Origin of the sequence: Klebsiella indica (genome assembly GCF_005860775.1) — a bacterium.
Taxonomy (GTDB): Bacteria; Pseudomonadota; Gammaproteobacteria; order Enterobacterales; family Enterobacteriaceae; genus Klebsiella; species Klebsiella indica.
The window spans coordinates 115,344-173,014 of record NZ_VCHQ01000017.1 but is presented as its reverse complement, the minus strand read 5'-3'; the positions used below and the strand labels follow the sequence as shown (position 1 = coordinate 173,014).

Annotated in this window: 50 protein-coding genes and 3 tRNA genes (1 of these 53 only partly in view); 31 read left to right on the top strand and 22 right to left on the bottom strand. The window is 52.3% G+C overall.

Annotated features, from left to right (window positions below; genetic code table 11):
* The first annotated feature begins 164 nt into the window (after nt 1-164).
* The gene (gene gltX, locus FE839_RS14215) at nt 165-1,583 is read left to right on the top strand and encodes a glutamate--tRNA ligase (RefSeq protein WP_138361457.1); all 1,419 of its coding nucleotides are present in this window, start codon (nt 165-167) and stop codon (nt 1,581-1,583) included.
* 55 nt (nt 1,584-1,638) lie between these two features.
* Here gltX and FE839_RS14210 read toward each other — a convergent pair whose 3' ends face one another.
* Both FE839_RS14210 and FE839_RS14205 read right to left on the bottom strand, forming a co-directional pair.
* Nucleotides 1,639-2,031 carry a YfeC-like transcriptional regulator gene (locus tag FE839_RS14210; protein ID WP_138361456.1) on the bottom strand — a complete coding sequence of 131 codons (393 nt, stop codon included), beginning with the start codon at nt 2,029-2,031 and terminating at the stop codon, nt 1,639-1,641.
* 8 nt (nt 2,032-2,039) lie between these two features.
* A complete protein-coding gene (locus tag FE839_RS14205) occupies nt 2,040-2,393 on the bottom strand; it encodes a YfeC-like transcriptional regulator (protein ID WP_138361455.1) in 354 nt (117 codons plus the stop codon).
* 219 nt (nt 2,394-2,612) lie between these two features.
* Here FE839_RS14205 and FE839_RS14200 point away from each other — a divergent pair.
* From FE839_RS14200 to FE839_RS14190, 3 genes are all read left to right on the top strand, one after another.
* A tRNA-Ala gene (locus FE839_RS14200) sits at nt 2,613-2,688 on the top strand.
* A gap of 41 nt (nt 2,689-2,729) precedes the next feature.
* Nucleotides 2,730-2,805 (top strand) — tRNA-Ala (locus FE839_RS14195).
* Between the two features lie 423 nt (nt 2,806-3,228).
* Nucleotides 3,229-4,992, top strand: a complete 1,764-nt coding sequence (locus FE839_RS14190) for a sensor domain-containing phosphodiesterase (protein WP_138361454.1) — start codon at nt 3,229-3,231, stop codon at nt 4,990-4,992.
* A gap of 41 nt (nt 4,993-5,033) precedes the next feature.
* Here the strand turns inward: FE839_RS14190 and FE839_RS14185 are convergent, their stop codons facing one another.
* Complete coding sequence (locus FE839_RS14185; RefSeq protein ID WP_138361453.1) at nt 5,034-6,236, bottom strand: NupC/NupG family nucleoside CNT transporter; 1,203 nt, start codon at nt 6,234-6,236, stop codon at nt 5,034-5,036.
* A gap of 349 nt (nt 6,237-6,585) precedes the next feature.
* Here FE839_RS14185 and FE839_RS14180 point away from each other — a divergent pair, with 349 nt between their 5' ends.
* Nucleotides 6,586-7,821, top strand: coding sequence for an Nramp family divalent metal transporter (locus FE839_RS14180; RefSeq protein ID WP_138361452.1), 1,236 nt, complete (start codon nt 6,586-6,588; stop codon nt 7,819-7,821).
* Nucleotides 7,822-7,866: 45 nt separating this feature from the next.
* On the opposite strand, the gene FE839_RS14175 is transcribed toward FE839_RS14180, so the two are convergent.
* A complete protein-coding gene (locus FE839_RS14175; RefSeq protein WP_138361451.1) occupies nt 7,867-9,075 on the bottom strand; it encodes an RNA-guided endonuclease InsQ/TnpB family protein in 1,209 nt (402 codons plus the stop codon).
* 22 nt (nt 9,076-9,097) lie between these two features.
* Here FE839_RS14175 and tnpA point away from each other — a divergent pair, with 22 nt between their 5' ends.
* On the top strand, nt 9,098-9,514 hold the full coding sequence (gene tnpA / locus FE839_RS14170) for an IS200/IS605 family transposase (protein ID WP_138361450.1): 417 nt from the start codon (nt 9,098-9,100) through the stop codon (nt 9,512-9,514).
* A gap of 122 nt (nt 9,515-9,636) precedes the next feature.
* Nucleotides 9,637-10,965 (top strand): IS4 family transposase, encoded by a 1,329-nt coding sequence (locus FE839_RS14165; protein ID WP_138361449.1) that lies wholly within the window; start codon nt 9,637-9,639, stop codon nt 10,963-10,965.
* A 135-nt stretch (nt 10,966-11,100) separates the two neighbouring features.
* Here the strand turns inward: FE839_RS14165 and FE839_RS14160 are convergent, their stop codons facing one another.
* Nucleotides 11,101-11,436 carry a DUF2502 domain-containing protein gene (locus FE839_RS14160; protein ID WP_138361448.1) on the bottom strand — a complete coding sequence of 112 codons (336 nt, stop codon included), beginning with the start codon at nt 11,434-11,436 and terminating at the stop codon, nt 11,101-11,103.
* A gap of 229 nt (nt 11,437-11,665) precedes the next feature.
* Nucleotides 11,666-12,901: an ion channel protein gene (locus tag FE839_RS14155; protein ID WP_138361447.1), complete on the bottom strand. Its 1,236-nt coding sequence runs from the start codon at nt 12,899-12,901 to the stop codon at nt 11,666-11,668.
* Nucleotides 12,902-13,151: 250 nt separating this feature from the next.
* Between FE839_RS14155 and glk the strand changes: the two genes are divergently transcribed.
* Nucleotides 13,152-14,117, top strand: coding sequence for a glucokinase (glk, locus tag FE839_RS14150; protein ID WP_138361446.1), 966 nt, complete (start codon nt 13,152-13,154; stop codon nt 14,115-14,117).
* A gap of 27 nt (nt 14,118-14,144) precedes the next feature.
* On the opposite strand, the gene FE839_RS14145 is transcribed toward glk, so the two are convergent.
* Together FE839_RS14145 and FE839_RS14140 are read right to left on the bottom strand one after the other, a co-directional pair.
* A complete protein-coding gene (locus FE839_RS14145; RefSeq protein WP_138361445.1) occupies nt 14,145-14,888 on the bottom strand; it encodes a LytR/AlgR family response regulator transcription factor in 744 nt (247 codons plus the stop codon).
* Between the two features lie 17 nt (nt 14,889-14,905).
* Nucleotides 14,906-16,579: a sensor histidine kinase gene (locus FE839_RS14140; protein WP_171034887.1), complete on the bottom strand. Its 1,674-nt coding sequence runs from the start codon at nt 16,577-16,579 to the stop codon at nt 14,906-14,908.
* A 397-nt stretch (nt 16,580-16,976) separates the two neighbouring features.
* Here FE839_RS14140 and alaC point away from each other — a divergent pair, with 397 nt between their 5' ends.
* The gene (gene alaC / locus FE839_RS14135) at nt 16,977-18,212 is read left to right on the top strand and encodes an alanine transaminase (RefSeq protein ID WP_138361443.1); all 1,236 of its coding nucleotides are present in this window, start codon (nt 16,977-16,979) and stop codon (nt 18,210-18,212) included.
* A gap of 44 nt (nt 18,213-18,256) precedes the next feature.
* On the opposite strand, the gene ypdK is transcribed toward alaC, so the two are convergent.
* Nucleotides 18,257-18,328, bottom strand: a complete 72-nt coding sequence (ypdK, locus tag FE839_RS14130) for a membrane protein YpdK (RefSeq protein WP_077777854.1) — start codon at nt 18,326-18,328, stop codon at nt 18,257-18,259.
* 575 nt (nt 18,329-18,903) lie between these two features.
* Here ypdK and FE839_RS14125 point away from each other — a divergent pair.
* From FE839_RS14125 to FE839_RS14115, 3 genes are all read left to right on the top strand, one after another.
* Nucleotides 18,904-19,638: a GntR family transcriptional regulator gene (locus FE839_RS14125; RefSeq protein ID WP_138361442.1), complete on the top strand. Its 735-nt coding sequence runs from the start codon at nt 18,904-18,906 to the stop codon at nt 19,636-19,638.
* Nucleotides 19,639-19,762: 124 nt separating this feature from the next.
* Nucleotides 19,763-21,370, top strand: a complete 1,608-nt coding sequence (locus FE839_RS14120; RefSeq protein ID WP_138361441.1) for a PTS transporter subunit EIIC — start codon at nt 19,763-19,765, stop codon at nt 21,368-21,370.
* Nucleotides 21,371-21,383: 13 nt separating this feature from the next.
* Complete coding sequence (locus FE839_RS14115; protein ID WP_138361440.1) at nt 21,384-22,709, top strand: 6-phospho-alpha-glucosidase; 1,326 nt, start codon at nt 21,384-21,386, stop codon at nt 22,707-22,709.
* Nucleotides 22,710-23,113: 404 nt separating this feature from the next.
* Here FE839_RS14115 and FE839_RS14110 read toward each other — a convergent pair whose 3' ends face one another.
* On the bottom strand, nt 23,114-24,079 hold the full coding sequence (locus tag FE839_RS14110; RefSeq protein WP_138361439.1) for a LysR family transcriptional regulator: 966 nt from the start codon (nt 24,077-24,079) through the stop codon (nt 23,114-23,116).
* Between the two features lie 271 nt (nt 24,080-24,350).
* Here FE839_RS14110 and FE839_RS14105 point away from each other — a divergent pair, with 271 nt between their 5' ends.
* From FE839_RS14105 to FE839_RS14075, 7 genes are all read left to right on the top strand, one after another.
* Nucleotides 24,351-25,631 carry an amino acid permease gene (locus tag FE839_RS14105; protein WP_138361438.1) on the top strand — a complete coding sequence of 427 codons (1,281 nt, stop codon included), beginning with the start codon at nt 24,351-24,353 and terminating at the stop codon, nt 25,629-25,631.
* 11 nt (nt 25,632-25,642) lie between these two features.
* On the top strand, nt 25,643-26,824 hold the full coding sequence (metC, locus tag FE839_RS14100; RefSeq protein WP_138361437.1) for a cystathionine beta-lyase: 1,182 nt from the start codon (nt 25,643-25,645) through the stop codon (nt 26,822-26,824).
* 558 nt (nt 26,825-27,382) lie between these two features.
* Nucleotides 27,383-28,219 (top strand): ABC transporter ATP-binding protein, encoded by an 837-nt coding sequence (locus FE839_RS14095; protein WP_138361436.1) that lies wholly within the window; start codon nt 27,383-27,385, stop codon nt 28,217-28,219.
* On the top strand, nt 28,216-29,061 hold the full coding sequence (locus FE839_RS14090; protein WP_138361435.1) for an ABC transporter permease: 846 nt from the start codon (nt 28,216-28,218) through the stop codon (nt 29,059-29,061). Before FE839_RS14095 ends, FE839_RS14090 begins: the two co-directional genes overlap by 4 nt.
* 45 nt (nt 29,062-29,106) lie before the next feature.
* Nucleotides 29,107-30,078, top strand: a complete 972-nt coding sequence (locus FE839_RS14085) for an ABC transporter substrate-binding protein (protein WP_138361434.1) — start codon at nt 29,107-29,109, stop codon at nt 30,076-30,078.
* Between the two features lie 15 nt (nt 30,079-30,093).
* The gene (locus FE839_RS14080; protein ID WP_138361433.1) at nt 30,094-31,464 is read left to right on the top strand and encodes an amidase; all 1,371 of its coding nucleotides are present in this window, start codon (nt 30,094-30,096) and stop codon (nt 31,462-31,464) included.
* A 109-nt stretch (nt 31,465-31,573) separates the two neighbouring features.
* The gene (locus tag FE839_RS14075) at nt 31,574-32,401 is read left to right on the top strand and encodes an isochorismatase family protein (protein ID WP_138361432.1); all 828 of its coding nucleotides are present in this window, start codon (nt 31,574-31,576) and stop codon (nt 32,399-32,401) included.
* A gap of 299 nt (nt 32,402-32,700) precedes the next feature.
* Here FE839_RS14075 and FE839_RS14070 read toward each other — a convergent pair whose 3' ends face one another.
* The 9 genes from FE839_RS14070 to FE839_RS14030 form a co-directional block, all read right to left on the bottom strand.
* Nucleotides 32,701-33,345, bottom strand: coding sequence for an MOSC domain-containing protein (locus tag FE839_RS14070; RefSeq protein ID WP_138361431.1), 645 nt, complete (start codon nt 33,343-33,345; stop codon nt 32,701-32,703).
* Between the two features lie 37 nt (nt 33,346-33,382).
* Nucleotides 33,383-35,353: a TonB-dependent receptor plug domain-containing protein gene (locus tag FE839_RS14065; protein ID WP_138361430.1), complete on the bottom strand. Its 1,971-nt coding sequence runs from the start codon at nt 35,351-35,353 to the stop codon at nt 33,383-33,385.
* A 30-nt stretch (nt 35,354-35,383) separates the two neighbouring features.
* Complete coding sequence (gene modD, locus FE839_RS14060) at nt 35,384-36,238, bottom strand: ModD protein (RefSeq protein WP_138361429.1); 855 nt, start codon at nt 36,236-36,238, stop codon at nt 35,384-35,386.
* A complete protein-coding gene (locus FE839_RS14055; RefSeq protein WP_138361428.1) occupies nt 36,235-37,038 on the bottom strand; it encodes a class I SAM-dependent methyltransferase in 804 nt (267 codons plus the stop codon). Before FE839_RS14055 ends, modD begins: the two co-directional genes overlap by 4 nt.
* Before the next feature lie 2 nt (nt 37,039-37,040).
* Entirely contained in the window at nt 37,041-37,805 is a 765-nt protein-coding gene (locus FE839_RS14050; RefSeq protein ID WP_138361427.1) for an ABC transporter ATP-binding protein, read from the bottom strand.
* Entirely contained in the window at nt 37,802-38,788 is a 987-nt protein-coding gene (locus FE839_RS14045; protein ID WP_138361426.1) for a FecCD family ABC transporter permease, read from the bottom strand. The genes FE839_RS14050 and FE839_RS14045 overlap by 4 nt, the downstream gene beginning before the upstream one ends.
* Entirely contained in the window at nt 38,785-39,810 is a 1,026-nt protein-coding gene (locus FE839_RS14040) for an ABC transporter substrate-binding protein (protein WP_138361425.1), read from the bottom strand. Before FE839_RS14040 ends, FE839_RS14045 begins: the two co-directional genes overlap by 4 nt.
* 672 nt (nt 39,811-40,482) lie before the next feature.
* Nucleotides 40,483-40,554 (bottom strand) — tRNA-Arg (locus tag FE839_RS14035).
* Between the two features lie 68 nt (nt 40,555-40,622).
* Nucleotides 40,623-41,513 carry a formate/nitrite transporter family protein gene (locus tag FE839_RS14030; RefSeq protein ID WP_138361460.1) on the bottom strand — a complete coding sequence of 297 codons (891 nt, stop codon included), beginning with the start codon at nt 41,511-41,513 and terminating at the stop codon, nt 40,623-40,625.
* A gap of 256 nt (nt 41,514-41,769) precedes the next feature.
* On the opposite strand from FE839_RS14030, the gene mlaA reads away from it, so the two are divergent.
* Nucleotides 41,770-42,531, top strand: a complete 762-nt coding sequence (gene mlaA / locus FE839_RS14025) for a phospholipid-binding lipoprotein MlaA (protein ID WP_138361424.1) — start codon at nt 41,770-41,772, stop codon at nt 42,529-42,531.
* A 64-nt stretch (nt 42,532-42,595) separates the two neighbouring features.
* Here the strand turns inward: mlaA and fadL are convergent, their stop codons facing one another.
* Nucleotides 42,596-43,960, bottom strand: coding sequence for a long-chain fatty acid transporter FadL (gene fadL, locus FE839_RS14020; RefSeq protein WP_171034883.1), 1,365 nt, complete (start codon nt 43,958-43,960; stop codon nt 42,596-42,598).
* Nucleotides 43,961-44,331: 371 nt separating this feature from the next.
* Here fadL and FE839_RS14015 point away from each other — a divergent pair, with 371 nt between their 5' ends.
* The 4 genes from FE839_RS14015 (at nt 44,332) to sixA (ending at nt 48,938) form a co-directional block, all read left to right on the top strand.
* A complete protein-coding gene (locus tag FE839_RS14015) occupies nt 44,332-44,616 on the top strand; it encodes a YfcZ/YiiS family protein (RefSeq protein WP_138361422.1) in 285 nt (94 codons plus the stop codon).
* Nucleotides 44,617-44,775: 159 nt separating this feature from the next.
* The gene (fadI, locus tag FE839_RS14010; RefSeq protein ID WP_138361421.1) at nt 44,776-46,086 is read left to right on the top strand and encodes an acetyl-CoA C-acyltransferase FadI; all 1,311 of its coding nucleotides are present in this window, start codon (nt 44,776-44,778) and stop codon (nt 46,084-46,086) included.
* Entirely contained in the window at nt 46,086-48,230 is a 2,145-nt protein-coding gene (gene fadJ / locus FE839_RS14005) for a fatty acid oxidation complex subunit alpha FadJ (protein WP_138361420.1), read from the top strand. The genes fadI and fadJ overlap by 1 nt, the downstream gene beginning before the upstream one ends.
* A 222-nt stretch (nt 48,231-48,452) precedes the next feature.
* Nucleotides 48,453-48,938 (top strand): phosphohistidine phosphatase SixA, encoded by a 486-nt coding sequence (gene sixA / locus FE839_RS14000; RefSeq protein WP_138361419.1) that lies wholly within the window; start codon nt 48,453-48,455, stop codon nt 48,936-48,938.
* 20 nt (nt 48,939-48,958) lie between these two features.
* Here sixA and smrB read toward each other — a convergent pair whose 3' ends face one another.
* The gene (smrB, locus tag FE839_RS13995) at nt 48,959-49,510 is read right to left on the bottom strand and encodes an endonuclease SmrB (protein WP_138361418.1); all 552 of its coding nucleotides are present in this window, start codon (nt 49,508-49,510) and stop codon (nt 48,959-48,961) included.
* Between the two features lie 167 nt (nt 49,511-49,677).
* Between smrB and prmB the strand changes: the two genes are divergently transcribed.
* Genes prmB through FE839_RS13965 form a run of 6 tightly spaced genes read left to right on the top strand, consistent with a single transcriptional unit; the run spans nt 49,678 to nt 54,228 of the window.
* A complete protein-coding gene (gene prmB / locus FE839_RS13990; RefSeq protein ID WP_138361417.1) occupies nt 49,678-50,610 on the top strand; it encodes a 50S ribosomal protein L3 N(5)-glutamine methyltransferase in 933 nt (310 codons plus the stop codon).
* Nucleotides 50,611-50,647: 37 nt separating this feature from the next.
* Nucleotides 50,648-51,733, top strand: coding sequence for a chorismate synthase (gene aroC, locus FE839_RS13985; RefSeq protein ID WP_138361416.1), 1,086 nt, complete (start codon nt 50,648-50,650; stop codon nt 51,731-51,733).
* A gap of 3 nt (nt 51,734-51,736) precedes the next feature.
* On the top strand, nt 51,737-52,561 hold the full coding sequence (gene mepA / locus FE839_RS13980; protein ID WP_138361415.1) for a penicillin-insensitive murein endopeptidase: 825 nt from the start codon (nt 51,737-51,739) through the stop codon (nt 52,559-52,561).
* On the top strand, nt 52,561-53,370 hold the full coding sequence (locus tag FE839_RS13975; protein WP_138361414.1) for a sulfite exporter TauE/SafE family protein: 810 nt from the start codon (nt 52,561-52,563) through the stop codon (nt 53,368-53,370). The genes mepA and FE839_RS13975 overlap by 1 nt, the downstream gene beginning before the upstream one ends.
* On the top strand, nt 53,370-53,918 hold the full coding sequence (locus FE839_RS13970; protein ID WP_138361413.1) for an elongation factor P hydroxylase: 549 nt from the start codon (nt 53,370-53,372) through the stop codon (nt 53,916-53,918). Before FE839_RS13975 ends, FE839_RS13970 begins: the two co-directional genes overlap by 1 nt.
* 31 nt (nt 53,919-53,949) lie before the next feature.
* Entirely contained in the window at nt 53,950-54,228 is a 279-nt protein-coding gene (locus FE839_RS13965; RefSeq protein ID WP_138361412.1) for a YfcL family protein, read from the top strand.
* A gap of 270 nt (nt 54,229-54,498) precedes the next feature.
* Here FE839_RS13965 and mnmC read toward each other — a convergent pair whose 3' ends face one another.
* A complete protein-coding gene (gene mnmC, locus FE839_RS13960; protein ID WP_138361411.1) occupies nt 54,499-56,487 on the bottom strand; it encodes a bifunctional tRNA (5-methylaminomethyl-2-thiouridine)(34)-methyltransferase MnmC2/FAD-dependent 5-carboxymethylaminomethyl-2-thiouridine(34) oxidoreductase MnmC1 in 1,989 nt (662 codons plus the stop codon).
* 158 nt (nt 56,488-56,645) lie between these two features.
* On the opposite strand from mnmC, the gene fabB reads away from it, so the two are divergent.
* Nucleotides 56,646-57,671, top strand: partial view of a beta-ketoacyl-ACP synthase I gene (gene fabB, locus FE839_RS13955; RefSeq protein WP_138361410.1) — the 5' portion only. The gene runs 192 nt beyond the window's last position; only the first 1,026 of its 1,218 coding nucleotides appear in the window; its start codon is at nt 56,646-56,648; the stop codon falls past the right edge of the window.

The following is a 57,671-nucleotide window of genomic DNA, read 5'->3' as shown; positions in this document are numbered from 1 at the left end:
TTGCCATGCCATCTATGGCGCATGATTTATAAACAAAAAGATAAAGCGTGACGTTGAAATGGTAACAACATTGAGGAATCAGCCCACGGTGTTAGAATATTCGTCCATAAAATCTAACGAACACTGCCGCGTGTCGGCATCTTTATCAAACGTAAGGCCAATTCATGAAAATCAAAACTCGTTTCGCGCCTAGTCCGACAGGCTATCTACATGTTGGCGGTGCGCGTACTGCTCTCTATTCCTGGCTTTTTGCACGTCACCACGGCGGTGAGTTTGTGCTGCGTATTGAAGACACCGATCTTGAGCGCTCAACGCCAGAAGCCATTGAAGCCATTATGGATGGTATGAACTGGCTGAACCTGGAATGGGATGAAGGTCCGTATTTTCAGACCAAACGTTTTGATCGCTACAATGCCGTGATTGATGAAATGCTGGAGGCGGGCACTGCCTATAAATGCTATTGCTCCAAAGCGCGTCTGGACGCGCTGCGTGAAGAGCAAATGGCAAAAGGCGAAAAACCGCGTTATGACGGTCGTTGTCGCCATGGTCACGAACATCATGCTGATGACGAGCCTTATGTTGTGCGTTTTGCCAATCCAGAAGAAGGCTCCGTTATTTTTGACGATCAGATCCGTGGCCCTATCGAATTCAGTAATCAGGAACTGGACGATTTGATCATCCGTCGTACCGATGGTTCCCCGACCTACAACTTCTGTGTGGTGGTTGATGACTGGGATATGGCGATTACCCACGTGATTCGCGGCGAAGATCATATCAATAATACTCCGCGTCAGATCAATATCCTGAAAGCATTGAACGCGCCGGTGCCGGTTTATGCTCACGTCTCTATGATCAACGGCGATGACGGTAAAAAACTCTCCAAGCGCCACGGCGCGGTGAGCGTAATGCAGTATCGTGATGATGGCTATTTGCCGGAAGCGCTGTTGAATTATCTGGTGCGTCTGGGATGGTCCAGCGGCGACCAGGAGATTTTTTCGCGTGAAGAGATGATCAAACTGTTTAGTCTGAGCGCAGTGAGTAAATCGGCGAGCGCGTTCAATACTGAAAAACTGCAGTGGCTGAACCATCACTATATTAATTCGCTGGCGCCGGAATATGTAGCGACGCATCTGCAATGGCACATTGAGCAGGAAAATATCGATACCCGTAACGGTCCGCAGTTGGCTGAGCTGGTGACATTGCTGGGCGAGCGCTGCAAGACGCTGAAAGAGATGGCGGCAAGCTGCCGTTATTTCTACGAAGACTTTGCTGAATTTGATGCCGATGCGGCGAAAAAACATCTGCGACCGGTTGCTCGTCAGCCGCTGGAAGTGGTGCGCGATAAGCTCGTCGCCATCAGTGACTGGACGGCAGAGAATGTTCACCATGCGATCCAGGCGACGGCGGATGAACTGGACGTCGGTATGGGGAAAGTCGGTATGCCGTTGCGCGTAGCCGTCACGGGAGCGGGCCAGTCTCCGGCACTTGATGTAACCGTCCACGCGATCGGTAAATCGCGTAGCATAGAGCGTATTAATAAAGCGCTGGCCTTTATTGCCGGGCGTGAAAGCCAGCAGTCCTGATTCAGATAAGAGATACAGTAAAGCGGCGGAGTTATTCCCGCCGCTTTTTTAGCTATTATTCCGCCCCAGTAATACCAAGCCGGGATAAAAATCCGCTGATCCCCTCGCGCACCAGAAGATCGCGCAACTGTAACTGTTCTGACCGGGACATAAGGTGCAGCGTTTCGACGATTTGACGTCTGACCGCGTCTGCATCATTAACGAAGTAGTTAACGGGCGCTTCTGCAAGCTGGTTGTCAATGGTCAATCCCCGGAATTCCTTACTATTTGCCAGATAATCAATTACCGCCTGATCGATAACAATCAGACGAGCGCGCCCGCCTTTAATGCCTGGTATGGTTTCTGTTCGCCATTTTTGCTCTCTGGCCCAGCGGTTGATTGTTTGTCGGGTAAGTTTAAGGCCTTTAGCGAGCTCCGCTGCCGTCATTTTGTCTTTGAGTTTCATCATGATGTGACTTACTGGTCGCGAATACCCAGCCGATTGAGCAACCCGCTGATCCCTTCACGAAGCAGCAGCGACATCAACTGTTTTTGCTCTCCCGGCGTCATCTCTTTACTCAGGGTAAGCAGCAGCGATTCCAGATTGTTATCGGCGGGAGAATAGGGGACTGGATTCTCAGCCACGCGTTGTGCGCTGCGAATAAACTCGCGAACTTGTTCATTGACATGTACGAGACGCGCCTTTCCGCCCTGCACGCCAGGGCGCGGAGATGTTTGCCACCCCTCTTTGCGGACCCATTTGTTAATTGTTTGCCGACTGAAACCAGTCAGATGCGCTATTTCTTCAGGTGTCATTCGTTCCTTGAGCATACTATTTCCTGAGTAAATATATGGGAATTAGTTGTACATGTTATAGCATCCTTTTAGAGGAAAGGGTGACATGTTTGGCTTTTGGCTGCGATAATGCTCGCAATGTCAGCCGTTTGTCTGCTTTTTCAGCGATCAAAGGGTCGAGGTTGATTTTGCCGTTGACACCTGGCGAAGGAATTCATATTATGCCGCCCGTCAACACGACACGCTTTACGTTACGGGGCTATAGCTCAGCTGGGAGAGCGCTTGCATGGCATGCAAGAGGTCAGCGGTTCGATCCCGCTTAGCTCCACCAAAACCTGCACCCATCAGGTTTGGTTCGTAAAGAGTTTCTTCGGGGCTATAGCTCAGCTGGGAGAGCGCTTGCATGGCATGCAAGAGGTCAGCGGTTCGATCCCGCTTAGCTCCACCAAATTTCAATTCTCCCGTTGTTTCCGCAAAATATTCCATAATAAATGAATACGCTAAGCTGAGCGCTTCATCGTTAACGCGCTTGCAACTTGACCTGGATGCGTCCCCCTACGATGACTCCTTTGCTAGTCGCTGCGTGATGCATCACCTCCATGAAATGCGCTCTTAAGAGGCGTCGTCCGTGCATTCAGATCTGCTCCGACAGTTTTGTCGCTCACCACGGTTACTGACTCATACCCGCTCCAGGGAAGGCATTCAGTGGACCCCCAATGCATCTCGAATGATTTTTTGTCCATAACAGGCATATCCCTTAGCGAAAGGTAATTTCAGATTTTTTCTCGATTTAATATCTTGCCTGCCATTATTAAGCAGCATAATATTTGTTCATATAGATGTTATGCTGAGCGAGTTAATAACAACAATAATGATTAACTATTCTGCTGTTAAAATTAAAAGAACTTTGCTGGCGTTATTGATCTGTTTTATTACTATCCCTCTTTCCAGATTTATTTCCCCACAAATTTTCCTTGGTGAGAATCAACTCTATCTGGTGTGGTTACCGTTGAGCGCCATGTATTCACTCCTTTTTATATTTGGTCGGTATGCTGTTGTACCATTGATTATCACGTTTGCAATCGATAATACCCTGATTGTCGGTCTGGCGTTACCGCAGGCGATGATTTTGTTGTTTTGCCAGCTCATCCCGGTTCTTGTTTCCTGCGCGATTATTCGCTTTCAGTCTGGAAGACGCTGGCGCAGCGGCCTGAGGGGGAAGCATTGGGGCATGCGGATTTTTTGGGCCGGTTTCTTCGCCCCGCTGTTGTTGAAAGGTAGCATGTATGTGGTGGGGCAATTTTTCTCGTTTCCAGTGGCAATGTCTGGTTATTTCGGCCATATATCGATAATCTACACAATTATCGATATACAAAGTCTGATTAGTGCGGGATTAATTTTTACGGCGCTGTTCTATTATCCATTACGGATGATTATCAGTCCGCGATATGCACGTGTATTTTGGCGCAATCATTGCCAGCCGTGTCTGGCGTATGGGCATAGAATATTTACGTTGTACTGGTTTATTGCCCTGGCCACCATATTATTTGTGCTTTGTACGCCTTATATTTCTGATTTGATTGCAGGTTATTTAGTTCCTCTTATTTTTATTTTGTACTTCGTAGGTATTGGGCGTCTGGGACAGACGCTGATTCGCATTTTATGGTCCATATCAGCATTTTTACTCGTTGTTTATCATCCGAATTTTTTACATGGGGTAAGCATTGAGTATTCACTAGCATTTGTTCTTTCCGTGTTAATTTCGTTTACTGTCTGTTTGTTTTATATGGCAGATATCTATGCACGTAGCGAGAGGATGAGGATTAGATGGCGTGAGCAGGCTGGGGAAACCTCTCGCGTAGGGGCATTGAATATGGGGCAGGGACAAATTCCCGAGCGCTCAAGCGAACAGCTTCATCTGCTCAGACAGGTTGAACACGCCATTAATAAAGGCTCGTTGCTGCTATATGCTCAGCCTATTCAGAATGCAAGTGGAGAAGGTTATTACGAGATACTCTGTCGGATGCGCTGCGGTAACGCCATCATCATGCCGCAGCAGTTTATTCCACTGGTTAGCCGGTTCAACCTGAGCCAGCGTTTTGATATGCAGGTGCTGGAAGCGTTATGCCGCGTCCTGCATCACTATCCGGGTAAGCATTTTTCGGTCAACCTGCTGCCTCACACATTGATGCAACAAGATAGCGCGGCGCAAATTATCATGCTGTTTAAACGTTACAACCTGGCGCCGGGGACGATAACCATTGAGGTGACCGAAGAGCAGGTATTTTCTGATATTGAAATCAGTATGTATAACATCCAACAGTTACGAAATTTCGGCTGCAGTATCGCTATTGATGACTTTGGCACCGGCTACGCCAACTATGAGCGCCTGAAAAATTTACAGGCTGATATTGTAAAAATAGACGGTTGCTTTGTGCGTGATATCGCAACCGATCCGCTAGATGTCATTATGGTTAAATCCATTATTGAAATGGCGAAGGCTAAAAATATGAAGGTGGTTGCGGAGTATGTCGAAACCCAGGAGCAGAGAACCCGGCTTTTGCAATTAGGCGTCGATTATTTACAGGGATATCTGATTGGTAAACCGCAACCCTTGAGTGAATTGCGGGTATGAAAAAGCCGGGGCTTGCCCGGCTTCGCAATACAGGTTGCTAATTACAGCACCAGGGCGGCGATAGACGCAGAGAGCACGCTCACCAGCGTCGAACCATAGACCAGTTTCAGGCCGAAACGGGAAACCACGTTACCTTGTTCCTCGTTCAATCCTTTAATCGCCCCCGCGATAATGCCGATAGAGGAGAAGTTGGCGAAGGAGACCAGGAAGATAGAAAGGATGCCTTCCGCACGTGGAGAGAGCGTAGCGGCAATTTTCTGCAGATCCATCATCGCGACGAATTCGTTAGAAACCAGTTTGGTTGCCATAATACTCCCTACCTGCAGCGCTTCGCCCGCAGGTACGCCCATTACCCATGCGATCGGATAGAAGATGTAGCCAAGGATCCCCTGGAAGGAGATACTGTAGCCGAACCAGCCGGTCACGGTGGCGAACAGGGCGTTCAGCGCAGCAATCAGCGCGATGAAACCGATCAACATTGCAGCGACGATAATCGCCACTTTAAAACCCGCCAGGATGTACTCGCCCAGCATTTCGAAGAAACTTTGTCCTTCATGGAGATTGGACATCTGCAGGTTTTCTTCACTTTCGTCCACGCGATACGGGTTAATGAGCGACAGAACGATGAAAGTACTGAACATGTTGAGCACCAGCGCCGCCACAACGTATTTCGGCTGCAGCATGGTCATGTACGCGCCCACGATAGACATAGAGACGGTCGACATCGCTGTCGCTGCCATTGTGTACATGCGGTTGCGGGACATTTTCCCAAGAATATCTTTATAGGCGATGAAGTTTTCCGACTGGCCCAGAATCAGCGAGCTGACCGCATTGAAGGATTCCAGTTTACCCATGCCGTTGATTTTGGACAGTACGGTGCCAATTGCGCGAATGATAATCGGCAGGACACGAATATGTTGCAAAATACCGATCAGCGCGGAGATGAAAACGATGGGGCACAACACTTTCAGGAAGAAGAAAGCCAGGCCTTTATCGTTCATGCTGCCGAAGACGAAGTTTGTCCCTTCGTTGGCAAAACCGAGGAGTTTTTCAAACATCCCGGCGAAGCCTTGTACAAAACCCAGACCAATATCAGAGTTCAGGAAGAACCAGGCCAGTAACACTTCAATGACAAGCAGTTGAATGACGTAACGTACACGAATCTGATTACGGTTGTGGCTGACCAACAGGGCCAGAATGGCAACCACTACGATCGCGAGAATAAAATGCAGGACGCGGTCCATATTTGCTCCAAACATGAGGCAGGTTAAATTTCTGTGCACATTTTATGTAACAGTTTAAAAGAAAACGAGATGCAGAGCACATTATTGCAAGGATATGTGAAGAAGGGAAAGAATAGTGATCGATCATTGATTTTTGTTATGTTGCGTAAAGGTTTTAAAAGTTGCACCGATGTACTATTCTGATGACGGTGAGATAAAGCAACGTTTATCAACCTCAGTTTTCCGTTATTGGCCCGCTATTGCTCCCCCCTATCACAGTAATCATTATCACCTTTACAAATGAACTTGATAATCATTCGCACTTTGATAGCATGAAACATAGCAAAGGCTATATTTTCAGAGGCAGAAAATGACAAGCAGTCGCGTTGAGAATAGCAGTGGTCGCGCAGCGCGCAAGATTAAGCTCGCCCTGATGGGGCCTGCGTTCATTGCTGCCATTGGCTATATCGATCCGGGTAATTTCGCCACCAATATCCAGGCCGGGGCCAGCTTTGGTTATCAACTTCTGTGGGTTGTGGTCTGGGCAAATCTGATGGCGATGCTGATTCAGGTCATGTCGGCAAAGCTGGGTATTGCCACCGGTAAAAATCTGGCGGAGCAAATTCGTGATCACTATCCGCGTCCGGTGGTGTGGTTTTACTGGGTGCAGGCGGAAATCATCGCCATGGCCACCGACCTTGCTGAGTTTGTCGGTGCGGCCATTGGATTTAAGATGGTGTTCGGCGTGTCATTACTTCAGGGTGCCGTATTGACAGGGATTGCGACCTTCCTGATTCTGATGTTACAGCGTCGTGGTCAAAAACCGCTGGAAAAAGCGATCGGTGGACTGCTGCTGTTTGTCGCCGCGGCATATGTGGTCGAACTCATCTTCTCTCAACCGGCGATGGCGCCGCTGGCGAAGGGGATGCTTATTCCGTCGCTGCCGACCCAGGAAGCGGTTTTTCTTGCCGCCGGGGTGTTGGGGGCGACGATCATGCCGCATGTTATCTACCTGCATTCTTCGCTAACTCAGGATTTGCGCGGCGGGACGCGTAAAGAACGCTACAACGCCACGCGCTGGGATGTGGCGGTTGCCATGACTATCGCTGGTTTTGTTAACCTGGCGATGATGGCGACCGCTGCCGCGGCCTTTCATTTCAGCGGCCACAGCGGTATTGCCGACCTCGATCAGGCTTACCTGACTCTGGAACCTTTGTTGAGTCAGGCGGCGGCGACCATCTTTGGCCTTAGTCTGATGGCCGCCGGTTTGTCGTCCACTGTGGTGGGGACGCTGGCGGGGCAGGTGGTCATGCAAGGTTTTATCCGCTTCCATATACCACTCTGGTTTCGCCGGACGGTGACGATGCTGCCGTCATTTATTGTCATCCTGATGGGACTGGATCCGACACGCATTCTGGTTATGAGCCAGGTATTACTGAGTTTCGGTATCGCTCTGGCGCTGGTGCCGCTGCTTATCTTCACCAGCAATTCGCAGCTGATGGGCGACTTAGTTAATGCCCGTTGGCTGAAACTGCTGGGATGGACGATCGTCGCGATCGTGGTGGTGCTCAACGGTTGGCTGATTGTCGGCACGATATCTGGTTAGTCTTGACATCCTCCCCGCCCTAAAGGGCGAGGATTCCTACAGCGTTCAGACCGTAGCCTGACTCGCCTCGGTGGGTTCCTGCTTCAACGGGCGGTCTGACTGCACCCTCCCTCCACAGGCAAGCACGGCATGTCCAGCCGCTAAGATGTTACGTGCCCCATTGATATCGGCATTTTCGATATATCCGCATTCAAGGCACTCAAATTTACTTTGTAACTGGCGATTTTCTTTCGCTGTATGACCACAGCAGGCACACCGCTGACTGGTATATGCCGGAGGGACTGCCAACACCTGACCGCCGCGCCAAAGCTGCTTGTATTCAAGTTGACGGCGCATTTCGTACCAGCCCTGATCCAGTATCGAACGGTTCAAACCTGATTTGGCTTTGACGTTTCGCCCGTGCTGTTCTGACGTACCTTTTGCCGATTTCGACATGTTACTGACCTTCAAGTCCTCAATGACGATCATTGCGTGATTTTTGCTGATTTCAGTGGTGACTTTGTGAAGGTAGTTCCGCCGGATATTGGCAATGTGCGAATGAAGACGCTGGATTTTTCGCTTCTGTTTCTGCCAGTTTGCGCTGAACTTTTCTTTGCGGCTTAATTGTCGCTGGAGCATTGCCAGCTTACGCTGGCTTGCTTTAAAGCTGTTGACGGGCTGATATACCGTGCCATCTGAAAGTGTGGCGAGTTTTGTGACTCCGGCATCCAGTCCGACCATTGACTCTGCGTTGTGAACCGGATCAGCCACTTCGTATTCTGTCTGGATACTGACGTACCATTTGCCGCATGACTGGCTGACCGTGACGTTTTTCACTTCACCAATGACTTCACGGCTGTTGCGATAGCGTATCCACCCTAACTTTGGCAACGATATTCGATTGTTGGGCTGATCGAGCTTCACGCCCTGCGGGTAGCGGAATGCGTCATTTTGACCCCGTTTTTTGAAGCGGGGGAAAGCAGCCCGTTTCTGAAAGAAATTTTTGTAGGCTCGCTCAAGGTCTTTCAGTGATTGCTGTAACGGCTGTGATGGGGCTTTTTTCAGCCATTGTGTCTCTGTGTCAGATTTCCACTCAATGAGCCATGAAGCCATCTTTGTATAGAGAATGTATTTGTTCCCTGCTTCGCGATTCTCATTCTGAAGTGCTAACGCCCGATTGAAAACAAAACGACAAGCCCCAGCGAAGCGCAACATATCACGCTCCTGCTGACCATTTGGTCTTAACTGGAATTTAAAAGCTTGTAGGCGTTTCATTTCACCTATTATACTTTGGTCTATGAAAAATGAAACCGATATTCGCCGTGGCAGACATTGTGTATTCCTGATGCATGTTCATTTGGTCTTTGTCACAAAATACAGGCGAAAAATATTTGATCAGGATGCGATTGAAAAACTGCGTAGCTACTTTGCCAGCGTCTGTGCTGATTTTGATGTTGAGTTGGTTGAGATGGACGGAGAATGCGATCACGTGCATTTACTGATCAACTACCCGCCAAAGATCGCAGTATCAAATCTGGTTAACAGCCTCAAAGGAGTTTCGAGTCGATTGCTTCGACGGGATCGTCCTGACATTGCGCAGCGTTATTACTACAAAGGGGTTCTTTGGACACCAAGTTATTTCGCAGGGAGTTGTGGTGGTGCACCAATATCCATTATTCGCCAGTACATTGAGCAACAGGAAACACCTGGCTAGTTTAAAAACCACGCCTTATATCCCCGCCCTGAAGGATGTAATGCCGATCAGTTAAGGATCGGTTGACCGATCCAGTGGCTGTGTAAAAATCCGGAAATGCTCACCCGTTTCCGGATTTTTTTATGCACATTGGACAGGCCCTTGATCTGGTATCCCGTTACGATTCCCTGCGTAACCCACTGACTTCTCTGGGAGATTATCTCGACCCGGAACTCATCTCTCGCTGTCTTGAAGAGTCCGGCACGGTCACCCTGCGCAAACGCCGTCTGCCGCTGGAAATGATGGTCTGGTGCATCGTCGGCATGGCGCTTGAACGTAAGGAACCCCTTCACCAGATCGTGAACCGGCTGGATATCATGCTGCCGGGCAGTCGCCCCTTTGTCGCACCCAGCGCAGTGATCCAGGCCCGTCAGCGGCTGGGCAGCGAGGCCGTCCGCCGTGTGTTCACGCAAACAGCGCAGCTCTGGCATAACACCACACCGCATCCGCACTGGTGTGGCCTGACCCTGCTGGCCATCGATGGTGTGTTCTGGCGAACACCGGATACGCCTGAAAACGATGCCGCCTTCCCCCGCCAGACTCATGGCGGGAACCCGGCACTCTACCCGCAGGTCAAAATGGTCTGTCAGATGGAGCTGACCAGCCATCTGCTGACGGCAGCAGCCTTCGGTACGATGAAAAACAGCGAAAATGAGCTTGCTGAGCAGCTTATAGAGCAGACCGGCGATAACACCCTGACGTTAATGGATAAAGGTTATTACTCACTGGGACTGTTAAATGCCTGGAGCCAGGCGGGAGAACACCGCCACTGGATGATCCCGCTCAGAAAAGGTGCGCAGTATGAAGAGATCAGAAAACTGGGCAAGGGTGACCACCTGGTCACGCTGAAAACCAGTCCACAGGCCCGAAAAAAGTGGCCGGGTCTGGGGAATGAGATGACCGCGCGACTGCTGACCGTGACGCGCAAAGGAAAAGTCTACCATCTTCTGACGTCGATGACGGACGCCATGCGTTATCCCGGAGGAGAAATGGCAGACCTGTACAGCCATCGCTGGGAAATAGAGCTGGGATACAGGGAGATAAAACAGACGATGCAGCTGAGCAGGCTGACGCTGAGAAGTAAAAAGCCGGCGCTTGTGGAGCAGGAACTGTGGGGTGTCTTACTGGCTTATAATCTGGTGAGATATCAGATGATTAAGATGGCGGGACATCTGAAAGGATACTGGCCGAATCAGCTGAGCTTCTCAGAATCATGTGGAATGGTGATGAGAATGCTGATGACGTTGCAGGGCGCTTCACCGGGCCGTATCCCGGAGCTGATGCGTGATCTGGAGAGTATGGGGCAGTTGGTAAAATTACCGACAAGAAGGGAAAGGGCCTTCCCGAGAGTGGTAAAGGAAAGGCCATGGAGATACCCCACAGCCTCTAAAAAGGGCCAGTCAGTTGCTTAACTGACAGGCATTACGCCCTGAAGGATGGGGTTTTACGGCGCTACAGATAAAATATAGAGTGGGGAACCATCTGGTTCCCCTCTGAGTGCTGACACACCTCAGACGTAAGAAAAATGGCAGAGGATGCCTTTGCGATTAAGGATGCCAGCGATCCCCTGGCCCATCTTCCCAGCCGCCGCGTCGGTTATGGCGATCGTTCCAGCCTTCACGATATCCACGCTCGTAAGCCGCGCGTTTATCCCAGCCACGATGCCAGCCATTGTCGTGGCGATACCAGCGGTTATTGCGCCATTCATAGTGTCTGCGCCAGTAATCTCGGTCACGCCAGCCGTGGCCGTCCCAGTAATGGCCATAATTGTCGCGATCGCCGATTTGCAATTTTATTGATGGCAACAGGGTGATTTCCCCGGCATTTACAGCCCATGGGGCCGAAGCCAGTAGCACCGTAGCCAGAATCAGTGACCTGAACATACTCTTCTCCTTCACGATCGGGGCCATTATTGGCCTTTGCCCGGATATTACGGAGCGGTAAAGCTCCGTCGCATCGGGGGACTCTTAAATCGTTAGTGGGAGCACGTTTTGTTAAGTTAACGTATAGATGGCGACAACGTTCGCCCGCTTTTTGCCCGTTTCGTTCTGGAGATCCGCAGCCCTGGTATCGCGCTGAAATCTGCTATCGTAAACAGCGAAATCATCGTGTTTAGTTATTGCGCCGTCTGGCGAGCATCAGCGGTTTTCCGGCCAGTAGCAGCCAGGCCGGAAGCATAACGATACACAGCAACGGGAGTAGGGTGGCATCCGGCACCACGACGGCGGCCATAAACAAGCTCAACCAGCCATCACGCGTCACCACCAGCATCAGTCCGAGAATCGCGCAGGAGACGGTGATTGCGGCCGGGACCGCATTCACATGCGTATGCAGCATCAGGCCGAGTGCGACGCCGACGAACACCGCCGGGAATATTCGACCGCCCCGAAAGCCGCTGGCGGCAGCCACCACCAGCGCCGCCAGCTTGACCAGAGCAATAAGCAGTAAATCGTTGGCGGTTAATGTCTGGTTAAAAACCAACTGGTGCATTTCATCCAGCCCTGTAAACAGTGTGACAGGTCCGCCAATGACGCCAAGTACCCCCAATAAAAAGCCGCCGATACCCAGGGCCAGTATCGGATTTTTCAGGGTTTGCATTAGCGCGTGTAAACGCGGCAAGCACCAGACGCCGACCATACCGACGGCAATCGCAATAAGCGTAACGACGGCGCCGCTAAAAATGTCTACGAGGTGCAGCCGAGAGTAAGCGGGAATGGGCAGTGAAAAGCGGGGGTGAAAAAATAACATTGTGGTTAAAGAACCCGCTGATGCGGCGAGCAGCGGGGCAAATAACCTGTCCCATAATGGCACATCGTTGTCGCTATTCAGCGTTTGCGCAAAGATGAGCGCTGCGGCCACCGGGACGCCAAACAGCGCGCCGATCGTGCCGGATGCCGCGAGGATCGTCCAGTCCAGCGTGCTGACGCGCGGGAATAAGCGGCTACCCGTCGCGACCACCAGCGCGATATTGAGCACCATAATCGGATGTTCGGGTCCGAGGCTAACGCCACCGGCAAGGCCTAATACCAGCGCAGCGAGTACGCCCGGCAGCGCGCTGGTGCTGACGGGGGCGCCAATTAATGACTCTGTTGCCGGGTCTGGCCCCGCGTGACCGGGGCTAAAACGGACCAACAGGCCGACGGCGATGCCGGTAGCGGTGAGGAGGGCTATCGTCCAGAATGGGCTACTGGCAGGGATACCTAAGCTTCCGGGCAGGCTGAACCACAGAATATTCTGTAATACCGACGCCATTTTCATCACCGCAATCAATACCAGACCGCAAGCGATACCAATAATGATTGCAGGTATCGATAGCAATAGCATCGTTCGGGCACGTGGATGCAACATGAAACGTATCCTTTTGAGTTGGCTTTGACGCTGCGAGGGCATCGACACCAATAAGGCTGAAACGATAAAGTAAAGACAGAGCCTGGTGATTGTGCAGAGAGCACCCTGCACAATATTTCACAAATTACAGTTCAACTGTGACTCATGTCGCTAAACCAGGGGCACTTATGCGTTGGTCATTGTTGTTAAGACGTCATAAATTTACAGTGTGCCAAAATAATTATTTTGACTTTAGCGGAGCCGTAACGGAATGACAAAATTTGCTTTAGTAGGCGATGTTGGCGGAACCAATGCCCGTCTGGCATTGTGTGATATCGCGAGCGGGGAGATCTCCGGCGCCAGGACTTATTCCGGGCTCGATTATCCAGATCTTGAAGCCGTTATTCGGGTCTATCTGGCAGAGCATGATGTCAAGGTGGAGGACGGCTGCATCGCTATCGCCTGCCCGATCACCGGGGATTGGGTGGCGATGACTAACCACAGCTGGGCCTTTTCCATCGCGGAGATGAAAAAGCGCCTGGGGTTCTCGCATCTGGAAATCATTAACGATTTCACCGCGGTGTCGATGGCGATTCCGATGCTGAAAGCGGAACATCTGATTCAGTTTGGCGGTACGGCGCCGGTAGAAGGTAAACCTATTGCTGTCTATGGTGCGGGCACCGGGCTGGGCGTAGCCCATCTGGTGCATGTGGATAAGCGCTGGGTGAGCCTGCCGGGTGAGGGCGGCCATGTTGATTTCGCGCCGAATAGCGAAGAAGAGGACATTATTCTGCAGCAGTTGCGTAAAGAGCTGGGGCACGTTTCTGCTGAACGTGTGCTATCCGGCCCGGGGCTGGTGAATCTCTATCATGCGATTGTTAAATCCGATGGGCGTCTGCCGGAAAATCTGCAGCCTAAGGATGTGACCGAGCGCGCACTGGCTGATAGCTGTATTGATTGTCGTCGCGCACTGTCATTGTTTTGCGTCATTATGGGCCGCTTCGGCGGTAATCTGGCGCTGAATCTTGGCACGTTTGGCGGCGTGTATATCGCTGGCGGTATCGTGCCACGCTTCCTCGACTTCTTTAAAGCATCCGGTTTCCGTGGCGGGTTTGAGGATAAGGGCCGTTTTAAAGATTTCGTGCAGGATATCCCGGTGTATTTGATTGTGCACGATAACCCCGGGCTGCTGGGCTCCGGCGCCCACTTGCGTCAGACGTTGGGCCTGGTGCTCTGACGCCGGCTTTGATGCGGGGTTATTTCGCTACAAATGCATGAGCTGGCGAAACTCTTTCACTTTGCTGCGGCTGACCGGAACCTGAAACTCGAGATCCCGAAGCCGCAGAATATAGGTGTTATTAAACCAGGGTTCAATTTCACGAATTTTATCCAGGTTGACGCAATACGAGCGATGGCAGCGGAAGAAGTGCGCAGGCGGGAGTTTGCTGCAAAACTCTGTAATATTCATCGGCATGACGAACGATTCCCGCCGGGTATAGACGAAGGTCATCTTTTCATGCGCTTCCGCGTAGTAAATATCGTGGATGCTGGTGACGATAATTCGTTCATCTTTAATTAAATTGATGGTGTCGTTTTCCCGCGTCGGGTTGGCGACCATCCCGCTACCGACGCTGGTCTGCTGTTGCTGCTGCCAGGCGTTAGTCAGCTTTTTCAGCATATTGATGATGCGCGACTCTTCGTAAGGCTTAAGGATGTAATCGAATGCCTCCAGTTCAAAGGCCTCCACCGCATGCTCTTTCCATGCGGTGATAAAGACGATAAAGGGTTTATGCGCGAACTGGCTGATATTTTGCGCCAGCAGAACGCCATCCAGGGAGGGGATATTGATGTCGAGAAAAATAGCATCGACCTTGTTGTGCTGTAAAAACTTTAGCACATCCAGCCCATCATCAAAGGTGCCGACAATTTCCATTTGACTATGGGTGTTAATCAACCAGGTCAACTCTTGTTGCGCGAGAATCTCATCTTCAACAATAATGACTTTCATTTTATCTCCGCTCATGACTACCGGGATTCCGTCGCCGCCAAAGGCGCATGTTGGTTTGGCACATAGAAAGCAATCTCGGTACCTGGCGTCAGACGTCGGATATGCAGGCCTTCGCCGTACAGTAGTTTGACCCGGTGATGAACATTCAGTAAACCAATTTTGTTACCTGGCATTTCATCGGCCCCCACTCTTGCCACTACTGCCGGATCAATACCATTTCCTGTATCACGAACGCTAATTCGCACCCGATTTCCGCACTCATTAATACCGATGGTGACCACGCCTTTACCTTTGCAGGGTTGGATCCCATGGACAATCGCATTCTCCACCAGTGGCTGGATAAGCAGGCTGGGGATCATACAGTTGACGTCATCATCAATATCATAAATCACCGTCAGCTTATCGCCGAAACGAGCCTGCTCGATGGCGATGTAGTCCTTGATCTGATACAGCTCTCTCTTGATATCTATCTGCTCATCATCTTTTAACTCAATGTTATAGCGTAAATAGCGCGACAAATTAAAAATCAACTGACGCGCGGTGTCGGGATTCAGACGAATCGACGACGAAATCGCGTTCAGGGCGTTAAATAAAAAGTGGGGATTGATTTTGCTTTGCAGCGCGCGCAATTCAGCTTTGTTAGCCATTTCACGAAGTTGTTCGGCACGGGAAACTTCCAGTTGAGTAGAGATAATTTGCGACAGGCCAACCGCCATTTCCTGCAGCGAAGAGGTAATGCGGTGCGCGTGGCAGTAATAGATTTTTAGCGTACCGGTGACGACGCCTTTCTCCCATAGAGGGATGACCAGCATGGAGTGTATTTCCGGCGTTCTGTGGGCTTCATCATTGTTTTTAATAATGATTTTTCCATAGCGAATCGCCTGTTGCGTCGTCGGGCTAATAAAGTCATCGTTATCGCGGTAGTTAATTTCCCCTACGCCAACATAGGCCATAACATGCTGGGTATTGGTCATTGCCACGGCATCGGCATTGATATCACGGCGGATGATGTCGCATACCTGACGCAAGGATTCGCTATTCACGTGGCGAAACAGCGGCAGCGTTTTGTTGGCGATATCAAGCGCCAGTTTTGCCTGACGCGCCGCGCTGGCCTCTTTTTCACCCTCAACGCTCTGTACCAGCAGAATGATAAAGCCGATACAAACGCTGCCGAGGATCATCGGGATACCAATTTTCGACACAATGTCGATCCCCAGCGAGAGCGAAGGCGCCCACAGCACCACCAGGATCATGGTCAACGTCTCGCACAGCATCCCGGCGAGGATCCCGGCTTTCCAGTGTTGCGCTTTAGGGACTTTACGACTGATAAACCCGGAGAGCAGGCCCGCGACAATACTGGTAATAAAGCAGGGTACGGCGGTGACGCCATCGATATCAATGAGATAGCGATGCACGCCGGCAATCATACCCACAATTGCCCCGACCCAGGGGCCGAAAAGGATCCCGCTGGACATCACGGCAATCACTCGCACATTGACCAGCGATCCTTCCACCGGTACGCCAGACCATGTACTGAACAGGGCGAACAGGGAGAAGATAGCGGTTACTGCCAACAGCTCTTTCGGCGTATGCGCGGATTTATGCAGCAATTCACGAAAAAGGCGCAGTCGAATAAGAAAAAAGAGGCAAATCAGCATGAGTGCTGCGCGGTCATAAACCGCCAGCAGCATGTTAAATATTTCGTGCATGGATACGCCGCGTTAATCGCAAGAAAGGGCTATGATAGAAAACCTCGCGGCAGAAGGCCAGCCGCAGGTATGAATAGGGAAATACCCTATAAATAAAAGGGGATTGACGGCAACAAACTGAGATTCAACAGCGTTTGCTGATGACAGGGCGTTTAAGTAAAGCAAAAGATATCAATGTGTTAATTTTTTTCATTGCACACAGGTATCCTGAGATACGTTCTGCCGTATTTAGCCGATTTAATTCCTGTTTTGCCACCGGCAATTATTTTTTATCTCTCCTCTCGACAGCATGAATTTTTTCGGGTTATTTTCTAAACATGCCGCAAGCGCGGCAGCGTCGCTCGGACGGTCCGGGCGCTAACGTTAATCCGAGGAATCTATGGCTGAATTCAGTCCTGAACGCCGTTTCACGCGTATCGATCGTCTCCCCCCGTATGTTTTTAATATCACTGCTGAACTGAAAATGGCTGCGCGTCGCCGTGGCGAAGACATTATCGATTTCAGCATGGGTAACCCTGATGGCGCGACGCCGCCGCATATCGTTGAGAAACTTTGTACTGTTGCCCAGCGGCCCGACACCCACGGTTACTCCACTTCCCGTGGTATCCCGCGCCTGCGCCGTGCGATTTCACGCTGGTATCAGGAGCGTTATAACGTTGATATCGATCCGGAATCGGAAGCGATTGTGACTATTGGTTCGAAAGAGGGGCTGGCGCATCTGATGCTGGCTACCCTGGATCATGGCGATACCGTCCTGGTGCCCAATCCGAGCTATCCGATTCATATTTACGGTGCGGTCATTGCCGGAGCCCAGGTGCGTTCGGTACCGCTGGTTGAGGGCGTGGATTTCTTCAACGAGCTTGAGCGGGCCATTCGTGAAAGTTACCCGAAACCGAAAATGATGATCCTCGGTTTTCCGTCCAACCCCACGTCCCAGTGCGTTGAGCTGGCGTTTTTCGAGAAGGTTGTCGCCCTGGCGAAGCGTTATGACGTGCTGGTGGTGCACGATCTGGCCTATGCCGACATTGTTTACGATGGCTGGAAAGCGCCGTCGATTATGCAGGTCCCTGGCGCGCGCGATGTTGCCGTCGAATTCTTTACGCTTTCGAAAAGCTACAATATGGCAGGCTGGCGCATTGGCTTTATGGTCGGCAACAAAACCCTGGTTAACGCGCTGGCGCGTATAAAAAGCTATCACGATTACGGCACTTTCACGCCTCTGCAGGTGGCGGCAATTGCTGCGCTGGAAGGCGATCAGCAGTGCGTTCGCGATATTGCGGAGCAGTATAAACGCCGCCGCGATGTACTGGTTAAAGGACTACATGAAGCGGGCTGGATGGTGGAGTGTCCGAAGGCTTCGATGTACGTCTGGGCTAAGATCCCGGAGCCATATGCGGCGATGGGGTCACTGGAGTTTGCGAAAAAGCTGCTGCAGGACGCCAAAGTCTGCGTTTCACCGGGTATTGGCTTTGGCGATTATGGCGATACCCATGTGCGCTTTGCTTTAATTGAAAACCGCGATCGTATCCGCCAGGCCGTACGCGGCATTAAATCAATGTTCCGCGCCGATGGGCTTCTTCCCGCGTCGAAATTGACGACTGAAAGCCATGAATAGAAAAACGGGAGCCTGCTGGCTCCCGTTTTTTTACACCGTTATGCTTAGATCATCAGGGCGAACGTACCGGCCCAAACGATGACCATAAAAGAAATGCCCATTAAAAAGTATTTCACGACTCATCACTCCGCGCGCTCAACGAGACGCCTTAAATGAATTTAATTTTCATTACTTACCCAACCAACGCTAACAGCAATGCAACATTTTACTGTCGGCGGTCGTTGCAAATTTTGTGTTCTGACTGGTCCAGATGGCGCTAATGTACGCCTAAAAAATGAGGGAGACAAGGGCCATTTTTTTATTAATTTTTAGTTACTTATAAGTGTCGTGATTCGGCGACACATTAATTTCATTTGGTATTAAATTCACTTTTGGCGACGCTGTTCGACACGAATTCCATGTCATATATAGTCATTTGATTTTGGACTTTTTTCTGCCAAAAAGAGAGTAGTGAAAAACGGACCCTGCGACAGGGAAGGTGCCTGAAGCGAGTTGGTAAATTTGGATATGGCCGCTCTTGCGGACAGCACGCCTGTATTCGGCGGATGTACCTGATGTTTACCGGCATCACTCCGCGTGAGTGATGAGCGGCAATGTCGTTTGCCGGGGAATTTCGCCGTAACTAAGCACAAACATTGTCACTTTGCTCCGCTGTCGCTACCATACCTGGGTGAAACAAGGAATTGCGCCAATGATCGATAAATATTCAACCGTACCCGTCTATTTGCAGCTTGAACAATATCTTATCGGCCAGATTACTTCCGGTTCGCTGAAACCCGGCGACGCAATTCCCTCAGAAAGTGAACTTTGCCAGCAGTTTGCGATATCCCGAATGACCGCGCGAAAAGCAGTGGATTACCTGGTACGTCAGGGCAAAGTGGAGCGTCGTCGGGGTCAGGGAACCTTTGTCGTGCAGACGGGTAAAAATGTGCGCATTTCTCTGCCACTCGACAGGCATCTCTCTTCCAGCGAAGCAACGTTGGGTCTGGATGAACCGGTAGTAAACCGCCTGATTTACCTCGATCGCCAGCCCGCCTCGCGGGATATTGCGGATAAACTGCGTCTTGCTCCTGACAGCGACGTGTGGTTTATGCAACGTCTGCGCCTGCTGGGAGAGATTCCATTTGTCTTCGAGCAATCGTGGATGATTACCGAACCCTTCGACGATTTAAGCGCGGAAGATCTGAATAGCTCTAAATATGCCTATATCAGCCGGAAGGGGTTTACCGTTGCGCGCTCGGAAAAAGAGATCCATGCGGAACTCCCTTCTCAGCAGGTGCGCGACATGCTGGGGATTAAACGCGATGAACCGGTTCTCCATTCCACCTCGCTGGCGTTCCTTCATGACGACATTCCGTTCGAGATCTCTGAAATTTACTATAACCAGCAACACTACCGTTTTACCCTGACCGCCGTACGTCCGTAATCGGATAAAAAGGTTTAACTTTGTGATCCTTGCCGCGTTTTGACTTTGGTGGGCTAGACAACTATACATTGTATCTCGCTATACTCAGTCTCATGTTCAGCCAGTGCCCTAAAGGAAAATAACAATGAGTCGACCGGGTGAGTTTCTACAGGATCTGGGAAAGGCATTAATGATGCCGATTTCCGTGATTGCTGCCGCTGGGATATTTCTCGGCCTGGCAGCGGCATTACAAAATCCGAGCATCGTGGGGGAAGGTATTATTCATGCTGACGTGATGCAGCAGATTATCGGTTTCATCCGTAAAGTTGCCGGGGCATTATTTGGTAATCTGCCGTTACTTTTTGCGATTGCTGCCGCTATTGGCCTGGCGCGGGATGAAAAACCGACGGCCGCATTTGCTGCCGTCATTGGATTTATTACTTTTCACATCGGTGTGAATTACAGCCTGTTGGCGCAAGGTCTTACCCCACAAACAACGTCTGTCGCTGCCTTCATGGAAAAGGGATATAGCCAGACGCAGGCGGTAATGTATTCTGCTGAATTCGCCAATACGTTAGGTATTTTTTCTTATCAGATGAGTGTGCTGGGGGGCGTTATTGCCGGCCTGGTCACCGTTATTCTGCACAATCGCTTTTATACGATTAAACTCCCGGCGGCCATCGCCTATTTTGGTGGCCGCCGTTTTGTTCCTATTATTACTATTATCGTGCTGCCAGTTATTGGTGTGTTAATGTCGTTGGTCTGGCCGATCATTGCTAACGCAATTATCCATCTGGGACAGTTTATTGGTGAATCTGGCCCTTTTGGCACATTTGTTTATGCCTTTACCGAGCGTATTCTGATCCCAACAGGTTTGCACCATATCCTCAACGAGACGGTTCGTTTCACTCCGATAGGTGGCGTGGTGCATGTCAATAATGAAAGCGTGATTGGCGCACTCTCTATCTTCAATTATGCACTGGCCCATCCTGGTGCGCTATCCGATGATATTGTGCGTGAGGCGACTCGCTTTCTGGCGCAAGGGAAAATTCCGGTGATGATGTTTGGTCTCCCTGGGGCGGCACTGGCGATTTATCGCTGTGCGCGACCAGAGCACAAACAACGGGTTAAAGCGTTAATGATGGCGGGGGCGCTGGCCTCTTTCACTACCGGGATCACCGAACCCCTGGAATTCAGCTTTATTTTTGTCTCGCCGCTGCTGTTCTTATTTCATGCCGTGATGACGGGGCTCTCTTTTGCCTGCGCTCAGCTTTTTCAGGTGATGATTGGCAATATACAGGGCGGTTTTATTGATTTTATGGTTTTTGGCGTGTTGGGCGGCGCGAAAACACTCTGGTGGTTTGATTTGTTACTGGGATGTATTTGGGCTCCGGTCTATTACTTCGTCTTCAAATGGATCATTGTGCGCACCAATACCAGAACGCCGGGGCGCGAAGAGGATGAGGCGGTCAACCATTATCGCGTGGAGTCTACGCAGGATAATCTGGTTACGGCAAAAATTATCGCCGGTCTGGGAGGGCGAGAAAATATCCAGAATGTCGACTGCTGCTTCACGCGTTTGCGCGTAAAAATTAAAGATATGCAGAAAATTGACGAAGACATTTTAAAACAAAGCGGCGCCAATGGTTTTATTCGTGCAACCGACACTGATATTCAGGTTATTTACGGTCCGCAGGTGGAAGGGATCGCCAGTGCGGTGAAGCAAAATTTACTTGTTCAACAGACGCAATAAGAGAACGAATGATATGAAAACTGCATTTAATATTGTATTGGTTGGCGGAGGGTCTACATGGACGCCGGGTTTATTAAAGGCGTTATGTAAACTGAAAATGCGTCTGCCGTTAAAGAAACTGGTGATGTTCGATGTGAATGAAGAACGCCAGAAGGTGATTGGCGAATATGCCAGGGTGTTGTTTCGTGAAGAGTACCCGGAGCTGGAGTTTATGTATACCGGGGATGAAAATGTGGCGTTCAGCGATATGGATTTTATCTTTTGCCAGATGCGCACTGGCGGGTATGCCATGCGTGAGAAAGACGAAAAAATTCCGCTGAGCCTGGGTGTGATTGGCCAGGAGACCTGTGGTGCGGGTGGGTTTGCTTATGGTATGCGCTCTATTCGCGACATGATTGCGCTGGTGGAAAAGGTTCGCTCCCGTTCACCGAATGCCTGGATCCTGAACTACACCAACCCGGCGGCAATTGTAGCTGATGCGCTCAACAAACGTTTCCCGGATGATGACCGTATTCTGAATATTTGCGACCAGCCCGTTAACCTGCTTCGTTCATACGGTCGCCTGTTAGGGCGTGATCCGGGGACTTTTGACCCGGTCTATTTCGGTCTTAATCATTTCGGCTGGTTTACCCACCTGTACGACGAAAATGGCTACGATCTGGTTCCTGAGTTGAAGGCCTATATCGCGAAGAATGGTTTTATACCGGCTGATGCTGAGCAACGTGACCAGTCGTGGCTGGATACTTACGCGCTGGTGGCGGATATGCTGCGCGATTTCCCGGATTATCTGCCCAACACCTATCTGCAATACTATCTCTATCCGGAGTATAAATTCTCCAGACTCGATCCGAACTTCACCCGTGCCAATGAAGTGATCAATGGTCGGGAAAAAAGAGTCTTTGAAGAGTGTCGCACGGCGGTCGCGGAAGGGACAACACGAAATGTGCATGTTGTGCATAATGACGCGCATGGCGACATGATCGTTGAGCTGGCGGAAGCTATCGCGTTTAACCTGAAAAAGAAATTCATCGTTATGGTGCCGAACAACGGCCTGGTCGAGAACCTGGATGACGATGTCATGGTTGAGCTAACGGCTGAAGTCGGCTGCAACGGTCCTCGTCCGTATGGCGTGGGGAAAATCCCGACGTTCTACAAAGGGATGATCGAACAGCAATTTGCTTATGAACGCCTGACGGTGGAAGCCTGGTTTGAAGGATCCTATGCCAAAGCTCTCCAGGCGCTGACGTTAAACCGGACGATTATTGATGCTAAAAAAGCGCGTAAAGTACTCGATGCATTAATTGAGGCTAACAGAGAGTATTGGCCGGAATTAAAATAAGCGAACTGGGCCTGCGGACTTCTGTGCTTATTGCTAAGAGCCTATCCCATTAGGGCTATTTTGCTTGTCATTTTGAACCTGGGCAGTGCTCAAGCTGCCTGCGCCAATAACGCCTGGTGGGATAGGCTCTAAAGAGGAGGAAACACGTTTTCCCCATCCTGATGAGTATCAGCCGAAATCAATCAGCTGGATTTCCTTGTAACTGAGTTTTGTCAGTTATCTGGGGCGTTCAGCTTCAGGATAACGGAAAAATGAGTGAAGGCACATGGCCCGGAGAATAAAATGTAACGTTTCGTGCATCATCAATTAAAGAAAAACATTGAAACTACAGCTTATAGTATATTTCATACTGATGAACTATGGCAGTCAGCGCCAGGGAAGACGCTACTTCGGGAATCAGGTTTTTAATCCATTTTACGTCTGAGAAAACGTGTTTCTGTCGGTAAATCATTAACGTCATTATTGGGGCGTTTATCTGGTGTGGTTAATTCTTTTTTGAGATGCTCAATGAATGTCATTGTTAATGGATTAATATATCTTGTTCTCTTTCTGATTGCATATAAATAATGAGAAAGTCCTGCGTGATACTCTGGCAGTATATGAACCAGTGCGCCTTTTTTAATATATAAAGAAGCCAGGTAATCTGGAATGCATGAAACACCATTATGATTTAGCAATATACTTAATAACGTCAGGCTGGAATTAGAGGTTATAACTGAATCAACGGGAACCATGATCTCTCCGTTGCCACCTGAAAATACCCAGTTATCATGGTAGGACATAACCAGATTGGTGATGCAGCGATGTTGGGTCAAATCATTAGGCGTTTTTATTGCGGGTTTTCCGGAGAGATATTGAGGGGAGCAACAATATATCCAGTTAATTTCTCCGATATAAGTGTGGCATTCCGTTTCAGTGAGTTTCCGGGTTATCCTCAATACCATATCAAAATTGGTTTCTGATAAATTGATTATGTTGTCATTCAAATCAATATGGAATTTCACACGGGGATATTTCATCTGATAAGCTGTAATCAGATCCGGAAGAACTTTTGAACCATAGGCTACCGAGCAGGATAGCTTCAGATGTCCCTCCGGCTCAGAATAACTACGAACTTTTGAAAACATATCTTCGCATTCTTCCAGCAGAGTAATCGCGCGATTAAAAACGGCCTCACCGTGCTCGGTAATAAAGATATTTCTGGTTGTTCTTTGTATTAACTGGGTACCCAGTTGTTCTTCGAGTTTTGACAGACTTTTGCTGACCGCTGAACGAGATAGCCCCAGTTCTCTGGCGGCTTTGGTGAAACTCCTTGTTTCGGCGATCCTCACAAAGACGCTTAACTGACTTAATGTACCTGAGTTTAACACATTGTGATCCTCCTCTTTCCTGTGATTGAGTGTATCAAAAATCATTAATTACGCAATGTTGTTAAATGATTGAGAAATCACAAAACAGAAAGTTATTTTATCCTGGCGATATTATTCTCTTTAATTCACTAATGAGTTGTATGTTATTCAACAATAATATAATTATTCCATTCCGATCACAAAATCCTGTTTTGTTATTAGCACTAAATAATTCGCTGTGGTTATGTAGAAATGTAGATGTTTCTTGTTTAACTAACATAATGGTAACATCATGAATAATAACGCTGATATTTCAGAAGGAATGATTTCACAGAAAATACCTTTTACAACGTATGATGTCGGATGGATTATTCTTTGTATTGGTATGGCCATTGGTGGTGGGATTATTTTTCTGCCTGTACAGATTGGTTTAAAAGGAATTTGGGTCTTTTCCTTATCGGTTCTGATTGCCTATCCTGCACTCTATATGATGCAGTCGCTTTACCTTAAAACTTTATCACAAAGCCCGGAATGTAAGGATTACTCTGGTGTTATTACCTATTATTTAGGTAAGAATTGGGGGTTTTTCCTCGGTGTGACGTATTTTATTATGTTGCTTAAAGGGATGTTAACCTATTCACTTGCAGCAACATTTGACAGTGCATCGTATCTCCAGACATTTGGCGTGACCTCGGAGATGCTGTCGGATAAGTGGTGGTATGGGCTGGTGGTCCTGGCCTTACTGGTAAGCATTGCGGCGCAAGGTGAGAAATTACTTTTCAAAGTTTCAGGCCCGATGGTGGTGGTAAAACTGGCGGTGGTTGTGCTGTTAGGTATGGTAATGATTCCGCACTGGGATATGCGCAACATTAGCAATTTGCCGCCTGTTGGAGAACTCCTGACAGGTACTGTTCTGACGCTGCCTTTTACATTGTTCTCTATCCTTTTTGTTCAGATTCTTAGTCCGATGAATGTCGCGTTCAGGAAAGTAGAAGCAGATCCTAAAATTGCCACTCTGCGAGCGTTAAGAGCGAGTCGGATAGCTTATGGAATACTCGTTTGCTCTGTGCTTTTCTTCGCGTTTTCGTTTACCTTTTCCCTGAGCCATGAGCAGGCGGTTGAGGCAGCTCAAAATAATATTTCCGCAATGGCCATTGTTGCAAAAGTTATTCCTGGGGAAATGGTGAGAGTGATGTCTATCCTGCTGAATATTTTCGCTATCGTGACGGCCTTTTTTGGCATTTTCCTCGGTTTTCAGGAGGCGATGAAAGGAATAGTGGTCAATGTACTGTCCCGGTTTATCGATGAAAAGGCAATTAATGAAACTGCTGTGAGTATCGGCGTTTCAGTCTTTATTGTTCTTCTGCTATGGGCATGGGTACTCACACACTTTCCTGTTCTGCTGTTACAACAGATAGGGGCGCCGGTTTATGGAATTGTTTCGTGTATTATTCCATGCTATCTGGTGTTTAAAGTCCCACAGCTTAAAAAATATTATTCCTGGCGGGTCCTGTTTATCTCAGGAACGGGACTGTTGCTCTGCCTGTCACCTTTTTTCAAATTATTTGAGTAGAAGGCTATCTGATGAAACACAATGCAGAACTGAAAAAATTCAAGATGAGTACACAACTAGCAATGTTGGGACGAAACCCTGATGAACAGAACGGATTTGTCAATGCGCCTGTATATCGCGGGTCGACAGTGGTCTACAAAAGCTGTGATGATATCCGACATAAAAGAGCCCGCTTTTCTTACGGCACATCCGGTACGCCCACGATTGAAAATTTAGAAATGGCCTGGTCCTCGCTTTGTGATTCAGCCGGGACGGTTCTTTCTCCATCCGGTCTTGGCGCACTGGCGCTGGCGCTATTCTCTGTCACCAGTGCGGGCGATCATATTCTGGTGACGGATTCCGTGTACCGACCAACCCGCAATTTCTGTAACACGCTGCTGTCGAAATATGGCGTTTCCGTAACGTACTACGATCCCCTGATCGGAACGGATATCGAAGCGCTCATCCAGGAAAATACCCGCGTAATCCTGCTTGAATGTCCGGGGTCGCAAAGTTTTGAGGTGCAGGACATCGGGGCGATTGTCGCGGTGGCTAAACGACACAATATCAGCACGATAATTGATAATACCTGGGCCACGCCTCTGTTTTTCAACGCGCATGCGCATGGCATTGATTTGTCCGTCGAGGCCGGCACGAAATATCTCAGCGGTCATTCCGATTTGCTGATGGGGTTAGTGTCTGCGAATGATTCTCACTGGCCGGCATTACGTAAAACGTATGATGCGATGGCGATGCTGCCAGGTGCTGAAGACTGTTTTCTGGCGTTACGTGGGTTGCGAACTATGCATCTGAGGGTAAAAGAGGCGGAAGCTCGTGGTCTGGAAATGGCTGACTGGTTAAAGCGTCAACCAGAAGTCAGCAGGGTGCTGCATCCGGCGTTTGAAGACTGCCCAGGCCATGAAAACTGGAAAAAGTATTTTACCGGTTCAACAGGCCTTTTCTCCATTGTACTTAATGCCCGCTTCAACCAGGATAATGTTGATGACATGCTTGATAACATGCGCATTTTTTGTATGGGGTTTTCCTGGGGCGGATTTGAAAGTCTCATCATTCCTTTTAATTGTGCGGAATACCGAACGGCAACGGCATGGAAACCGGAGGGGATGACGCTACGACTGCAGATTGGTCTGGAAGATATGGACGACCTGAAATATGACTTAAAAGAAGGTCTGAAGCGTTTGTCTAACCGGTAATTTATTCCCCTCACTGTCTCTGCGCGAGAGCGTCTCGCCGATACAGTGGGGGGAATTGTCGCAAGCATTCTCCTCCGCAGGCAATCAGAGCGCGTTTCTGGCGCCTGGCCCCCATTTTTTCTCTTCCTCCCTGATGATTACCTAACGACCTTCAGCGCCTGGGCATTGAGCGGTACAGGTCATCTGTCGCAGCCGAATCTGCCAATAGCCCGTTCATCTCCACTCCCCGCAGGCCTGATGGTATGCGCGTAGCGCTTATTCTCCGGTATATCCCTCTTCTTAAGGAGGTTATTGCGTCGCGTATCGCTTTTGCGCCCTCCCGGGGGCATCGGGCATGGCGGTGAAGAAAAGTTGATGCAGTGCACCGGGCTGGCCGGGTTACGCTCAGCATGTCGGTCGAACGGAAGGATAATTATGGGAAGAATGACAAGTTTGATAAGTTTGTCGTATTAGACAAGTTTGACAAGTTATTGCACGGTGAAGTGCGCGCAATCGACATCCCTGTTATCCGGCCTGGCGTTTTTGAGGGTCGGAAATACTGTTAGTCCGGAGTGTAAGATGAACCTTTCACCAGCAAGAGAAAAAATGCCTTCTGGCGATCCTGCCGCCCCTGCGGTAGCGATTGCCATGAAAGGCGTAAAAAAGCAGTTTTTAGATCATGACGATAACGCAGTAGACGTTATCAAAGATATTTCCCTCAATATTTATCACCAGGAATTTATCAGCATTGTCGGGCCCAGTGGCTGCGGCAAAACCACGATGTTTAACATTATCGCGGGGCTGTTGCCTCCGACGGCGGGCGACATTCAAGTGTTCGATCCGTACTATGCCATGCCCGGTAAAGGGCGTGTGGGCTACATGCTGCAAAAGGATCTGCTGTTTCCGTGGCGTACTATTCTGGATAACGTTTGTCTCGGTCTGGAAATTAACGAGATGCCGAAGAAGGAGCGGCATGAACGGGCAATGACATACCTGGATAAATACGGGCTGGGTGATTTTGCCCACGCTTATCCCGCCACGCTTTCAGGGGGAATGCGGCAACGCGCAGCACTGATCCGTACCCTGGTCATTGATCCTGACATCATTCTGCTTGATGAGCCGTTCTCTGCGCTGGACTACCAAACCCGGCTGGTACTGGAAGAGGAAATCCTGACGATCCTCAACGAATACAGAAAAACCGTGGTGTTGATCACCCATGATATTGGTGAAGCGATTGCCATGTCCGATCGTATTGCGGTGATGTCTCAGCGACCAACCTGGAACAAAAAAACCTACGATATTGGCCTTGCCAGGCGGCACGGCTCTGCCATGGGCGCCCGTAAAGATCCTCAATTCCAGACCTTCTTCGATGCCATCTGGGCTGATATGGATATCCAACTGGGGGAACATGCATGAGTAAATCCGCCGTTGTTGTTGGTAAAACTGCCTCGGATCGCGCACGCCAGGGACGTCAGCGCACAAAGCGCTGGCTGTCACTATTGCGGGATAATGGTTGCCGGGTATTGCTCCTCGTCGTCATTGTCGCTCTGTGGCAGCTAGGGGTGAATACCGGTGTGGTAAATGCCTTTCTGATGGGATCGCCAGCGGGGATTTGGCAGGAATTTGTACGTCTGGTGGCGAATGGTGAACTGTTACAAAATACCTATGTCACGGTATATGCCACCGTAACGGGATTTGTGCTGGGCAGCTTGCTCGGTTCATTTTCGGGGCTTTTGTTGTGGCATACACCAGTGCTGGCACGTATTCTCGATCCTTTTTTCATTGCACTCAACAGCCTGCCGAAGATCGCTTTGGCGCCGATCATCATCATTTGGTTTGGTTCCGGGCTGTTTTCCAAAATTGCGCTGGCCTTTATCGCGACCTATGTCGTGGCATTACTCTCCGCATGGCAAGGCACACACCAAATTGATGATAGCCAGGTAAACCTGATGCGTTCCCTGGGGGCTAACCGTAACCAGATTTTTCGTAAGGTGGTGGTGCCTTCGACCCTGCCGTGGATTATCGCGGCTTTTCGACTAAACATCGGTTTTGCCCTGATTGCCGATATCGGCGGTGAGTTCATCTCCTCCGATTATGGCCTGGGGAAAATGATTTTCGTTGCCGGCAACCTTTTCAATCTCAACGTTGTGTGGGTTGGCGTCTTTGCGTTGCTGATTGTTGCCATTGTGCTCTATCTGGTCGTGGTTCAACTACAACGCTGGTTACTGCCCTGGGAACGTCAGCAAACGCATCGCTAGGGGTACCGTTCCGTAGTTCCTTAACGCCTTAAGAAGGAAAGTAAAATGAATAAAATCGTTGCATGGGTGTGCGCGGCGCTATTTACCGCTTGTTCTGTCAATGCATCAGCGGCTGATGCGAAGCCCGATCGCGTACTGGTGACCGAAGCATTCCACTCTTTACTGTATCTGCCGGTTTATGTTGCCAGACACCAGGGATTTTTCGAAAAAAACCAGATAGACGTCACGTCGATTCGCTCCGCGGGGTCAGGACCAACGGCGCTGGCGGCGGTACTGTCTGGTGAAGCGCAATTTTCCGTACATGGCCCGGAGCATGTCGGATTCGCTCAACAAAAAGGGGGCAAGGCCAAAGCCGTCAGCGCGGTGGCTAACAGTGCGCCAGTATGGATTGTGGCTAAACCAGATTTTAAATTCTCTTCACCGGCGGATTTAAAAGGCAAACGGGTGGTCGTTGGCCTGGCGCCAGGGACGTCGAATACGCTGCTGTTACGCTTGCTAGGTCAGAACGGATTGAATCCGAAGACGGATGTGGAAATTAACGAAGTACAAAATGGTTCGGAACTGGGACCGTTGTTAGCGGGCCGCGCGGATGCTGCCGTGGTGTATGAACCTCAGGCGGATCAGGGGGTAGGGCAAGGGTTGAAAGTGATTTACGATTTTACGCGTGACTACCCGGAGTATGCGTTCTCCACCATTAATACCTCGGAGAAAATGATTGCCGATAATCCGCAACTGGTTGCGCGCTTTGTTAAAGCTATCAATGAATCGTTGGCGTTTATCCATCAGCATCCCGATGTTGCCAAACAGGTGGCACGCGAGGAATTTGCCGGACTGAACGGCAGCGTGGTGGATGCGGCGGTACAGCGGATGATCGACAGCAACGTCTATCCCGCCAACGCGGTCATTTCTCCTGAAGCATTTACAACCGCGATTAATATTCAGAAGTTTGTCGGCAATATCACACAGGATATGCCTTATACGCAAATCGTTGACGGTCAGTTTGCTGCCAGACCATAACAGGGACATGAGTGGATGAAGAAAGTGTTGGATACCTCGCCCTTTGCCACGATTGCCGCTACCCGGCGGCAGCTGGCGGCGCGCAAGATTTCTCCGAGCGAGCTGTTAAGCCATTTTCTGGCGCGTATCGAGCAGCGTGACGGCGAGATCAACGCGTGGCGTTACCTTGATACAGCGGGGGCGCGTCAGCGCGCCCTTGACCTGGACCAGCAGATGGACGCCATTGCCTGCAAGCCTGCGCTGTTTGGTATTCCTTATGGCGCGAAGGACATTTTTCATACCCGCGGTTTGCCGACCGAAGGGGGATCAAAGGTACTGAAAGGTCATATCTCCAGGGAAAACGCAAGCGTGATCGACAGGCTTGAGAGTCAGGGCGCTTTGTTGCTGGGGAAACTGACGACCACCGAATTTGCTAATCTGGGCACACCGCCGAAGACGGGCAATGCCTGGAACCCGGCGCATACGCCCGGTGGATCAAGTAGCGGATCGGCTGCCGCCGTCGGCGCGCGAATGGCGCTGATGGCATTGGGTACACAAACTGCCGGATCGCTGTCTCGTCCGGCGGCATTCAATGGTGTGACGGTACTGAAAGCGACCTATGGGCGTATCAGCAAGGCGGGAGTGATCCCCGCCAGTTGGTCGCTGGATCACGTTGGCGCTTTTACTCATACGGTTGAGGATACGGTACTGGTGTTTAATGCGCTTTCCGGCCCGGATGGTCGTGATGACACTACGCATTCCTTGCCCTATACGCCGCTGCAGCTGCGTGAAAATCACGATTACAGCGTGGGGATCGTGGAGCATCCCTATTATGCTGATGTGGATGATGAAATTGGCGCCGCTTGTCTGCAGGCAATGGATGATCTCGCCGGGCGAGGTGTTAAGCTCAAACGTATTGCGCTTCCGCAAAGCTTCGATGCAGCTTGCCGCGCCCACCATATTGTGATGCAGGCGGAGTGCGCAGCGTATCATCAGGACACCTTCTTACAGAAGCCGATGTTGTTTGGTGCGTATTTGCAGGAATTCCTGCAACAGGGGCTCGCGATCTCCGCGCAGGAATACTTGCAGGCGCAGCAGGTGAGAAGGCGTTATCGCCATGAGCTGGCGGCGTTGTTCGATGACGTGGATATCTTGATGACGCCAGCAACGCCGACATTGGCCCCCTATGGCCTGGCGGCCACCGGGTCTCCTGCTTACAATATGCCGTTTACCAACGCGGGCGTACCGACGTTGGCGCTGCCGGTGGGCATTTCCTCAACGGGAATGCCAATGGGCATACAGTGGGTTTCTCGTCACGGTAATGAGCAGGCGCTGGTGGATTTAGGCATGCTGTATCAACAGATCACAGACTGGCATGCCTGTCTGCCGCCACTCTGTCAGGTATAATGGTTGATAACTGCGTGGCGCCTCCGTCAGAAAAGCGTCACGCGATGAGACCACAGGACGCACCGGTCTGGTATACAGCTACTTTTCCGGTCAATGGGATAGATATGTCATGTACGATAAATTATTGACGGTTTCTGATGCGGCGAAAATGCTGGGGATCTCTGCCAGCACGTTGCGTCGACTGGAAGAAAACGGGGAGGTCAAAACCTATGGGCTGAAGGTCGTTTATACCCCAGGCGGTCAGCGTCGTTACCTTGCGGACGAGATTCAGCGGGTTTTCACGCAGACGGGTTTTGCCCACAAGATAGGCTTTGGTAGCAAGGCGGCGATTTTGGTGCGGGATGTTACCTACGCCTACATGGATTCCGGTTCGACGCTGGCGATTGATACCCCGTTTGATAAACAAGGCTTGCATCGGTTGTTGACGCTTGCGGCGCAGCGTGGGCTACCAACGATATTTACTCGCACAATTTATCGTCCTGAACATGCATTTTCCTGGCTGTGGGGGAAAAAATACCCGTTTATTACCAGGCTGACAGAAGATGCCTACCTCAACCAGATCGATGAGGCGCTGGCGGATGCGCCCTTTTCGCGCAACCATACAACGTGTTATGTCTCTGACTTTTATGGTAATAATCTGGAGGCGTGGCTAAAACAGCAGGGCATCGATACCATAATTCTGGGGGGCGTTACCGCCAGCGGCAGTATTCGCGCTACCGCCATTGAGGCGTTTCAGATGGGGTTCCATGTGATGGTGCCCCGCGAAGTGATTGGCGATCGCAGCCAGTCATTGCTTGATTTCACCTTGCTGGATCTTAATGCCCGCTATGCTGATGTATTAAGTCTTGAAGAGGTGTCCGGGTGGCTGACGACTTTACCATTCGCGCCGGGTGAATCAACAATGCGTCATTGCCAGCCCGATGAGTTGAGTGAATGATGCATGTCATTAATTCTCTGATTGTGTTGTGATTTCTCCTCGACATTCAGTATCAGTGGCCATATTTATCCGGGGTGCTGTCTATGATTGCTCATCAGACCGGTTATGTCGCGCAAGTGTGAGTCGTCTCGTTTTTCCCTGTCGGCGTACCGGTTGCGGTGACCGTCACCTTAATGAAGGCAGGCGCTGTGGCTGAATAAAAGTCTTCTGTTTCACCTTTCATGTTGGCATAAGCATTGAACGGTTACCAGGCGCGTGACGCGCCTGTACGAGTGGAATTGGCACACAAAGGGCAAATATCAAGCTTCATTATTCAGGCGCTGCATCGCTAACGCCCGCCAGGGGGCGGCAAGAAACGGCATTGCCGACAGCGCCAGTAACTCTTCATCGCTGCCCTGGTTATCAAACACCATACGCTGTACCCGACTGAGCGGCCAGCCGTCGGCGAGGCGATCGATAAGAATAAAGGTATCATCGCAACGGGCTTCCCCCGGCGTCACAACCCGATAGAACCAACCGTTGCGCGACTGTCGATGCATGATCGTCGGTGCATTCGGATCCTGCAGCCGCCCGGCCATAGTCTGGCAGGCGACTCTGCCCCAGGAGACCTGGATTTCTGCGCTACCGAGGCGAAAAACATCTCCCGGGCAGACATCATTTTCCGTCATTCCGCGAGTGGAAAAGTTCTCGCCGAAGATCCCGGTGTAGAGCGCCTGGCCACCCAGCGCCGGGTAACGTTCGCGCCAGAAATCGTAATGTTCCAGCGCGTAATGCATCAGCGCGCAGTCCGGATCTGAAAAATGTTCCTGGATACCGTTCTCTGCTTCCAGTCCGTGCTTGCTGAGGTGTACCCGACCGCGCAGCACTATTTTGCGCTGCGAACCATCAGCCTGGCGCTGATTGCCCAGAATAGCCTGTAGCCTGACCGAAAAATCTGTATTCATGATTGACTCCCGGGGGTTCCGCCGCGCGGAACCGCGTTTAAAATTTATATTCCACACCGGCCCAGACGTTGCGCCCCTCTTCAATAAATCCTTCGCTGTAGTAATAGCGGGTATCGAAGAGGTTGTTGACTGAAGCATTAACGCTAAAGCCGCGGCCAATAGCGTAATCCGCGCGCAGGTGAGTGATGGCGAAACCTGCTGCCCGCTGGGAACCATCGCTGTTGCTGTAGCTGGACGATCGCGCCTCTTCCGACAGCGTTACGCGTAGCGATTCCGTTGGCTTCAGCGTCAGCCAGGCGGTTAAGGTTTGATTTGGCAGATCGGTGACTTTTCCCGCCGCCTGACGTTTGGCGTCGGCATGAATCAGGCTGTAACTCAGTCCGACATCCAGCATCGCCAGCGGCGAGCCTTTAATACCCGCATCGATTCCGCGGTAGTCAACGCGGCCGCTGTTCTGGTTCTGCACCGTGTCATCGTCAATATTGATCGCCAGAATCGCATCGCTGACCCGGTTGTACCAGGTGCTGATTTCGTAGGACCAGCGATCGTTAAAATGGCCGTTCCAGGTGAGGTCTACGCCGCGAGCGCGTTCCGGTTTCAAGTGCGGGTTGACCAACGCGATCTGGTCTTTTGCCGGTTTCGAGGTGGTGTAGCGCTCCTTGAGCGTCGGGAAACGGGTACGATCGTACCAGGACAACGCGAGGGTATCCTGCCTGGCGAAATGGTAGCGGGCCATGGTTTCCCAGTTAAATGCGTTTTGCCTGTTGCTGTCATAATGGGTGACGCTGCCGTTATTTTCGTGCTTCTTACCCTCAAGACTATTACGCCAGTCGTAGCTGACGCCGACAACGATATCGAGGTCATCGGCGGCGGCCCATTGATATTCGCCAGCAACCGACCAGGTACGATCCTGATAGCGATCGTAAGGGCCATTTAGTGCGCTCTTTTCGCGATGCACGTCATCTTTCCAGTTTACCGCCAGCGAGAGCTGGTCACTATCGAGAAGGTCGGCAGACAGCTGTAAGCCCGCGCCGGTACTGTAGTCGTCGTAGCGGCTGTAGTTGCCCTTTTTATTTTTAAGATCCGCAAGGCTGTTGTACATCAGTAGCGTATTTTTGAAGGTATCGTGGTACAGGCGACTTTTCAGGGTAAAGGCGTCGGTAAGATGAGTCGTGCCCTGATAGTAGTAGCTTTCCTTATCATATTCCGGCCACTGCCAGTAGCGCGATTTCTGGCTGCTGGTTCCGGCATACGGTGGGTTCTGCTTTTCACCGTCCTGTTTAATATAAGTGAACGCGTATTCATCACTCGCACGCGGCGTGAAGCCAAGCTTGATGATGCCGCGCTTGTCATCGCTGGCGGAATTGACCATTTTGCCATTTTCACCGGCGATGGCATTGCGGACGCCATGCGGCAGGCCGAGGAAATCCTGCTTGAGACGACTGCCGCTAAGCTGGATATAGCCAAGGTCGTTGCTGGCTGCGAGCGAAGCGTGAGTATCGAAGGCATTGTCTTTGCTGCGGCTCCAGCCCTGGCGATAGCCGACGCTGGCCTCGAAAGGTTTAGCGGGGCGTGGGGTGGTAATATTTATTGCGCCGCCCATTTGATTCGGCCCTTGCAACAAAGAAGAGTAACCCTTAGAGACCTCGACCGATGCGATGTCGGAAGTGAGGAAACGCCCGAGATCGAGATTGCCGTCGTAAGGGACATAAATTGGTACACCGTCAAAAAATACCGGTACCTGACGACCGTCAAAACCGCGAACTTTCACCTGCAGTTCGTTACGGCTACCCGCTTTTTGTAATACCACGCCGGGTACGACTGAGAGCGCATGCGCGACATCGTTCTTATCCAGCGACTGTATGGTCTCTTGCCCGAGAATCGTGGTCGTAGCCGCCGGGGCCGGGCTCGACCACACGGTCATTGACTCCTCCGCGGCTGCTGAACATGCAGCCTGACTGATGCCTAAACCCAGAGCGGTATAAATAATATTGTTCCTGACGTTCATTTTTATCATTCCATTTTGGCTTATTTATTTTTATTGCGAACTTTCCACCTGCATACTGACCTGAATGTCGGCTGGCTGTGCGAACCACGGCGCCGAAGTGATGAACAGTTCGATTCCACAATCGAGATAATGGGGAAGCGTGCTTAAGGTGATGCCGCCGGTGAGCGCCAGCGTGCAGTGCGGCGCGAGGCGTGCCGCCTGTTGCGCGATGTCGCTGGCCTGTTGCGGCGTAAACTTATCCAGTTGCAACACATCCGGCGCGGCGTTCAGCGCGGCGATCGCCTCATCGACGTTATCAGCTTCGACGGCGATCTTTTTTTCCGGCGAACTTTGCCGCAACTGCTGGATAGCTGAATGCCAGTCGTTTCCGTTGCTGAGGAAGCGGCGATGGTTGGCGAAAAGCAGTAGCGTTTCCGCGCAGCCCGCGCGATGAATCAGCCCGCCAGCGGCGACGATCGCCTGCGTTCCTAATAGTCGCGTGCCGGGAATGGCTTTACGGGTGCAGGCAATATGACCATTGGGTAGACGCTGATGAAGCATGTCCAGCATTTGCGCCATATAAGCCGAAACGCCGCAGCTCCATTCGAGCACATTTTGTACCGCTTTCCATCCCTGATGCAGCGCGTCGGCGCTGCCATTGGCGCACAGTAAAATATCGCCTGCGGCCACCCGGGTGCCATCACGCTGCGTTTGCGAAACCGTTAAACCCAGACTGCGTAGCATCTGGGTTGCCGGGGCGATGCCGCTTATGCAGCCGCCCTGTCGATGGCGAAATACCATGACGCCTGGCCGTTCGCTAATGGCCAGCGCGCGGGTCGTCAAATCGCCGCCGCCGATATCTTCCATCAGCCAGCTATCGGTAAGAGCCTGGGGAAAATAGATCATGATGCGCTCCTGCATTGCCAGGAGATCAGCGCCCAGTCGCGGGTCGGCGGCGCGATCTGCTGTGGATCCTGCTGGCGATACCAGTGCTGAAGGCGATCGCGTTCGTCATCGTCAAGCGTGCCAAGGGTCCACTTCACGTTCTCTTCGAAACGTTCGAAAGTGCTATTGTCCTGTTGACAGTTAGGGCCGCGAATAAAATCGACGCGCGCATGGATACCCATCTGATACAGCACATTCAGCGCGTAGATATAGTTCGGCAGCTCAACCACATCGCGTCCCAGCGCGCGCTGGATAGCGGGCGACATAAACCAGGGACTGACCAGATGCGTCGTATAAACGCGAAGCTTGGCCTGGCGATTAAGTTTATCCATGGCGGCGTGCATATCGCTGACCAGCGTGGAGCGCGAAGCCACGGCGATATCACAACGTGGAAGGTCGTCCCATGACGCTTCCCACGCCCGGCGGTGCCACTGGGCGTTGTTGATGTTCTGAAGTGCGGCGCGGCGCTGAGCCACCTCCAGCATACCCTGACTGTAATCCACACCGTGCACTTGGGTCAGTTGATCGGCCAGCGCCAGTGCGACGGTGCCTGGGCCGCAACCCATATCAAACAGGCTATCGGCGCCGGTTAAATCGATTTTCTCCAGCAACTGCAGCAGGTAACTATCGGTGGGGCGGGCGCAGTCCGTGGCCATTTTTTCCGCGCGGGCGTCCCAGTGCGCGGGGGATTTTTCGGTTCGCCCGGCAAGCTTAAGCTGCTGGCGGTAGAGTTCGGCAAAATCAATATCGTCAATGAGCATAATTATCCTTGAAAATAAGAGTGACCCAGGTGGTGGTGGATCTGCGCGGGTGTCACGCCGTATAGCTCAGCGAGCGCGCTGGCGCGCAGTTGTTCTTGTGGTGCGCCGCTGCTGACGCGACCGTCTGCTTCAACCCGAATGACCTGATCGGCGACAACCCGCGCGTGCAGGGGGTGGTGCGTTGCCATCAGCAGCGTAACCCCGTGTTGCCTTAGCTGACGCAGGACGTCAAGGAGCCGGATTTGGTGACCAAAGTCGAGGCTTGACGCGGGCTCGTCCAGCAAAAGCAGCCGCGGTTGCTGGACCAGGGCGCGGGCGATTAACGTCAACTGACGCTCGCCGCCGCTAAGCGTTGACCAACTGCGTCCGGCGAGATGGGCAATCCCAAGTGATGAAAGCTGGGTCAGGGCGATCTCGCGATCGCGGGGAGTGGGTTGGGTGAAGGTATTCAGGTGCGGGCTGCGGCCCATCAGCACCATATCAATGACGTTGAAAGCAAATGCGCCCTCGTGGGCCTGCGGAACCCAGGCCATCGTGCATGCGCGTTCGCGCGGCGACATCTGCCTGATGGCGATACCGTCAAGTGTTATTTCACCGCCGCAAAGCGCAAGCAGGCCGAGAATACTGCGCATCAGCGTCGTTTTACCGCCGCCGTTCGCCCCCAGGAGACAGCAAATTGTCCCGGCGGACAGGGTGAATGAGACATCGCTCAATACCGTGCGCCGGGCATAGCCAAGGCTGGCGTGATCAACTACGAGTAGCGTCATAGCGGGCTCCGGTGTAGCAGCAGCGCCAGGAAGAACGGCGCGCCGATAAATGAAGTGAGGATACCGAGCGGGATCTCAGTGGTACTCACGCTGCGGGCAAGGGTGTCGGTTAACAGGAGTAAAATCGTTCCCAGCGCCATCGCCACCGGCAGCAGGCGCTGATGATTACTTCCGGTGAGCAGCCTGCCAATATGTGGAACGATAAGGCCGACCCAGCCGATGATGCCCGCAATCGCGACCGCGCTGGCGGTGACGAGCGTGGCGCATAACACAATAATCAGCCGCAGGCGTGCGATATTCATCCCCAGCGCGCGGGCTTCATCATCGGAAAGGGTCAGCATATTGAGCCGCCAGCGTAGCAGCCATAAAGGCAGACAGCCAATAACCATCAGCGGGGCGGCGAAAGTCAGATCGCCGAGGGTGATATCCGACAGCCCACCAAGCAGCCAGAAGGTGATCGACGGGAGCTGGGTATAGGGATCGGCGATAATTTTAATAAGCGATATTCCGGCGCCACAGAGAGTGCCTAAAGCGATCCCCACCAGGACCAGCGTCAGCACCGGTTCGTGGCGGGTGGCGGTGCGGGCAATAAGGATCACGCCGCCGACAACCGCCAGGCCGCCAAAGAATGCGCAGAGCTGGATAAACCACGCCGGGCCGCCCCACCAGATAGCGAAGCAGGCGCCGAGCCCTGCGCCCGCGGCGACGCCGAGAATATCCGGTGAGACCAGCGGGTTACGAAATATTCCCTGATAGGCGGTTCCGGCGGCGGAAAGCGAGGCACCGATTATCAACGCGGCGGCAATTCTTGGTACGCGAATTTGCCAGAATACGATGCTGTCGCGTGCGTTGGCGTGAGAAGAAGAGAAAAGCAGTTCGCAAAGGCGCGCAGGCGTGAGATCCCAGGGGCCGGTTAAGAATGCGATGCCCAGAGTGACCAGCGCGGCGGCCACTAACGTGAAGCTCAGGCTAATGGGTTTCATCTTGGATTCATCAGCTCCGTGTAGCGTTGAGGAGAGAGCGCCGCATGCCAGAACAACTCGCTATAGCGGGTAAGATCGGTTTGCAGGGTGGCTTGTATTTTCGGATCCAGCCAGGCGTGCAGGCGACGCAGACCAGCCAGACGATTCACGCCAGGCGGCGCATCCAGCCAGCCGAAGGGTAGCCCGTCCAGTAGCAAGACATTGCCTTTTGCCACGGCATCAATGCCCCGCCAGATCGGATCCTGGGTAATATGCCGCCAGGTCGCCGCCTCCTGGGTCAGGATAATGTCCGGCTGCCACTGCAGCAGATTTTCCAGCGATACCTGACTTAGTCCGGTGCGTCCGGCGGCGCGGGCGACGTTAACCAATCCAAGCAGTTCCGCCGCCTCGGTATGCAGCGACCCTGCGAGGCCGGTTTCCAGCCCCTTTGCGCCGCGGGCGGCGTAGAAACGGGTTGCGGCGCGGGATGAATGTGAAAAGGCGAGGGCCTCATTAATAAAGCGTTGCGCCAGCGTCGCCTGCCGCTGAGTTCGCGCCTCCTGGCCGACGATCTCGCCGAGGGTTAACAGTTGCTGTGCCGATGTCGCCAGCGTGCCGCTGATGATGACCCAGGGAATGCCGCTGCGGGCGCCGATCCGTCGGGCTTGCGATATCCAGGTCTCATCGGCGTTGCCGCAGTCGACAATCAGATCGGGCGCAAGCGCGACCAGCGCCTCCAGCGACAGGGTGCTGGCGCGCCCGGCGAGACGGCCCAGTTTGCGCAGGCGGGCAATCTCTGGCGGTAACGGAGACTGAGGAAAGCGCGAAAAATCAAATGAGGAGAATCCCAGCAGCTTTTCCGGCGCGACGGCAAGCAGCAGCATATCCGCCGGCGCACCGGCGCTGACGATACGCTGGATAGCTGCAGGCGCGGGGAGGTTTCCCAGTCGAAAATCCTGGTTCGGGGCGGCCCAGCCTTTCATGTTTGGCAAATAGAGCGCCAGGCCCAGCGCCTGCAAGAAGGTACGGCGGGAAAATGGCATATGTTTCTGTCCGGAAACAAAGAGATTAAAAAATCGCTATATCTTTTCATATATAACGATAGCACTATTGCGTGAGATCAAAAATCACGGGGATTGGCTGGCGCTTATCCTATGAGGGAGACATGAGATGGGTAAACGATATGAAACTCGCTTGCTATCGCGACTTCATGAAAGAACACGGGGAAATTAGCGAGGAGCGCATGTGAACGCTGTTTATTGTCCTCGCAAGGGCGAGGTCCGGGGAGGGGGAGAGTGACTGTCAACGCGCATACAACTTGAAGTCTGGTCGGTGTATTCAGTTATGCGTCATTCAATCGTGTCTTAATCCAGTCAGCATAAGTAATGGTGTAATAAATAGCATGAGCAAACGGAAAATATGTGGGACGATACTGTTTATACCCGTCATACTTCAAGTTGCATGTGCGTTGGCTTTCCTCGTTCACCCCAGTCACGTACTGGAGTACGCTCCCGGGGATTCACTGCGTCGCCGCCTTCCTGCAACTCGAATAATTTAGGGTATATTACACTGGATAAGCCTTCTAATTATTGGCCCGTTTTTTCCTGCCGCACTGGGTGACGGTTAATGAGTTTCGGCATGCGGGTATATTATGGAAACCTTGCAGCGCCGGGAATTCTGCGAACGACTACAGAGAATAGTGAACGGTGGAAAAGTGTCCCCTGCAGGAATCGAACCTGCAACTAGCCCTTAGGAGGGGCTCGTTATATCCATTTAACTAAGGGGACGAAGCGGCCGGGATTATAGCGTCTTTTCCCTTGCAGGTTAAGCAGGTCTGCACTGACTGCTTAAACTGTCACCACTTTTTTGTTTTTGCCTGAGCTTTTTTCTCATGGCTCATATCGTTACGGATCTGCGCATGACTCAGTAAGGCGAAAATAAAGGTCCCGCCGCAGATATTTCCCGCAAGCGTTGGCAGAGCGAAAGGCCAGATAAATTCCTGCCAGGGTATCGCCCCAGTGAATACCAGGTAAAATATTTCGACGCTGCCGACCACAATATGCGCAGTGTCTGCAAGTGCGATAAGCCAGGTCATCAAAATAATGACGACAATTTTTGCTGACCCCGCAGCAGGGAACATCCACACCATAGTGGCAACCAGCCAGCCGGCAATAATCGCGCTGGCGAACATCTCGAAGGGGGAATTGTGCATCACCTTCAGGCTGATATCGCTGAAGGCTTCACGTGTAGGTTGATCGAAAACAGGCATGGCATTGAATGCCCACGCCGCAATCGCGGTGCCGATTAAGTTACCGATGAGCACAATGCCCCACAAACGTAACAAGAGGCCGATATTGCCGAACGTTGGATTCTGCATAACAGGCAGGACGGCGGTGACGGTGTTCTCGGTAAATAACTGCTGGCGAGCAAGGATAACGATGACAAAACCAAAGCAATAACCGAAATTTTCCAGCAAAAAACCGCCGGGAAGTTCGCCAGAGTGCACATGAAAGATGCCTTTGGCGAGAAGTGAGGCGCCCATTGAAAGTCCGGCGGCAATGGCTGACCATAATAGCGCCATCGCATCACGCTCAAGCTCTTTTTCGCCTTCCTGGCGAATGACTTCATGCGTGGCCATCGCTCGCGAAGGCAGATGCTCTTCATCAACCTCGATCTCCTCTCCTTTTTGTTTTTCAACGCTTTCAACTTCCCGTTCTTTACTGTCATGGCGAGTCCGCGATGTCATCATTATTCCTCTGTGACTTGTCTTTATTATAATCGTAGAGCGATTTCCGCAATTCGGCGCTGAATAACCGCCTAAATTCTTCGCAATGACAAGATTAGCAATACGGAGATTGCAAAATGTGTATAGAATCTGGGGGCAACAATGATGCCAAAGAAGGCTATGCTGAAAGCAGGCACATGCTTATGGGCGATATCTTGATGGCGGCTGCTGTCCCCGGATACCCCCAGCGATAGCTTAAATTAACAGGGAGACACCTATGAATTTTCGCCTGTCGGCGCTTGCGCTTGGCGCTACATTGCTGGTGGGATGCGCCAGTTCTGGTTCTGGCGATCTACCGCAGGGGCGTTCAGATCCCCTTGAAGGTTTTAACCGCACCATGTTCAACTTCAACTACAATGTTGTTGATCCCTATGTGCTTCGGCCCGTCGCCGTGGCGTGGCGTGACTATGTTCCGCAGCCGGCGCGTAACGGCCTGAGTAACTTTACCAGCAACCTTGAAGAACCGGCGATAATGGTGAACTTCTTCCTGAAGGGAGATCCCTATAACGGGATGGTGCACTTCACGCGTTTCTTCCTGAACACGCTTCTTGGAATGGGCGGCCTGGCTGATGTGGCTGGGATGGCAAACCCGAAACTGCGGCGCACTGAACCGAGCCGTTTCGGCAGTACACTGGGTCACTATGGCGTTGGTTACGGTCCATATATGCAATTGCCATTCTATGGCAGTTTTACTCTTCGTGATGAAGGGGGCGATATGGCCGATGATTTCTACCCGGTCCTTTCCTGGCTGACGTGGCCGATGTCTATTGGTAAATGGATGGTTGAGGGGATTGAAACGCGCGCGCAGTTGCTGGATTCCGACGGATTGCTTCGTCAGTCTTCCGATCCGTATATCATGATGCGTGAAGCTTACTTCCAGCGTCACGACTTTATTGCCAACGGCGGCAAACTGACGCCGAATGAAAACCCGAACGCGCAGGCGATTCAGGGCGATCTTAAAGACATTGATTCTCAGTAAGCAATCCCGTTGCCGAAAGTAAAAGGGTGCGCATCATGCGCACCCTTTTTGTCCCGTCAGATGATCAGAAGCGGTAGTTGAAGTTCATACCGTACAGCCAGGCTTTACCTTCAGATTTGAAGTGATACGGGCCTTCATCAAATTCGACATGCTGGCCGTGCATATAAGAAACGCCGACATCGACCGACGCATCTTTATTAAAGGCATAGGTCGTACCGGCGCTTAGCCACAGACGATCCTGGTCCGGAATGGAGATGGATCGGTTAGATGCCGGGACCGGGCTATCATCAAATGCGATACCGGTACGGAAAGTCCAGTTGTCGTTATAGTAATAGGTCGTCCCCAGAGCGATACGATAGGAGTCTTTAAAGCCTTCGTCTTTATAGAACAACGTTTCTCCACCGCTGGTTTTGGTTGCTTTTAGCTCCTGAAACTGGCTCCAGCTGGTATACGCCAGACTGTAGTGAATGGCCCACTTTGGCGCGACGCGGTTATAGCCGGAGAGTTCCCACATTTCAGGCAGGTTCAACGTCAGAGACCCGCCAATAGTGGAACCGCCGGTGCCGTAGGGCAAACCCAGCCCCAGGGCGGAATTGATGGCGTTAAGGGATGACGGCAGGCTGCTCTTATAATCCCCGTCAAAATCAATTTTGACTTCAGAACGATAAGTTAAGCCGTAGCGGTTATTTTTATCGACCTCATATAAAATGCCTGCATTCCAGCCAAAGCCCCATTCATCGCCCTTCAGATAAGCGATTTGAGTGTCGCGGCTGATACCGCCCGCCTGCTGGCCAATTGCTTGCGCCTGGGTCGGAGACAGTACGCCTGATTGCACCATCTCTGGCAACTGGGCGCCGATAATATCCGGTAAATCCCCGGCATAGCGCTCTAATTTTGCCCGGGCGTACACCGCGTTGAGGCCCAGACCAAAACTCCAGTGATTGTTAAGGCGATAAGCGCCGCTCAGATTGAGGTTAAGTGTTTCAAGGTCGGTAGTCCCGCCCATTGATCCTGCGGCGAAATCATTGTTGAACTCGGTGGATAAACCGTAGTTAGATGTGAGTGATGCCCCCCAGCCAAACTGTTCATTTATTGGCGCGACAAAGTGCAGATTGGGCACCCATGCGGTCGGCGCGATATTCTTCTGGCTGGCGTCATTACCGATCACTGAACTGCCGCTAACGTTGACATCGGGATCGACAAAAATCGCGCCAGCGGAAAAGGTCGGCCGGTCGAACATCATGATTAACGCCGGGTTACGACTGACGTTTCCCGCATCATCGGCTATTGCGCCTTCGCCTGAATAGGCGCGACCAAGGCCTGACGAAGAGAATTCATTTAACTGAAAGCCCGCTGACCAGGCCTGGGTGGAAACAATTGCTACAGCCACTGCAAGGGCAGATTGGGTAACGCGGGTTTTCTGGCTCATGCCCATAACCTCATAGAGTCATTTTTATTAAATCAATGTTACATGTGGTAACAGAGGCGCGAAGTGTAGAGTCTGCTTTACGACAGAGAAATCAGACCAGTTGGCTGAGTATAGGTCCGACCAGATGAGATGTTGCAAGTTTGTTTATAAGTTTTTTCAATTGTTATATTGGAAACGAGATCTGTCTGGCAAATTTGCCGGTAAAGCGCATACCAAAAGTAGGGTATTTTTGTTTTGGATCATTTTTAAGTGTGATTTCTGTCACTTATCCCATTTGTCGCTATTAACGACTGGAGGAGGGCATACACCGGGCGTAAAATAAACACAGTCATTGTCTGGCACCTTGAGTGCATATACAGAGGAAATCTACGATGAGTAAATGCAGTGCTGATGAAACCCCGGTTTGCTGCTGTATGGATGTTGGCACCATTATGGACAACACCGATTGCACCGCGTCCTGGAGCCGCGTGTTCGCTAACCGTGCCGAAGCAGAAGAAACTCTCGCGACATTGAGTGCCAGAGCGCGTAGCGTGGAATCCGAGCCGTGCAAAATCACCCCGACCTTCACTGAGGTGGATGGTGGTGTGAAACTGGATATCGACTTTGTATTCTGCTGCGAAGCCGAAACCCTGATTTTCCAGCTCGGCCTGCGTTAATCTGCCCCCGCACGCCCCTCGTCACCGGGGCGTTATTTTTCCTGCTCAATGTGTTTTAGCTCCCACTTTTTCCCCTCCCCGATTGGCTTAATGTAAAATATTGGTTAAAACTGTTATCAGGTCAGACCACTTTGTCTTATTGGTTAACAGGGGCATGTTATGAGTCAGGTATTACCGCTGGTCACCCGTCAGGGCGATCGTATTGCTATTATCAGCGGCTTACGTACCCCGTTTGCCCGACAGGCAACGGCATTCCACGGTATTCCTGCCGTTGATTTAGGCAAGCTGGTGGTTGGCGAAATGCTCGCTCGCAGCAATATTCCCGCGGAAATAATAGAACAACTGGTCTTTGGCCAGGTGGTACAGATGCCGGAAGCGCCGAATATCGCCCGGGAAATTGTGCTGGGAACCGGCATGAGCGTACATACTGATGCCTACAGCGTCAGTCGTGCCTGTGCGACCAGTTTCCAGGCCGTGGCCAACGTTGCGGAAAGCCTGATGGCGGGAACTATCCGCGCCGGTATCGCTGGCGGGGCCGACTCCTCTTCCGTGTTGCCGATTGGCGTCAGTAAAAAACTTGCCCGAACTCTGGTTGATGCGAACAAAGCCCGTACCCTGAGCCAGCGTCTGAAGCTCTTTTCCCGTCTGCGCTTTCGCGATCTTCTGCCCGTGCCGCCAGCGGTTGCTGAGTATTCAACCGGGCTGCGCATGGGGGATACCGCCGAGCAGATGGCGAAAACCTGGGGGATTACGCGTGAACAGCAGGATCAGCTGGCGCTTCGTTCGCACCAGTTGGCAGCCAGAGCGTGGGAAGAGGGCAAACTATCAGCAGAAGTTATGACTGCGTATACCCCCCCGTTCCGGGAACCGCTGGAACAGGACAATAATATTCGTAAAAATTCAACACTGTCAGATTACCAAAAGTTACGACCGGCCTTTGACCGCAAACACGGAACGGTGACCGCCGCTAACAGTACGCCATTAACCGACGGGGCGGCGGCGGTGCTTCTGATGACCGAGTCCCGGGCTAAAGAGCTGGGCCTTATTCCGTTGGGCTATTTGCGCAGTTACGCTTTCACCGCCATCGATGTCCGCCAGGATATGCTGCTGGGGCCTGCGTGGGCGACGCCGCTGGCGCTGGAAAGAGCGGGACTCACGCTGGCTGATTTAACGCTGATTGATATGCACGAAGCCTTCGCCGCGCAAACGCTGGCCAATTTACACTGTATGGCCAGCGAACGCTTTGCCCGCGAAGTGCTTGGCCGTTCACAGGCGACGGGAGACGTGGATGAGCGCAAATTTAACGTCCTTGGCGGGTCGATTGCTTACGGTCATCCGTTTGCCGCCACCGGCGCGCGGATGATAACCCAAACCCTGCATGAACTGCGGCGTCGCGGAGGCGGGTTTGGTCTGGTCACTGCCTGCGCGGCGGGCGGACTCGGTTCAGCCATGATTCTGGAGGCCGAATAATGGATACCGTATCGGCATTTGCGCTTGAGATTCGCCCGGACAATATCGCCGTTATTACGATTGATGCTCCCGGCGAAAAAATGAATACCCTGAAAGCCGAGTTTATCAGTGAGGTTCGGCGAATTATCCGTCAGATTCATGATAATAAAGACCTGCGCGGCGCCGTGTTTATTTCGGCAAAACCGGATAATTTTATCGCCGGGGCGGATATTAACATGATTGCCCGCTGCGCGAGCGCGCAGGAAGCGGAATCGCTGGCCCGTGAGGGGCAGCAAATTATGGCGGAGATCCACAGGCTGTCGATTCCGGTTATCGCCGCCATTCATGGGGCCTGTCTGGGAGGCGGTCTTGAGCTGGCGCTGGCCTGCCACGGGCGAGTGTGTAGCGACGATGATAAAACCCGGCTTGGATTGCCTGAAGTTCAGCTAGGGCTGCTGCCGGGATCTGGCGGCACTCAGCGTTTACCGCGATTAATCGGCCTCAGCGGTGCGCTCGATATGATTCTGACCGGAAAGCAGCTTCGTCCGCGGCAGGCACTTAAGGCCGGGCTGGTTGATGATGTCGTGCCGCAGACTATTTTGTTGCAAACCGCCGTGGATCTGGCGCTGAAAGGGGGGTCGAAAAGTCGTCATCTTCCGCTGCGCGAGCGCATACTTGCTGGCCCCCTGGCGCGTAGCCTGTTGTTTCGGTTAGTAGAAAAAAAAACCTATCAGAAGACGCAGGGTAACTATCCGGCGACCGAACGCATTTTGCAGGTGATGGCGATCGGGCTGGCACAGGGCAGTAATCGCGGATATAGCGAAGAGGCGCGCGCCTTTGGCGAGCTGGCGATGACGCCACAATCGCAGGCGCTGCGGTCGGTTTTTTTCGCCAGTACCGATTTGAAAAAAGATCGCGGCGCGGATGCTGAACCTGGTGAACTGCGTAGCGTTGGCGTTCTTGGCGGCGGATTAATGGGCGGTGGCATCGCCTGGGTTACCGCGTGCAGGGGAGGGCTGCCAGTACGTATTAAGGACATTAATCATGGCGGGATTAATCACGCACTGAGGTACAGCTGGGACCTGCTCGACAAGCAGGTTCGCCGCCGCTATCTGCGGGCCAGCGAGCGCGATCGTCAGTTGGCGCTCATTTCCGGCTCTCTGGATTACCAGGGATTTGCTCACCGCGATGTGGTGATCGAAGCGGTATTTGAAGACCTTTCCCTTAAGCAAAAAATGGTGCGTGAAGTTGAGCAGCACTGTCATGCGGAGACCATCTTTGCATCGAATACGTCATCATTACCGATCGGCGAGATTGCGGCTCTGGCGAGCAGGCCGCAGCGGGTTATCGGGCTACACTTCTTCAGCCCGGTAGAAAAAATGCCGCTGGTGGAGGTGATTCCCCATGCCGGTACCGATCAACAAACGATTGCAACGGTGGTGAAACTGGCGAAGCTGCAAGGGAAAACGCCTATCGTTGTTGCCGACAAAGCAGGTTTTTATGTTAACCGCATTCTGGCTCCTTATATTAATGAAGCGATGCATTTATTAACGGAAGGTGAACCGATTGAGCATATCGATAACGCTCTGGTGAAGTTCGGTTTTCCGGTTGGCCCTGTTCAGTTGCTCGATGAAGTGGGAATCGATACTGGCACCAAAATTATCCCCGTGCTGGAAGCGGCCTGGGGGGAACGTTTTAGCCCGCCAGCAAACATCATTAGCTCGATTCTGAATGACGATCGCAAAGGTAGAAAAAATAACCGGGGTTTGTATCTTTATAAGACAAAAGGGCGTAAAAGCAAAAAACGGCCCGACCCGGCTGTTTATCCTTTGCTGGGGGTCTCTTCTCCACAGGCGCGCTTGTCCGCGCAGCAGGTGGCGGAACGTTGTGTGATGATGATGCTCAACGAAGCGGCGCGTTGTTTCGATGAGCAGATTATTCGTAGCGCCCGTGACGGCGATCTCGGCGCGGTGTTTGGCATTGGTTTCCCGCCGTTTCTTGGTGGCCCGTTTCGCTATATGGATATGCTGGGCGCAGGAGAGGTTGTGGCGATTTTGCAGCGCCTCGCCGCACAGTACGGCCCGCGTTTTACACCATGTGACACTTTATTACATATGGCTAAACAGGGGGCAACCTTCTGGCCCACGAATGAACGGACGAGCTAAGTTGAGGTCAAAGAAGGTGAATCCGGTTATGTATTCCGGTAATGGATGATGTTGTCTTCTGTCTATTTTGTAAGCAATGGTTGACTATACTTACGCCATTGAGGTAAAAAACAGCATTTCATTCGTGGAATGGATCAGGCACAATGCCCGGCCACCGGGTCGCCCGTGTATTGTCTGCGCGGGTAAGACAGCGGTGCTTCTGGTTAACAAAAGCGGTGCAATATGCAAGTTTTTATCATGCGTCACGGCGACGCTGCCCTCGATGCAGCCAGTGACTCGGTTCGTCCATTAACCGTCTGTGGTTGCGATGAGTCGCATCAGATGGCAACCTGGCTGAAAAGCCAAAAAGTGGATATTGAGCGGGTTCTGGTCAGTCCCTACCTGCGTGCGGAACAGACGCTGGAGATCGTCAGGGAGTGCATGAGTCTGCCAAAAGATGTCGACGTCATGCCGGAACTGACGCCGTGCGGCGATGTTGGTATCGTCAGTGCTTATCTTCAGGCGCTGGCAAATGAGGGGGTGGCAACGGCGTTGGTCGTGTCTCACCTGCCGCTCGTCGGCTACCTCGTTTCAGAGCTGTGCCCGGGAGAAACGCCGCCGATGTTCGCCACCTCGGCGATTGCCTGCGTCACACTTGATGATGACGGTAAAGGTATATTTAACTGGCAAGTGAGTCCCTTCAATTTGAAGATGGCGAAAGCTATCTGATTCCCGCCGGGGCTGATGTATTACGGAAGTTCCGGTGGTTGCCACTCTTCAACTTCGATCAGTATCAGCAGTGCGGCGTTCCCGCCGTACTCTTTTGGCGCCTGATGAAAGGCCATAATATGCGGATGCTGCGCCAGCCATAGCGGTGTTTGCTGTTTGAGAATATGCTTTCCATGCCCGTGCATCACGCTGGCGCAGAACACATGTTCCCGGCGGCAGGCGGCGATCAACGCTCCCAGTTCCTGTTTGGCTTGTTGCTGGGTCAGACCGTGCAGGTCGAGAAACAGCTCCGGCGAATAATCGCCGCGGCGTAGTTTTTTCAGTTCAAAGTGGCTGACGTCTGAGCGCACGTACTTAACCGCTCCTTCAGTATTCAGCAGCGGCTGAAACTCATCGGAAAAGTAGTGACTATTGTCTGCCTGCTCCTGGAGCAGACGCTTTGGCGCTACTTCACTCACCTTCTTGCGCAGCGGGCGGTGAACAATGGTGTCCTGCTTAATCTGACGCGTACCGGCCATCAGTTGCCGGAACAATGCCTGATCCTCCTTACTTAGCGATGTTTTCTTTTTCATTACCTGATCTCATTGTTTCTTTGCTGTTAGTTTACCCGACTCGCCGTACATTCAGGCAAGGAAAACCTATTTTTCCCCTTCAGCCTGACGTAAGAATGCTGATTTATCCCCGTCTTCATGGCAAACTAGCCGCCGAATTTATAGCAGAGCGTGCCCTGGGGGAGAGCGTGGATAAAATTTTTATTGATGAGGCCGTTAATGAGCTTCATACCATTCAGGACATGCTGCGTTGGGCGGTAAGCCGCTTCAGCGCTGCAAATATCTGGTACGGACACGGCACCGATAATCCGTGGGATGAAGCGGTGCAACTGGTTATGCCGTCGCTATATCTGCCCCTTGATATTCCGGAAGATATGCGCACCGCGCGTCTGACCTCCAGCGAAAAACACCGTATTGTTGAGCGCGTCATTCGCCGTATTAACGAGCGCATTCCGGTTGCCTATCTGACCAACAAAGCCTGGTTCTGCGGCCATGAATTTTATGTGGATGAGCGCGTGCTGGTGCCCCGTTCACCGATTGGCGAGCTGATTAATAACCGGTTTGCGGGGTTGATTGACCACTCGCCTCAACACATCCTCGACATGTGCACCGGCAGCGGCTGTATCGCTATCGCCTGCGCATACGCTTTCCCGGAAGCGGAAGTCGATGCGGTTGATATCTCTCCTGACGCGCTGGCCGTTACAGAACAGAACGTGGAAGATCACGGCTTAATTCATCACGTTACGCCGATCCGCTCCGATCTCTTCCGCGATCTGCCGAAGGTGCAGTACGATCTGATCGTCACCAATCCGCCTTATGTTGATGAAGAAGATATGTCTGACCTGCCGGGGGAATATCGCCATGAACCGGTTCTCGGACTGGCTTCCGGTAGCGACGGCCTGAAGTTGACCCGTCGCATCCTCGCCTGCGCGCCGGATTATCTCAGCGATGACGGTATCCTGATTTGTGAAGTGGGTAACAGCATGGTACATCTGATGGAGCAGTATCCTGACGTTCCATTTACCTGGCTGGAATTTGAAAATGGCGGCGATGGCGTCTTTATGCTGAGCAAACCGCAGCTGATTGCCGCCCGCGCGCATTTCGGCATCTATAAAGACTAAAACAACACGCAAACATAACGACAATAATGGAGCCGTGATGGCAGGAAACACAATTGGACAACTCTTTCGCGTGACGACTTTCGGTGAGTCGCACGGTCTGGCGCTGGGCTGCATCGTTGACGGCGTGCCGCCAGGCATCTCGCTGACCGAAGCCGATCTCCAGCACGATCTCGACCGTCGCCGTCCGGGAACGTCGCGCTATACCACCCAGCGCCGCGAACCGGATCAGGTGAAGATCCTCTCCGGCGTGTTTGAAGGCGTGACAACCGGCACCAGCATTGGTCTGCTGATTGAGAATACCGACCAGCGTTCTCAGGACTATGGCGCCATTAAGGATCTTTTCCGTCCCGGGCACGCCGATTACACCTATGAGCAGAAATATGGCCTGCGCGATTATCGCGGCGGCGGTCGTTCTTCTGCGCGAGAAACCGCTATGCGTGTGGCTGCCGGGGCGATTGCCAAAAAATTCCTCTCCGAGAAATTGGGTATCGTCATTCGCGGCTGCCTGACCCAGATGGGGGATATTCCGCTGGCGATAAAAGAGTGGGATCAGGTTGAACTGAACCCGTTCTTCTGCGCGGACCCGGACAAAATCACCGCGCTTGATGAACTGATGCGCGGGCTGAAAAAAGAGGGCGACTCTATCGGGGCGAAAGTGACCGTGGTGGCTGATGGTGTTCCTCCGGGCCTGGGCGAGCCGGTGTTTGACCGCCTGGATGCAGATATTGCGCATGCGCTGATGAGCATCAATGCGGTCAAGGGCGTGGAAATTGGCGATGGTTTTGATGTGGTAAAACTTCGCGGAAGCGAGAATCGCGATGAAATTACTAAATCAGGTTTCCAGAGCAACCATGCGGGCGGCGTTCTCGGCGGTATCAGCAGCGGCCAGCAGATTGTTGCCAATATCGCGCTGAAGCCGACTTCCAGCATTACCGTTCCTGGGCGTACGATTAACCGCTTTGGCGAAGAGAGCGAGATGATCACCAAAGGGCGTCACGATCCTTGCGTTGGTATTCGCGCGGTACCCATTGCCGAAGCGATGCTGGCGATTGTGTTAATGGATCACTTCATGCGTCAGCGCGCGCAAAATGGCGACGTGGCGACATCAATCCCACGCTGGTAACCGATGAAAAAAACCGTTATCGCACTGCTGGCCTTATTGGCCAGCGCTACCTGCCTGGCCGCGACGCCGTGGCAGAAAATCACGCACCCCATCAGCGGCAAGCCGCAGTCAATTGGCGCGTTCGCTAATGGTTGCATCGTCGGCGCGCAAGCGCTGCCGTTAAACTCCAGCAGCTATCAGGTGATGCGTACCGATCAGCGGCGCTACTTCGGCCATCCGAATCTCGTGCAGTTTATTCAGCGTCTGAGCAATCAGGTACACAATAAAGGCATGGGAACGGTGCTGATTGGCGACATGGGAATGCCAGCCGGTGGCCGTTTCAACGGCGGCCATGCCAGCCACCAGTCCGGACTGGATGTCGATATATTTCTCCAGCTTCCGCAGAGGCGCTGGAGTTCCGCGCAACTTCTGAAACCGCAGGCGTTGGATCTGGTCGCTCGCGATGGCAAACACGTGGTGCCGTCTTTGTGGCGTCCGCAAATCAGTGAACTGATTAAAATGGCGGCGGAAGATAGCGAAGTGACGCGCATTTTCGTTAACCCGGCGATCAAGCAGCAGCTATGTCTCGATGCCGGGAGCGATCGCGGCTGGTTACGCAAAGTGCGCCCGTGGTTCCAGCATCGCGCGCATATGCATGTGCGCCTGCGTTGTCCGGCGGATAGCTACGAGTGTGAAGACCAGGCGCCTCCTCCGGCTGGCGATGGTTGCGGTGCCGAATTACAAAGCTGGTTTGAACCCCCAAAACCCCCCTCAACCCCTCCTGTGAAGAAGACGCCGCCACCGTTGCCGCCTTCATGCCAGGTACTACTGGATGAGCATGTTCTTTAATGGATAGTTTTATCAATCTCTTTATGGTGTCACCGACAGTATTGGGCATGCTGTTCTTTGTGGCGGTAATGGCAGGGTTTATTGATTCACTGGCGGGCGGCGGCGGGTTGTTAACCGTACCGGCGTTGATGGCGGCGGGTCTTCCTCCCGCGCAGGCGCTGGCGACCAACAAGCTACAGGCGTGCGGCGGCTCGCTGTCCGCTTCGCTGTATTTTATCCGTCGCAAAGTGGTGAATCTGGCCGATCAGAAGCTCAATATTCTGATGACTTTTCTCGGTTCTACCAGCGGTGCGCTGCTGGTTCAGCACGTTCAGTCCGATATCCTTAAGCAGATTTTGCCGATTCTGATTATCGGTATAGGCCTCTATTTTCTGCTGATGCCAAAATTAGGCGAAAACGATCGGCAGCGGCGTCTGTATGGCCTGCCGTTTGCGCTGGTTGCTGGCGGCTGCGTGGGTTTTTATGATGGCTTTTTTGGCCCTGGCGCAGGCTCTTTCTACGCGCTGGCGTTTGTCTCGCTGGCGGGTTTCAATCTGGCGAAATCGACCGCCCACGCTAAATTGCTTAATGCGACCTCTAACATGGGAGGGCTGCTGCTGTTTATTATTGGCGGCAAGGTGATCTGGGCGACGGGTTTTGTGATGATGGCCGGGCAATTTATTGGAGCCCGAGCGGGCTCACGGCTGGTTCTGAGTAAAGGACAATCGCTGATTAGGCCGATGATCGTTGTGGTCTCGGCGGTGATGAGTGCAAAACTTCTTTATAGCAGCCACGGACAGGAGATCCTTAATTGGCTGGGAATGCATTAATGAACAGCACGCATAAATATGAACAGCTGATCGCTATTTTCGACGGCTGTTTTGCTGATGATTTTAATACCCGTCTGATTAAAGGCGACGATGAGCCAATCTACCTTCCGGCAGATGATGATGCGCCGTACCACCGCATCGTTTTTGCTCACGGGTTTTATGCCAGCGGACTGCATGAGATTTCGCACTGGTGCATCGCCGGAAAGGCGCGCCGTGAGCTGGTGGATTTTGGCTACTGGTACTGCCCGGATGGCCGCGATGCGATGACCCAGTCTAAATTTGAAGACGTTGAGGTGAAGCCTCAGGCGCTAGAGTGGCTGTTTTGCGTGGCGGCGGGCTATCCGTTCAACGTCAGTTGTGACAACCTGGAGGGGGATTTCGAACCCGATCGCATTGCTTTTCAGCGGCGGGTACATGCTCAGGTCATGATTTATCTGGCGCAGGGGATACCCGAACGTCCGGCGCGTTTCATTAAAGCGTTACAGCAATATTATCAAACGCCACCTTTGACGGCGGAACAATTCCCGTGGCCGGAAGACCTGCGCTAAGGCCACACTTATCGATAAATGAGGAAAGAAGATGATCGCGGAGTTTGAATCACGCATTCTGGCGTTAATTGACAATATGGTAGACCACGCCAGCGATGATGAACTGTTTGCTGGCGGTTATCTGCGCGGCCATCTGACGCTGGCGGTGGCCGAACTGGAGGGTGAGGGTGAACATAGCGTGGAAGCAGTACATAGTAAGGTGAGCCAGAGTCTGGAAAAAGCCATCAGCGCGGGGGAGCTTTCTCCACCGGATCAGATTCTGGTGCAGAGTATGTGGGATAATTTGTATCAGCAGGCGGTGCGGTCGTAGGTTCCTTTTTTGACGAAGCCCGGTTTTCACCTGACCGGGCTTTGATGCTGGTCGATTAAGCGAGTTACAGCTTCAGCCAGATTGCTGACAAAGTGCAGTCTTTTGGAATTGCCCGGCAGCGTGCGCTGCACGGGCTTACGTCGCCGGATGCAGAAGGTCATGTCGACCGAATAAGGCGCAGCCGCCATCCGGCGTAGTAAATGTGGGCCACAATATCTGATACCGGTGTGTTGTTCGCCTCAGCCTTAGCTCGGATTCAGCTTTCCTCAATTATTTTACCGCTTTGCCTCTCAGCAGCTTTCTTACCCACAAACGATTTGGATTCAGCGCCGCTAACGTTTCCCTGTCCATCGGTAACGGCTCCTCACTCATTTGCGCCGCCAGAATCTCCGCCGCCAGAGGCGCGGAACATAAACCGCGTGAACCCAGAGCCCCTAGCATATACAGATTGCGGTGAACCGGTGCTTCTCCGGCCTGCTCAGGATGTTCAACCAGCGAGGCATACTCACGTAAGGTGGCGTCATAATCGGGCACATTTCCGACCATTGGTAAATGATCGCGCGTGGCACAGCGCACGGCGCAACGGGCCTCGTTTGCGCTGATATCCACCTCCTGTGCCCATTCTGCCAGTGGGAAACAGTCAATCAGGCGTTGACGATTCTGTCGCTGATCTTCCGGGCTGAAATCCGTATTCGTCTCCCCGCGATGATAGCTCGCACCAATGCAGTGCTGTTGATTATGCGGATTTTGCGGCGTCAGATAGCCGTCGTAGCACAGGACCTGACGCAATTGTGATAACCCTGCCGTGGTGGGAATATGGCTGACCTGCCCGGCAACCGGATACATCGGGAGATGCGCCGTCTGGACGAAACGGGTTACCTGATGGCCATTCGCCAGCACCACGATCTCATGGTACTGCCGCTGGTTCAATTGCCAGCCGTTACCATCAGCGCTGATAGTCTCAACGGGGAAATTGTAGTGAACACGTAATCCCTGGGTGGCGGCGAGGGAGAGAATCTCGGCGGTTAGCTGTTGTGGGCAGAGCCAGCCGCCAGCGGGATAGCTTATCCCTCCGCAGCCGGTTTCCACGCCGGTGATGTCTGCTGTAGTCTGCGCGTTTACAGCAACGGCGATTTCCTGGGGCAGGTTAAGGGTGAGCATCTGGGCAATTTTCTGCGCGCTTTTTTCATCCCAACCCAACTGGGTAACACCGCACCAGTCATGCTCAAACGGCACCGGAAGCATGTCGTACAGGCGGCGGGCAAAAGTAAACGCCGCCGGAAAAAAACGGGCCAGCGCCGGATCGTGTTGGCTTAGCAGCGGATAAAGCGCGCCCTGACGGTTGCCGGAAGCGCCTTCCGCCGGAGCGCTGTCGGCGCAATATAACGTAACCTGCCATCCACGGCGCAGCAGCGCCAGAGAGAGCAGGGCGCTGGCGATCCCCCCACCGATAATCGCCGCCTCGCGCAGTTCCGTTCCGCGACGGGAGAACCATGGCGTACGCAAAGGGAAGGTCAGCGTTTGCGCCATTTCGCCGGTAAGCATTTCACGCTTGCGGCCAAACCCTTTGCGCTTCCGCATGCTGAACCCGACTTCCTGTAGCCCACGACGAACAAAACCGGCGGAGGTAAAGGTGGCCAGGGTGCCGCCAGGTCTCGCCAGGCGGGCCATGGCGGAAAAGAGCGTCGGCGTCCACATATCCGGGTTTTTCGCCGGGGCAAAGCCGTCAAGGAACCATGCATCTACCTGCTGATTCAGTGAATCATCCAGCTCGTCGGTCAGTTCGTTGATATCGCCAAACCACAAATCGAGGGTTACGCGCCCGTTATCCAGCAGCAGGCGATGACAGCCTGCGATCGGCAACGGCCACTGCGCCTGAAGCTGTTCCGCCCATGGCACCAGCTCTGGCCAGCGCTGATGCGCCAGACGCAGGTCTTCCGCTTGCAGAGGAAATTTTTCAAAACTGATGAAATGTAATCTTTGCAGGGTAGCGTCAGGGTTATCGCGGTGAAAAACGTCAAACGCCTGCCAGAGCGTGAGGAAGTTAAGGCCAGTGCCGAATCCGCTTTCGGCGACAATAAATAACGGGCGCGGATGAACGGGAAAACGTTCGTTGATCTGGTTAGCGCCGAGAAAAACGTAGCGTGTCTCTTCCAGACCGTTGTCATTGGAAAAGTAGACGTCGTCGAAATCTCGGGAAACAGGTGTACCCTCAGCATTGAATTCCAGCCTGGCAGGTTGTATAGCGTTTTGTTTCACGTAAGTTACTCGAATCACAAGGTGTAGCACGATCTTAACGATGTGTGCCGGGAGGCGCAAATTTATACATAAATTGTCTGATCGGACTTGTTCGGCGTACAAGTGTACGCTATTGTGCGACACGAAACTTAATATAGTGTGACTTACAGAGGTATTGAATGAAACGTGCAGTGATTACTGGCCTGGGCATCGTTTCCAGCATTGGTAATAACCAGCAGGAAGTCCTGGCATCTCTGCGTGAAGGACGCTCCGGGATCACTTTCTCTGAAGAATTTAAAGATTCAGGAATGCGTAGCCACGTATGGGGTAACGTCAAGCTGGACACAGCCGGTATGATTGACCGCAAAGTGGTTCGTTTCATGAACGATGCCTCTATCTATTCCTATCTCTCCATGCAGCAGGCGATCGAAGATGCTGGCCTGAAAGACGAGGTTTATCAGAACAACCCGCGTGTGGGCCTGATTGCCGGTTCTGGCGGTTCTTCTAAATCTCAGGTTTTCGGCGCTGACGCAATGCGTAGTCCGCGTGGTCTGAAAGCCGTGGGGCCTTATGTGGTGACCAAAGCGATGGCATCTGCGGTGTCCGCTTGCCTCGCGACACCTTTCAAAATCCACGGCGTGAACTACTCCATCAGCTCCGCATGTGCGACTTCCGCTCACTGTATCGGCAATGCGGTTGAACAAATCCAGCTGGGCAAACAGGACATCGTGTTTGCTGGCGGCGGCGAAGAGCTGTGCTGGGAAATGGCCTGTGAATTCGACGCGATGGGCGCATTATCCACCAAGTACAACCAAACACCAGCAAAAGCCTCCCGTACCTATGATACCCATCGTGACGGTTTTGTTATCGCCGGCGGCGGCGGTATGGTTGTCGTTGAAGAGCTGGAACACGCTCTGGCGCGCGGTGCGCATATCTATGCTGAAATTGTTGGTTACGGCGCAACGTCCGACGGTGCGGATATGGTTGCGCCATCCGGCGAAGGCGCGGTGCGCTGCATGAAGATGGCGATGCACGGCGTTGATACTCCTATCGATTATCTGAACTCTCACGGGACTTCCACGCCGGTTGGCGATGTGAAAGAGCTGGGCGCGATTCGCGAAGTCTTCGGTGATAACAGCCCGGCAATCTCCGCCACAAAAGCGATGACCGGCCACTCCCTGGGCGCTGCAGGCGTGCAGGAAGCT

Coding starts and splice junctions, on each gene's coding strand:
- FE839_RS13970 (WP_138361413.1), top strand. CDS start 53,370: ATGAACAGCACGCATAAATATGAACAGCTGATCGCTATTTTCGACGGC.
- FE839_RS13965 (WP_138361412.1), top strand. CDS start 53,950: ATGATCGCGGAGTTTGAATCACGCATTCTGGCGTTAATTGACAATATG.
- FE839_RS14085 (WP_138361434.1), top strand. CDS start 29,107: ATGAATAAAATCGTTGCATGGGTGTGCGCGGCGCTATTTACCGCTTGT.
- FE839_RS14090 (WP_138361435.1), top strand. CDS start 28,216: ATGAGTAAATCCGCCGTTGTTGTTGGTAAAACTGCCTCGGATCGCGCA.
- FE839_RS14140 (WP_171034887.1), bottom strand. CDS start 16,579: ATGCTGCTGGCGGTTTATGACCGCGCAGCACTCATGCTGATTTGCCTC.
- sixA (WP_138361419.1), top strand. CDS start 48,453: ATGCAAGTTTTTATCATGCGTCACGGCGACGCTGCCCTCGATGCAGCC.
- gltX (WP_138361457.1), top strand. CDS start 165: ATGAAAATCAAAACTCGTTTCGCGCCTAGTCCGACAGGCTATCTACAT.
- FE839_RS14160 (WP_138361448.1), bottom strand. CDS start 11,436: ATGTTCAGGTCACTGATTCTGGCTACGGTGCTACTGGCTTCGGCCCCA.
- FE839_RS14120 (WP_138361441.1), top strand. CDS start 19,763: ATGAGTCGACCGGGTGAGTTTCTACAGGATCTGGGAAAGGCATTAATG.
- alaC (WP_138361443.1), top strand. CDS start 16,977: ATGGCTGAATTCAGTCCTGAACGCCGTTTCACGCGTATCGATCGTCTC.
- FE839_RS14175 (WP_138361451.1), bottom strand. CDS start 9,075: ATGAAACGCCTACAAGCTTTTAAATTCCAGTTAAGACCAAATGGTCAG.
- FE839_RS14055 (WP_138361428.1), bottom strand. CDS start 37,038: ATGCTCATTGACGATATTGATTTTGCCGAACTCTACCGCCAGCAGCTT.
- FE839_RS14180 (WP_138361452.1), top strand. CDS start 6,586: ATGACAAGCAGTCGCGTTGAGAATAGCAGTGGTCGCGCAGCGCGCAAG.
- FE839_RS14030 (WP_138361460.1), bottom strand. CDS start 41,513: ATGACATCGCGGACTCGCCATGACAGTAAAGAACGGGAAGTTGAAAGC.
- FE839_RS14205 (WP_138361455.1), bottom strand. CDS start 2,393: ATGCTCAAGGAACGAATGACACCTGAAGAAATAGCGCATCTGACTGGT.
- glk (WP_138361446.1), top strand. CDS start 13,152: ATGACAAAATTTGCTTTAGTAGGCGATGTTGGCGGAACCAATGCCCGT.
- FE839_RS14125 (WP_138361442.1), top strand. CDS start 18,904: ATGATCGATAAATATTCAACCGTACCCGTCTATTTGCAGCTTGAACAA.
- FE839_RS14015 (WP_138361422.1), top strand. CDS start 44,332: ATGAGTAAATGCAGTGCTGATGAAACCCCGGTTTGCTGCTGTATGGAT.
- FE839_RS13975 (WP_138361414.1), top strand. CDS start 52,561: ATGGATAGTTTTATCAATCTCTTTATGGTGTCACCGACAGTATTGGGC.
- smrB (WP_138361418.1), bottom strand. CDS start 49,510: ATGAAAAAGAAAACATCGCTAAGTAAGGAGGATCAGGCATTGTTCCGG.
- aroC (WP_138361416.1), top strand. CDS start 50,648: ATGGCAGGAAACACAATTGGACAACTCTTTCGCGTGACGACTTTCGGT.
- FE839_RS14095 (WP_138361436.1), top strand. CDS start 27,383: ATGAACCTTTCACCAGCAAGAGAAAAAATGCCTTCTGGCGATCCTGCC.
- modD (WP_138361429.1), bottom strand. CDS start 36,238: ATGATCTATTTTCCCCAGGCTCTTACCGATAGCTGGCTGATGGAAGAT.
- tnpA (WP_138361450.1), top strand. CDS start 9,098: ATGAAAAATGAAACCGATATTCGCCGTGGCAGACATTGTGTATTCCTG.
- FE839_RS14210 (WP_138361456.1), bottom strand. CDS start 2,031: ATGATGAAACTCAAAGACAAAATGACGGCAGCGGAGCTCGCTAAAGGC.
- FE839_RS14115 (WP_138361440.1), top strand. CDS start 21,384: ATGAAAACTGCATTTAATATTGTATTGGTTGGCGGAGGGTCTACATGG.
- FE839_RS14190 (WP_138361454.1), top strand. CDS start 3,229: ATGATTAACTATTCTGCTGTTAAAATTAAAAGAACTTTGCTGGCGTTA.
- metC (WP_138361437.1), top strand. CDS start 25,643: ATGAAACACAATGCAGAACTGAAAAAATTCAAGATGAGTACACAACTA.
- FE839_RS14045 (WP_138361426.1), bottom strand. CDS start 38,788: ATGAAACCCATTAGCCTGAGCTTCACGTTAGTGGCCGCCGCGCTGGTC.
- FE839_RS14070 (WP_138361431.1), bottom strand. CDS start 33,345: ATGAATACAGATTTTTCGGTCAGGCTACAGGCTATTCTGGGCAATCAG.
- mlaA (WP_138361424.1), top strand. CDS start 41,770: ATGAATTTTCGCCTGTCGGCGCTTGCGCTTGGCGCTACATTGCTGGTG.
- FE839_RS14050 (WP_138361427.1), bottom strand. CDS start 37,805: ATGACGCTACTCGTAGTTGATCACGCCAGCCTTGGCTATGCCCGGCGC.
- fadI (WP_138361421.1), top strand. CDS start 44,776: ATGAGTCAGGTATTACCGCTGGTCACCCGTCAGGGCGATCGTATTGCT.
- FE839_RS14080 (WP_138361433.1), top strand. CDS start 30,094: ATGAAGAAAGTGTTGGATACCTCGCCCTTTGCCACGATTGCCGCTACC.
- FE839_RS14185 (WP_138361453.1), bottom strand. CDS start 6,236: ATGGACCGCGTCCTGCATTTTATTCTCGCGATCGTAGTGGTTGCCATT.
- FE839_RS14040 (WP_138361425.1), bottom strand. CDS start 39,810: ATGCCATTTTCCCGCCGTACCTTCTTGCAGGCGCTGGGCCTGGCGCTC.
- FE839_RS14155 (WP_138361447.1), bottom strand. CDS start 12,901: ATGTTGCATCCACGTGCCCGAACGATGCTATTGCTATCGATACCTGCA.
- FE839_RS14165 (WP_138361449.1), top strand. CDS start 9,637: ATGCACATTGGACAGGCCCTTGATCTGGTATCCCGTTACGATTCCCTG.
- FE839_RS14065 (WP_138361430.1), bottom strand. CDS start 35,353: ATGAACGTCAGGAACAATATTATTTATACCGCTCTGGGTTTAGGCATC.
- FE839_RS14105 (WP_138361438.1), top strand. CDS start 24,351: ATGAATAATAACGCTGATATTTCAGAAGGAATGATTTCACAGAAAATA.
- fadL (WP_171034883.1), bottom strand. CDS start 43,960: ATGAGCCAGAAAACCCGCGTTACCCAATCTGCCCTTGCAGTGGCTGTA.
- FE839_RS14145 (WP_138361445.1), bottom strand. CDS start 14,888: ATGAAAGTCATTATTGTTGAAGATGAGATTCTCGCGCAACAAGAGTTG.
- mepA (WP_138361415.1), top strand. CDS start 51,737: ATGAAAAAAACCGTTATCGCACTGCTGGCCTTATTGGCCAGCGCTACC.
- fadJ (WP_138361420.1), top strand. CDS start 46,086: ATGGATACCGTATCGGCATTTGCGCTTGAGATTCGCCCGGACAATATC.
- FE839_RS14075 (WP_138361432.1), top strand. CDS start 31,574: ATGTACGATAAATTATTGACGGTTTCTGATGCGGCGAAAATGCTGGGG.